At 64.1% G+C, this 57,007-nt stretch carries 52 protein-coding genes and 1 pseudogene (1 of these 53 only partly in view); 29 read left to right on the plus strand and 24 right to left on the minus strand.

Annotated features, from left to right (window positions below):
* Positions 1-46: 46 nt before the first annotated feature.
* From ACSVHC_RS23085 to ACSVHC_RS23095, 3 genes and pseudogenes are all read left to right on the plus strand, one after another.
* A pseudogene (locus ACSVHC_RS23085) lies at positions 47-262 on the plus strand (GTP cyclohydrolase I); the annotation flags it as partial.
* A gap of 85 nt (positions 263-347) precedes the next feature.
* Entirely contained in the window at positions 348-1,664 is a 1,317-nt protein-coding gene (locus ACSVHC_RS23090; RefSeq protein WP_437773757.1) for a molybdopterin molybdotransferase MoeA, read from the plus strand.
* Positions 1,665-1,965: 301 nt separating this feature from the next.
* Complete coding sequence (locus tag ACSVHC_RS23095; RefSeq protein ID WP_437773756.1) at positions 1,966-2,766, plus strand: IclR family transcriptional regulator; 801 nt, start codon at positions 1,966-1,968, stop codon at positions 2,764-2,766.
* A gap of 77 nt (positions 2,767-2,843) precedes the next feature.
* Here the strand turns inward: ACSVHC_RS23095 and ACSVHC_RS23100 are convergent, their stop codons facing one another.
* Positions 2,844-3,776, minus strand: coding sequence for a LysR family transcriptional regulator (locus ACSVHC_RS23100; RefSeq protein ID WP_437773755.1), 933 nt, complete (start codon positions 3,774-3,776; stop codon positions 2,844-2,846).
* 159 nt (positions 3,777-3,935) lie between these two features.
* On the opposite strand from ACSVHC_RS23100, the gene ACSVHC_RS23105 reads away from it, so the two are divergent.
* From ACSVHC_RS23105 to ACSVHC_RS23125, 5 genes are all read left to right on the plus strand, one after another.
* On the plus strand, positions 3,936-5,240 hold the full coding sequence (locus tag ACSVHC_RS23105) for an aromatic ring-hydroxylating oxygenase subunit alpha (protein ID WP_437773754.1): 1,305 nt from the start codon (positions 3,936-3,938) through the stop codon (positions 5,238-5,240).
* Positions 5,237-6,652: a ferredoxin reductase gene (locus ACSVHC_RS23110; RefSeq protein WP_437773753.1), complete on the plus strand. Its 1,416-nt coding sequence runs from the start codon at positions 5,237-5,239 to the stop codon at positions 6,650-6,652. Before ACSVHC_RS23105 ends, ACSVHC_RS23110 begins: the two co-directional genes overlap by 4 nt.
* A gap of 233 nt (positions 6,653-6,885) precedes the next feature.
* Positions 6,886-8,106 carry a formaldehyde dehydrogenase, glutathione-independent gene (gene fdhA / locus ACSVHC_RS23115; protein WP_437773752.1) on the plus strand — a complete coding sequence of 407 codons (1,221 nt, stop codon included), beginning with the start codon at positions 6,886-6,888 and terminating at the stop codon, positions 8,104-8,106.
* Positions 8,107-8,196: 90 nt separating this feature from the next.
* Positions 8,197-8,385 carry a hypothetical protein gene (locus ACSVHC_RS23120; protein WP_437773751.1) on the plus strand — a complete coding sequence of 63 codons (189 nt, stop codon included), beginning with the start codon at positions 8,197-8,199 and terminating at the stop codon, positions 8,383-8,385.
* 238 nt (positions 8,386-8,623) lie between these two features.
* Positions 8,624-9,052: a cupin domain-containing protein gene (locus ACSVHC_RS23125; RefSeq protein ID WP_437773750.1), complete on the plus strand. Its 429-nt coding sequence runs from the start codon at positions 8,624-8,626 to the stop codon at positions 9,050-9,052.
* 459 nt (positions 9,053-9,511) lie between these two features.
* On the opposite strand, the gene ppsA is transcribed toward ACSVHC_RS23125, so the two are convergent.
* From ppsA to ACSVHC_RS23230, 21 genes are all read right to left on the minus strand, one after another.
* Positions 9,512-11,911 (minus strand): phosphoenolpyruvate synthase, encoded by a 2,400-nt coding sequence (ppsA, locus tag ACSVHC_RS23130; protein WP_437773749.1) that lies wholly within the window; start codon positions 11,909-11,911, stop codon positions 9,512-9,514.
* Positions 11,912-12,059: 148 nt separating this feature from the next.
* Positions 12,060-12,878 carry a pyruvate, water dikinase regulatory protein gene (locus ACSVHC_RS23135; RefSeq protein WP_437773748.1) on the minus strand — a complete coding sequence of 273 codons (819 nt, stop codon included), beginning with the start codon at positions 12,876-12,878 and terminating at the stop codon, positions 12,060-12,062.
* 374 nt (positions 12,879-13,252) lie between these two features.
* The gene (locus tag ACSVHC_RS23140) at positions 13,253-13,858 is read right to left on the minus strand and encodes an NIPSNAP family protein (protein ID WP_437773747.1); all 606 of its coding nucleotides are present in this window, start codon (positions 13,856-13,858) and stop codon (positions 13,253-13,255) included.
* An 88-nt stretch (positions 13,859-13,946) separates the two neighbouring features.
* A complete protein-coding gene (locus ACSVHC_RS23145) occupies positions 13,947-14,348 on the minus strand; it encodes a GlcG/HbpS family heme-binding protein (RefSeq protein WP_437773746.1) in 402 nt (133 codons plus the stop codon).
* 69 nt (positions 14,349-14,417) lie between these two features.
* Positions 14,418-14,735 (minus strand): hypothetical protein, encoded by a 318-nt coding sequence (locus tag ACSVHC_RS23150; RefSeq protein WP_437773745.1) that lies wholly within the window; start codon positions 14,733-14,735, stop codon positions 14,418-14,420.
* Between the two features lie 54 nt (positions 14,736-14,789).
* On the minus strand, positions 14,790-16,442 hold the full coding sequence (locus ACSVHC_RS23155) for an amidase (RefSeq protein WP_437773744.1): 1,653 nt from the start codon (positions 16,440-16,442) through the stop codon (positions 14,790-14,792).
* A gap of 116 nt (positions 16,443-16,558) precedes the next feature.
* The gene (locus tag ACSVHC_RS23160) at positions 16,559-17,776 is read right to left on the minus strand and encodes a cytochrome P450 (RefSeq protein ID WP_437773743.1); all 1,218 of its coding nucleotides are present in this window, start codon (positions 17,774-17,776) and stop codon (positions 16,559-16,561) included.
* A 10-nt stretch (positions 17,777-17,786) separates the two neighbouring features.
* Positions 17,787-18,803, minus strand: coding sequence for a PDR/VanB family oxidoreductase (locus ACSVHC_RS23165; protein WP_437773742.1), 1,017 nt, complete (start codon positions 18,801-18,803; stop codon positions 17,787-17,789).
* A 182-nt stretch (positions 18,804-18,985) separates the two neighbouring features.
* On the minus strand, positions 18,986-20,215 hold the full coding sequence (locus ACSVHC_RS23170; RefSeq protein ID WP_437773741.1) for an acyl-CoA dehydrogenase family protein: 1,230 nt from the start codon (positions 20,213-20,215) through the stop codon (positions 18,986-18,988).
* Positions 20,216-21,289 carry a phosphotransferase family protein gene (locus ACSVHC_RS23175; protein ID WP_437773740.1) on the minus strand — a complete coding sequence of 358 codons (1,074 nt, stop codon included), beginning with the start codon at positions 21,287-21,289 and terminating at the stop codon, positions 20,216-20,218.
* A gap of 8 nt (positions 21,290-21,297) precedes the next feature.
* Entirely contained in the window at positions 21,298-22,419 is a 1,122-nt protein-coding gene (locus tag ACSVHC_RS23180; protein ID WP_437773739.1) for an ABC transporter substrate-binding protein, read from the minus strand.
* 70 nt (positions 22,420-22,489) lie between these two features.
* Positions 22,490-23,506, minus strand: a complete 1,017-nt coding sequence (locus tag ACSVHC_RS23185) for an NADPH:quinone oxidoreductase family protein (RefSeq protein WP_437773738.1) — start codon at positions 23,504-23,506, stop codon at positions 22,490-22,492.
* 3 nt (positions 23,507-23,509) lie between these two features.
* Entirely contained in the window at positions 23,510-23,731 is a 222-nt protein-coding gene (locus ACSVHC_RS23190; RefSeq protein ID WP_345449386.1) for a biotin/lipoyl-binding carrier protein, read from the minus strand.
* Positions 23,732-23,733: 2 nt separating this feature from the next.
* Complete coding sequence (locus ACSVHC_RS23195) at positions 23,734-25,119, minus strand: acetyl-CoA carboxylase biotin carboxylase subunit (protein ID WP_437773737.1); 1,386 nt, start codon at positions 25,117-25,119, stop codon at positions 23,734-23,736.
* 12 nt (positions 25,120-25,131) lie between these two features.
* Positions 25,132-26,706 carry an acyl-CoA carboxylase subunit beta gene (locus ACSVHC_RS23200; RefSeq protein ID WP_437773736.1) on the minus strand — a complete coding sequence of 525 codons (1,575 nt, stop codon included), beginning with the start codon at positions 26,704-26,706 and terminating at the stop codon, positions 25,132-25,134.
* Positions 26,707-26,708: 2 nt separating this feature from the next.
* Complete coding sequence (locus tag ACSVHC_RS23205) at positions 26,709-28,931, minus strand: acetate--CoA ligase family protein (protein ID WP_439181356.1); 2,223 nt, start codon at positions 28,929-28,931, stop codon at positions 26,709-26,711.
* A gap of 297 nt (positions 28,932-29,228) precedes the next feature.
* Positions 29,229-30,131 carry a LysR family transcriptional regulator gene (locus ACSVHC_RS23210; RefSeq protein ID WP_437773734.1) on the minus strand — a complete coding sequence of 301 codons (903 nt, stop codon included), beginning with the start codon at positions 30,129-30,131 and terminating at the stop codon, positions 29,229-29,231.
* 121 nt (positions 30,132-30,252) lie between these two features.
* Positions 30,253-30,456 (minus strand): SDR family oxidoreductase, encoded by a 204-nt coding sequence (locus ACSVHC_RS23215; protein ID WP_439181413.1) that lies wholly within the window; start codon positions 30,454-30,456, stop codon positions 30,253-30,255.
* Positions 30,372-30,674 (minus strand): hypothetical protein, encoded by a 303-nt coding sequence (locus ACSVHC_RS23220; RefSeq protein WP_437774116.1) that lies wholly within the window; start codon positions 30,672-30,674, stop codon positions 30,372-30,374. The genes ACSVHC_RS23215 and ACSVHC_RS23220 overlap by 85 nt, the downstream gene beginning before the upstream one ends.
* A gap of 91 nt (positions 30,675-30,765) precedes the next feature.
* Positions 30,766-31,617, minus strand: a complete 852-nt coding sequence (locus ACSVHC_RS23225; protein WP_439181357.1) for an ABC transporter permease — start codon at positions 31,615-31,617, stop codon at positions 30,766-30,768.
* A gap of 42 nt (positions 31,618-31,659) precedes the next feature.
* Positions 31,660-32,493 carry an SDR family NAD(P)-dependent oxidoreductase gene (locus tag ACSVHC_RS23230; RefSeq protein WP_439181358.1) on the minus strand — a complete coding sequence of 278 codons (834 nt, stop codon included), beginning with the start codon at positions 32,491-32,493 and terminating at the stop codon, positions 31,660-31,662.
* Between the two features lie 347 nt (positions 32,494-32,840).
* On the opposite strand from ACSVHC_RS23230, the gene ACSVHC_RS23235 reads away from it, so the two are divergent.
* The 16 genes from ACSVHC_RS23235 (at position 32,841) to ACSVHC_RS23310 (ending at position 49,789) form a co-directional block, all read left to right on the plus strand.
* Entirely contained in the window at positions 32,841-33,725 is an 885-nt protein-coding gene (locus ACSVHC_RS23235; RefSeq protein WP_437773731.1) for an ABC transporter ATP-binding protein, read from the plus strand.
* A complete protein-coding gene (locus ACSVHC_RS23240) occupies positions 33,718-34,530 on the plus strand; it encodes an alpha/beta fold hydrolase (protein WP_439181359.1) in 813 nt (270 codons plus the stop codon). The genes ACSVHC_RS23235 and ACSVHC_RS23240 overlap by 8 nt, the downstream gene beginning before the upstream one ends.
* 49 nt (positions 34,531-34,579) lie before the next feature.
* Positions 34,580-36,493, plus strand: a complete 1,914-nt coding sequence (locus ACSVHC_RS23245; RefSeq protein WP_437773729.1) for a flavin-containing monooxygenase — start codon at positions 34,580-34,582, stop codon at positions 36,491-36,493.
* 67 nt (positions 36,494-36,560) lie between these two features.
* Complete coding sequence (locus ACSVHC_RS23250) at positions 36,561-37,403, plus strand: alpha/beta fold hydrolase (RefSeq protein ID WP_439181360.1); 843 nt, start codon at positions 36,561-36,563, stop codon at positions 37,401-37,403.
* Positions 37,403-38,113, plus strand: a complete 711-nt coding sequence (locus ACSVHC_RS23255; RefSeq protein WP_437773727.1) for an SDR family NAD(P)-dependent oxidoreductase — start codon at positions 37,403-37,405, stop codon at positions 38,111-38,113. The genes ACSVHC_RS23250 and ACSVHC_RS23255 overlap by 1 nt, the downstream gene beginning before the upstream one ends.
* Before the next feature lie 74 nt (positions 38,114-38,187).
* Positions 38,188-39,390, plus strand: a complete 1,203-nt coding sequence (locus tag ACSVHC_RS23260) for an acyl-CoA dehydrogenase family protein (RefSeq protein ID WP_437773726.1) — start codon at positions 38,188-38,190, stop codon at positions 39,388-39,390.
* 67 nt (positions 39,391-39,457) lie between these two features.
* Positions 39,458-40,687, plus strand: a complete 1,230-nt coding sequence (locus ACSVHC_RS23265; RefSeq protein WP_437773725.1) for an acetyl-CoA C-acyltransferase — start codon at positions 39,458-39,460, stop codon at positions 40,685-40,687.
* The gene (locus ACSVHC_RS23270) at positions 40,684-41,490 is read left to right on the plus strand and encodes an enoyl-CoA hydratase/isomerase family protein (RefSeq protein ID WP_439181361.1); all 807 of its coding nucleotides are present in this window, start codon (positions 40,684-40,686) and stop codon (positions 41,488-41,490) included. The genes ACSVHC_RS23265 and ACSVHC_RS23270 overlap by 4 nt, the downstream gene beginning before the upstream one ends.
* Complete coding sequence (locus tag ACSVHC_RS23275; RefSeq protein WP_437773723.1) at positions 41,490-42,377, plus strand: 3-hydroxyacyl-CoA dehydrogenase family protein; 888 nt, start codon at positions 41,490-41,492, stop codon at positions 42,375-42,377. The genes ACSVHC_RS23270 and ACSVHC_RS23275 overlap by 1 nt, the downstream gene beginning before the upstream one ends.
* Positions 42,378-42,441: 64 nt before the next feature.
* Positions 42,442-43,602, plus strand: coding sequence for an acyl-CoA dehydrogenase family protein (locus ACSVHC_RS23280; protein WP_437773722.1), 1,161 nt, complete (start codon positions 42,442-42,444; stop codon positions 43,600-43,602).
* Positions 43,603-43,759: 157 nt separating this feature from the next.
* Entirely contained in the window at positions 43,760-45,085 is a 1,326-nt protein-coding gene (locus tag ACSVHC_RS23285) for an MFS transporter (protein ID WP_437773721.1), read from the plus strand.
* A 91-nt stretch (positions 45,086-45,176) separates the two neighbouring features.
* Positions 45,177-46,418 (plus strand): MFS transporter, encoded by a 1,242-nt coding sequence (locus tag ACSVHC_RS23290; protein WP_437773720.1) that lies wholly within the window; start codon positions 45,177-45,179, stop codon positions 46,416-46,418.
* Between the two features lie 163 nt (positions 46,419-46,581).
* Positions 46,582-47,235, plus strand: coding sequence for a histidine phosphatase family protein (locus ACSVHC_RS23295; RefSeq protein ID WP_439181362.1), 654 nt, complete (start codon positions 46,582-46,584; stop codon positions 47,233-47,235).
* A 53-nt stretch (positions 47,236-47,288) separates the two neighbouring features.
* On the plus strand, positions 47,289-48,047 hold the full coding sequence (locus ACSVHC_RS23300; protein ID WP_437773718.1) for an SDR family oxidoreductase: 759 nt from the start codon (positions 47,289-47,291) through the stop codon (positions 48,045-48,047).
* Entirely contained in the window at positions 48,044-48,517 is a 474-nt protein-coding gene (locus tag ACSVHC_RS23305; protein ID WP_437773717.1) for a MaoC family dehydratase, read from the plus strand. Before ACSVHC_RS23300 ends, ACSVHC_RS23305 begins: the two co-directional genes overlap by 4 nt.
* A 69-nt stretch (positions 48,518-48,586) precedes the next feature.
* Positions 48,587-49,789, plus strand: coding sequence for an acetyl-CoA C-acyltransferase (locus ACSVHC_RS23310; protein WP_439181363.1), 1,203 nt, complete (start codon positions 48,587-48,589; stop codon positions 49,787-49,789).
* A 24-nt stretch (positions 49,790-49,813) separates the two neighbouring features.
* On the opposite strand, the gene ACSVHC_RS23315 is transcribed toward ACSVHC_RS23310, so the two are convergent.
* Complete coding sequence (locus ACSVHC_RS23315) at positions 49,814-50,881, minus strand: YeiH family protein (protein WP_437773715.1); 1,068 nt, start codon at positions 50,879-50,881, stop codon at positions 49,814-49,816.
* Positions 50,882-51,047: 166 nt separating this feature from the next.
* Between ACSVHC_RS23315 and ACSVHC_RS23320 the strand changes: the two genes are divergently transcribed.
* Entirely contained in the window at positions 51,048-51,953 is a 906-nt protein-coding gene (locus ACSVHC_RS23320; RefSeq protein WP_437773714.1) for a LysR family transcriptional regulator, read from the plus strand.
* 235 nt (positions 51,954-52,188) lie between these two features.
* Here ACSVHC_RS23320 and ACSVHC_RS23325 read toward each other — a convergent pair whose 3' ends face one another.
* Complete coding sequence (locus ACSVHC_RS23325) at positions 52,189-52,974, minus strand: GntR family transcriptional regulator (RefSeq protein WP_437773713.1); 786 nt, start codon at positions 52,972-52,974, stop codon at positions 52,189-52,191.
* Between the two features lie 165 nt (positions 52,975-53,139).
* Here ACSVHC_RS23325 and ACSVHC_RS23330 point away from each other — a divergent pair, with 165 nt between their 5' ends.
* The 4 genes in view from ACSVHC_RS23330 to ACSVHC_RS23345 are tightly spaced (each overlapping or abutting the next) and all read left to right on the plus strand, a layout consistent with a single transcriptional unit that may run on beyond the window.
* Positions 53,140-54,297: an ABC transporter substrate-binding protein gene (locus tag ACSVHC_RS23330; RefSeq protein ID WP_437773712.1), complete on the plus strand. Its 1,158-nt coding sequence runs from the start codon at positions 53,140-53,142 to the stop codon at positions 54,295-54,297.
* Entirely contained in the window at positions 54,297-55,238 is a 942-nt protein-coding gene (locus ACSVHC_RS23335; RefSeq protein ID WP_437773711.1) for an ABC transporter permease, read from the plus strand. Before ACSVHC_RS23330 ends, ACSVHC_RS23335 begins: the two co-directional genes overlap by 1 nt.
* A complete protein-coding gene (locus tag ACSVHC_RS23340; RefSeq protein WP_439181364.1) occupies positions 55,226-56,077 on the plus strand; it encodes an ABC transporter permease in 852 nt (283 codons plus the stop codon). The genes ACSVHC_RS23335 and ACSVHC_RS23340 overlap by 13 nt, the downstream gene beginning before the upstream one ends.
* Positions 56,074-57,007: the 5' portion of an ABC transporter ATP-binding protein gene (locus tag ACSVHC_RS23345; RefSeq protein WP_437773709.1), read on the plus strand. It continues 179 nt past the right edge of the window; only the first 934 of its 1,113 coding nucleotides appear in the window; it begins with the start codon at positions 56,074-56,076; its stop codon lies off the right edge, out of view. Before ACSVHC_RS23340 ends, ACSVHC_RS23345 begins: the two co-directional genes overlap by 4 nt.

The raw sequence follows: 57,007 nt of genomic DNA on the forward strand, positions 1-57,007 counted from the left end.
GACATGACGACGGCAACAGCGTCCAAGGGTGTGGACGGGCCGCGGGTTGGATAAGACTTTTGACCTTGGGCACGGAGAAATGGTCATCGTTAAGGACATCCCGTTCTACTCCACCTGCGAGCACCACCTGGTTCCATTCCACGGCGTAGCCCATGTGGGGTATATCCCGTCCGCTGAGGGCCTTGTCACTGGGCTGAGTAAACTCGCACGGCTGGTGGATGTCTACGCACGTCGGCCCCAAGTCCAGGAGCGGCTGACTACCGGGCTGAGGCGCTCAGCCTGATACACGGACGCTAAGTTCCGGGCCGAACACCCACGGCGCATGAAACAGTCACGAAAGGCCCGCCATGCAAGCTCATGAATTAGCCACAGGCGGTCGCGCTTCCGCGTCCACCCTTATCCGCCAGCATGCCGGAAGGCCCGACCCAAGCTGGTCCGAAGCCCGCCAGATTGCCTTTGATTGCGCATCAGCACTCCCGCCCGTGTGCGTCCCACTCGCTTCAGCACTAGGCCGGACACTGGCCCGGGACGTCATCGCCCGGCAGAACATTCCCCACTACGCTTCCTCGGCAATGGACGGTTGGGCCGTCAAAGGCCCCGGCCCCTGGAGCCTTTCCACACAGGGATCCAGCTTGTCGCCCGGCGAAGCCAGCACCATAGCCACCGGTGGGCTGGTACCGTCGGGCGCCGACTCGATACTCCGCACAGAAAGTGGCCATCTCACCCACAACGCGGATGGCGAGCTCCTGCTGACGCTCAACGACCACGCGAAGCACGGCGAGCCACTGCCCGGTCGGCACATCCGCCGTGCGGGCGAAGAGGCCACGGCGGGCGAGGTGTTGATCCCGGCGGGTACGATAATGAACCCGGCCCACATTGCCCTTGCTGCTGTAGCAGGTAACGACGAACTGCAGGTCCACGGACGACCGACGATAGCGATAGTTCTGACTGGTTCTGAGGTCATCACCTCCGGCGTTCCGGCCCCGGGACAGGTCAGGGACACGTTGGGTCCGCAACTTGCGTCGGTCATTTCCCTTCTTGGAGCCACACCCGGCAGCCCCTTCCGTATTGGCGACTCCTACCAAGACTGGCTCTCAGCCCTCGGAGATTCTGGATCCATCACCGGGCAGCGACCCGATGTAACCATAACGACCGGGGGAACCGGCCGATCCGGCACAGACCACTTCCGCGCCGCGGTAGCCGCGCTGGGCGGCCGGCTGTTGCTGGACGGCGTCGCCATGCGCCCTGGCCACCCCGCTGTCTTGGCCGAACTCCCCGACGGTCGGTTCCTCCTCGGCCTTCCCGGAAACCCCCTCGCTGCAATGATGGCGCTGGCCACGCTCGCAGAGCCGCTTCTGGCAGCCCTCGGAAACATGTCCATGAGCGCGGTTGGACACGTGATCTCGGGCGCTGACGTTGATCCCAACCGGGGGCATACGCGCCTCATCCCCTGCACGTTTAGCCAGGGACTGGCATTTCCGGTCTCGCATGTAGGACCGGGAATGATGCGCGGTCTTGCCTGGGCGGACGGCGTCATGGCCGTTCCCCCGGAGGGCGTCCTGTCCGGTGAGCCCGTTCCGGTGCTCCCGCTCCCCTGGACGCAGTCGAACGAGACCATCGTTTCCATAAAGTCTCGAGCACGGAGCATCGCATGGGACGAATGACTCAGTGTAGGAAGATTCACCGCTTTCGTGCCGACGATTCAGGCACCGAATACCCAACACGGGCGCGATATCAGTTGCACGCCCCCTTGTTCTCGCATGCCGACGCACGCCGCTATCTCGGGAGCACCCCACATTTTGGGGCGCCCCTGTTTTAACCTTGGACTTGCTCGGCCGCGTGGAGGCTGAGGTGCCGGTTGAAGAGCCGGCGCATGAGCCGGTCTAGGATGAAACATGATGAGGTGGCAGTTCGTCTGGGACTTCCAGGCCTCGGTACTCCGCATGAACAAGGACACGAGGCGACATGGCCGAACGCAACGACCCGGATCAGGGCGCAGACGCACAGGGCGGCGGCGTCCAATCGGTGGACCGTGCCCTCCAGATCCTGGATATCCTCGCCCGTGTGGGTGATGCCGGCGTCAGTGAGATCGCTGAGGAGATGGGCGTCCATAAATCCACAGTATCCCGCCTCGTGGGGTCCCTGGTGGGTCGCGAACTGGTCCGCCAGAACAGCGAACGCGGCAAGTATCAGCTGGGCTTTGGGATCCTGCGATTGGCTTCGTCCATCCCAGGCCGGTTGAGCGTGGTGCGAGAGGCCAGCGAGGTTCTAGAGAGTCTCGCTGCGCGCTACAAGGAAACAGTGAACTTGGCCGTCTTGCGATCGAATTACGCCGTCAACGTGGACCAGGCCATGGGCCCCTCCACGCTCGCAACCTACGACTGGGTCGGCAGCCTCACGCCCTTGCATGCCACGTCGAGCGGCAAGGTTCTGCTTGCTGCCCTTCCGGCCGACGAAAGGGATACCATCCTCAAGACCGTCGGCCTGCCGGCACGCACTCCGCGTACCGTGACTAATCGTGCGCAACTAGAGAAGCAGCTGCTCGAAATTTCCCGGCAAGGCTATGCGACAGTCCGCGAGGAGTTCGAAATCGGCCTGTCAGCGGTCGCAGTTCCCATTTGTAACCATCTTGGGAATGTAATCGCGGCCGTGAGTATCTCCGGTCCTGCCTTCCGATTCACTCCGGAAGAGGACCCCGGACTCATCGAAGGGCTCCGCGCGGCTGGACTGTCGATTAGCGTGAAAATGGGCTACAGACCCCGATAGTCCAAGGCCCCCGGCGGACGCGTCGCCGCCATCAGGACCTGCTGGCCTTGTCGGCAACAAATCGCGGCCGTCCGGTCTCAGAGATCGGCTTCGGGCCGGGCGGTGAGTATCCGATTGGCGCTGACCTGCAGGATGCCGAGCGACTCCTGGATCAGAGGCGATGCGATGCTGCCCTTGCGCACCGCAGCGACAATGCGGCGCGCGGGTTTCCCCTTGCCCGTAATGCGGAGTCTAACCACGTTTTCGGCACTACGCAGGGGCGCCAGCCGCGGCAGCAGGCCCACTCCCAGCCCCGCACCAACGAAGGCGATCTGCGTTTCCCATTCAACGGCCTCATGGGCAATCCGCGGTGTCACCCCGACTGCCGTGAACGCCGCGGTGAATAGGGCATGGTAGGTAGAACCGGCGGCCTCGGTGATCCACGGTTCCGAAGCCAGCTCTTCAAGCGTCACCGTTTCCCGCGATGCCAACGGATGGTCGGAAGGGATGATCACGTCCAAGGGATCGTCGAGCAAGACGGTCTGCTCGAAGCGCGGATCGTCCTCAACATAGGTGTCGGACTGCATCGCGACGATGACCGCGAGGTCGATTCGCTCGGCAACCAACAAGTCGAAGCAGCGGGCAGGATTGGCCTCGAGTACGTGTACGTCCAGCAGGGGGCGGGTCGAGCGCAGGGTGGCGGCCAGCGGCGCAAGCAACTGGGCAGCCGCTGTGGAGAATCCGCCAAGCCCAAAATGCGACTGCACTTGGTCGCCGGCCGCCATGGCCGCGGCGCGCAGGCTCTCCCACTCCGCAATGAGCGCGTCCGAGCCCGCCACGAGATAGCGGCCCGTGGCGGTCAGCCGCACCCCCCGGCCGTCCTTCGTCAGTAGCTGCATTCCAAGCACACGCTGCAGCTCCCGCAATTGCGCGGACACGGCGGAAGGAGAGTACCCCGTGAGCTCCGCGGTTGCCCCAACGGTGCCGCACCGGGCAAACACCCGAAGTGTTAAGAGCCGCGGATCGATCATGCACTTATTATGCATGGTTATTTCCGAAATCTTGCGCTTTTATTGCAGATCGATCGTCCCTAATCTCATGACTACAACGTTTCGACAACGCCGGTTGCCTCGCCAATTCCGTGGGCCCCACGACTCGCACACCGGCCCAGCCCTCCCGGGAGGAAACCCATGTCTGCTCTAGTGAACGCGCCGCTCAATTCACGCGGAAAACTCGCTTCATCATTGCCTGCCGAGCAGGTGGCGGAAATCACCGAGTTGTTCGATTTCCGGCGCGTGGGATATTCGCTCGATGCCCCCTTCTACACCGACCCGACGATTTTCAACATCGACATGCAGGCCATTTTTGGCCAGCACTGGATCTTTGCCGCCAGCATCGCCGAACTGCCGGAGCCGGGCGACTACGTCACCGTCGACTACGGACCCTACTCCCTGATCGTGCTGCGCAACGACGACGGCAGCGTGAACGTCCTGCACAATGTATGCCGCCACCGCGGCGCCCGCGTCCTGACCGAACCCGCGGGGACCACTGGAAACCTGGTATGCGGCTATCACTCCTGGACCTACTCCCCCAACGGCGATTTGATCCACGCCTCGGCACCGGGGGAAACGAAGTTCGACAAGAGCTGCTTCGGCCTCAAGCGCGCCCACAGCCGCGTGTTCGCCGGACTCATCTTCGTCTGCATTGCAGACGAACCGCCGACGGATTTCGACGAAACCGGAAAGATCTTCGAGCCCTACCTCGCGCCCCACGATCTGTCGAAGACGAAAATCGCCTACCAGCAGAACATCATCGAGGAGGGCAACTGGAAGCTCGTCATGGAGAACAACCGTGAGTGCTACCACTGCGACGGCCATCCGGAACTCGCCTGCTCCCTCTTTCCCACCTGGGGCCTGACGGAGGGCCTTATCCCACCCCATCTCGAAGAAGTGTGGGACCGCAACAAGGAAGCACAGTCCTCGCTCGAGGAGCGTTGCCGCCGCTATGGCCTTCCCTATGAGGTCATCGAGGAGCTCGACACCCGCATAGCGGGAATCCGCATCTCACGGGACTCGCTCGACGGCGAAGGCGAATCGTTCTCACCGGACGGGCGCAGGCTCTCCAAGAAGCTGCTCGGCGATTTGCGGGACTTCCGCCTTGGCCGCTGCTCGATGCACCTGCAGCCCAACAGCTGGTTCCATTTCCTCGGGGACCACGTCATCACGTTCGCCGTCTTCCCCATCAACGAACACCAGACACTTGTACGCACCACCTGGCTGGTGGCTGACGACGCCGAGGAAGGCGTCGACTACGACCTGGAGAAACTCACCTACACCTGGAAGCAGACCAATCTGCAGGATAAGGCGTTCGTGGAGCTATGCCAGAAGGGCGCCAACAGCCCCGCTTACGAGCCCGGCCCGTACATGAAGAGCGAATACCAGGTCGAGGCGTTCATCAACTGGTACGTGCAGCGCGTGCAGGAGCACTTGGCATGATTGAACTAGGCACCATCACGGCGATCCGGGAACCACAGCGCATCCGCGGTCTAGAGATGCCGTGGAACAGGGTGATGGGCAGCACCGAGGGACCCGCCGGTGCCGCCCGCGCTTTGGGCCCCTGGCATCCGCAGGAGTTCATGGCCGAATGTGTCGAGACCGTTCCCGAGGTGGGCGGCATGATGACCTTCGTGTTCCGCCGCTGCGACGGTGCGCCGCTGGCGTTCCGTCCCGGCCAGTACGTGAACGTCGCCTTTCCCGTGAACGGCGAGGACCAGGACGCGGTGGACCGCAGCTACTCGCTGTCCAGTTCGCCCACCAAGCCCTGGACCTTCAACATCACAGTCAAATGCGACCCCACCGGACAGGTCTCGCCGTGGGTGCACGAGAACGTCAAACCAGGCACCGTTCTCGACATGCTCGGACCTGTCGGGGCATTCCACCTGCCCGACGCCGACCGGCGGGCACGGTACCTCTTCCTTGCCGCCGGCGCCGGCATCACCCCCATCATGTCGATGGTCCGGACCATCCACTCGCTCCCGGGACAGGCCGATGTCGTGGTGCTCTACCACGGAGCGGCGGCCGGAGGCTTTGCCTTCCACCAGGAGCTCGCCTACATCGCCTCCGTGGACTCGCGAGTCAAAGTTTTCTACTCCCTGGGCGACCGCAGCAAACCCGAGGGGTGGGAAGGGCTCACCGGAAGGCTGACGTCGGCCATGCTCGACGAAGTGGCTCCCGATGCCAACGGCCGCCAAGTCTATGCCTGCGGCCCCGAGGGTTACCTGAACACCGCCACCAAGCTCCTCCAGGAAGTCGGCGTCGACGACACCTCCATCTATATGGAATTCTTCTCGGGAGACCGCCAGACGATCCTTGAATACCAGGCGGAACTCGCGCTCGCAGTGGACATTGCGGAGGAAATCGCCGAGGAAATCGCCCATTCCGCCGAGGACTACTACGAAAGCCAGCCCACCGCGTTCGGGCTCTACGAACCCGGCTACGACGCCGAGGGAACCCTTCAGGCCACGGGGCTGCGGCTGGAAACCATCGACCCGGACGCTCTCTTCCCCGAAGCCCTCGACGACGGTCCGGACGTGGGACCGGGGGCCGGGTCCCCTGATGCCTCGAGCTTCGATACGGTCGGAACGGGAAGCCTCACGCTGTCCTTCATGCGCACCGGCATCAACGTACGCATCGACCCCACTGAACACATCCTCGGGGTGGCCCAGCGTGCGGGCGTCAGGATCGGCGCGAACTGCAAGGAGGGCATGTGCGGCTCCTGCAAGGTCGTGAAGCTTTCCGGGGAGGTCGAGATGAACCATCAGGGCGGGATCCGCGCACGGGAAATCGATGCAGGCAAGTTCCTGCCCTGCTGCTCTACCGCGCGCACCGATCTGGTGATCGATGCCTAGCCGCCTCCAGCTGCTCCAGGCCAGACTGCGGTAGGGACTTTTTCCGGCAAGGAGACAAGCGCGGGAATGCCACGCGTTGGTTTCGCTTGCCTCCTAGGGATCCGCGGGCTCCGCCCTGCGCGTATCAAGTGACCAACCTGCTTCACGAAAACTGACAACAACTACCTCACGGACAGTCTGATGCGTCCAGCATCACCGTGAGGGTTCGATCGCCAACCCATAGGAGCCATTCAATGTCAGGTAACAAAGCCGTTGCATACAAGGCGCCGGGGATCGTGGAAATCATCGATACCCCGTTTCCCACCTTTGAACTGCAGGCCGGCCCCGGCGTCAATCCCGTCAATGTCGGTCGGAAGGTCCCGCACGGGGTCATCCTGCGCACCGTCAGCACCAACATCTGCGGCTCGGACCAGCACATGGTTCGTGGCCGAACGACCGCTCCGGCCGGTCTCGTCCTGGGGCACGAGATCACCGGCGAAGTCATCGAGACCGGGCCCGACGTCGAGTTCATCAAGGTTGGGGACATCGTCTCGGTCCCCTTCAACATCTCCTGCGGTCGCTGCCGAAACTGCAAGGAGGGCAAAACCGGGATCTGCCTGAACGTGAACCCGGACCGTCCCGGGTCCGCCTACGGCTATGTCGACATGGGCGGATGGGTCGGCGGGCAGGCGGAGTTCGTCCTGGTCCCCTACGCGGACTGGAACCTGCTGCGGTTCCCCGATCGTGATCAGGCCCTGGAGAAGATCATGGATCTGACCATGCTCTCGGACATCCTCCCGACCGGTTTTCACGGGGCCGTCACGGCAGGTGTCGGCGTCGGGTCCACTGTCTATGTTGCCGGGGCCGGTCCTGTGGGGCTTGCCGCGGCGGCCAGCGCCCAACTGTTGGGGGCCGCCGTGGTCATCGTGGGGGATCTCAATGAGGATCGCCTGGCCCAGGCCCGGTCCTTTGGCTGCGAATCCGTCAATGTGGCCAACGGCGACCCGGCTGACCAGATCGAGCAGCTTCTCGGCGTCAGGGAGGTCGATGCCGGGATCGACGCAGTCGGTTTCGAGGCCCGCGGACACGGACACGGTGCCGGGGCCCAGGAGGCACCGGCCGCCGTGCTCAATTCGCTGATGGACCTCACCGCCGCCGGCGGGTCGCTGGGCATTCCCGGCCTTTATGTCACCGGGGATCCGGGTGCCGCGGACGAGGCGGCCCAGAAGGGCAGCCTGTCCCTATCCCTGGGCACCGGTTGGGCGAAGTCCCTCTCCTTCACGACCGGCCAGTGCCCGGTGATGAAGTACAACCGGCAGTTGATGATGGCGATCCTGCATGACAGGATCCAAATCGCCAAGGCGGTCAACGCTACGGCCATTTCGCTCCAGGACGCCCCGCGGGGGTATGCGGAATTCGATGCCGGAGCCGCCACGAAGTATGTACTGAACCCGAACGGCTACCTCAGCAACTAGTAAATAGGAACCCGCCTAGGCGGCAGGCGGCTTTACCGGCCCGTGCCGCCTAAGCACACCCACCACCAACACAAAGTAAGGGTTATCTCCATGTCCCAGCACCAAGACCAGGCACCTACCCTCCGGATTAGCAGTATCGGGAACGAGTTCGTTGATATCGAGTTGGAGTCAGCCAGTCCCGTAACTGTTCGGCTGCAGCTGGATGGTGGCTGCAATTTCCAGCACGACAACCGAAACCGCCCCGGCTCCTACGTCGACAGTGATCTTGGTATCCGCTGACTGCCGCGCCGTCCGAGGTCCTGAGTCAAAGCGTAATGCCGTGAGTCCAACCGGGAATCCCAGTACGGACGATCGGACTGCCCGTAGTTTGTTCTACCGGGTCGCAGGATCAGCACCATCGGAGGATAAGCAACGTGTCCTCCGGTGGTCTCTCTGCTCCCGGAGGAAATGATGCCCATCCCGGCATGAACAAAGGCAGCTCGGCTAAAGATGCTTTAGACGTAATGAGGAGATATCGATGCTTGAGCGATCCGGAACATACGCGTTTCCCTACAACCTGCATGAGGGCTCGCCGCTACGGATGCAGTGGCTTTTTTACGGTCAGTCCGAATTGCCTGTGGTGTTGCAAACTTGGGAATTGCCTCCCGGAGGCTTCGAGGGTATGCATTCACATGCCGAGCCCGGGCGCCCGTTGGAAGAGATTTACGTTGTCACGGAGGGCATGGGTCAAATGACCGTCCAAGACGAAACATTTTCGATAGGAGTCGGTGACGCGGTCCTCGCGAGGGTGGGCTGCCGGCACGATCTGCGCAACACCGGCCAGGGGCCACTCAAGATGCTGGTCCTCTGGGGCGAGCCACGGGCGGCCGATTACTCCAACTTTGGATCGGCCAAGATGGCCCGCATAGCAAGAACCGAGGCGCCCCTTGATCGGGGCGACCTTTGATCGGAACGCCGGTAACCGGCCGCCGTGACCGGCCCATCCCCTTACGGCTTCCAGGATCCCGCTTCAATGGGATAGAGACAGACCGTATGAGACAGCTACGACTCTGAAACGGCGGGAAATCGGGGCCAGGACCGTTTCCCTCTTAACCAGAGCCTGTGAGAGTACGCCCGACCCTCCTGCGTCGCTTGTCTACTCGCGAACTTTTGGACTGTTCCAGGTACCCCAAGTTGCACTCCGGCCCCTCAACCCAGCCAAGGCTCCGCTCACAGAACGACGCCGAAACATACCGACAAGCCGGAATTCACCGGGACCTGACGTAGCTGTCAAAAGCCCCAGCCCAGGTTGCGATATGCCAGCCGCGCCCCGCAGCGAACCCAATGCGAGCAATTCGGGCGGAAGTCTCCCCACCAACTGCACCAGCGCAGCTACTTTTCCTGGTAACTGCGCTGGTGCGGTGGTTCATTGGGAGGCGGCAGCCGTCTGAGACGTACTTCCGGCGAGTCGAAGCCAGGTATCCACAACGGTGTCAGGGTTCAGGGAGACGGAATGAATGCCTTCTTCTACCAGCCATTCGGCAAAGTCCGCGTGATCGCTGGGACCTTGGCCGCAAATGCCGACGTATTTGCCGCGGGCCTGGCAAGCTTTGATCGCCATGCTCAGTAGCTTCTTCACAGCTGGATTTCGTTCATCAAAGCCTCCAGAAACGATCGCGGAGTCCCGGTCCAGGCCCAGGGCCAGCTGCGTCATGTCATTGGATCCGATCGAGAATCCATCGAAGTAGTCAAGGAATTCGTCGGCGAGCAGGGCGTTTGACGGAACCTCGCACATCATGATGACCTCGAGGCCGTTTTCGCCGCGTTTGAGGCCGTTTTCGGCGAGCAGGTCAATGACGCCTTTGGCCTCGTCCAGGGTGCGCACGAAGGGGATCATCAACTTCACGTTCGTGAGTCCCATCTCGTTGCGGACAAAGGACAAGGCCTCGCACTCGAGATCGAAGCAGTCGCGGAAGGAAGGCTCCAAGTATCGTGAGGCGCCGCGGAACCCGATCATCGGGTTCTCTTCGTGTGGTTCGTAAGCGGGTCCGCCAATCAAGTTCGCGTATTCGTTGGACTTGAAATCGGACATCCGGACAATGACGGGTTCAGGCGCGAAGGCCGCCGCAATGGTGGACACGCCCTCGGCCAGGCGTTTGATGTAGTAGTCGCGAGGGCCATCGTATGCGGAAATCCGCTCCCGGATCTCGGCGGCGATGCCGGCAGGCTGGTCGGCGAGGTTCAGCAGCGCCTTGGGGTGGATGCCAATCTGCCGGTTGATGATGAATTCCAGGCGGGCAAGCCCTACCCCGTGGTTGGGCAGCTGCGCGAAGGTGAACGCCTGTTCCGGGGTACCGACATTCATCATGACTTTCACCGGCGCTTCAGGCAGTTGGGTGATTTCCGTTTCCTCAACGCTGAAATCCAGGAGCCCTTCGTAGATCACGCCGGTCTCACCATCAGCACAGGAAACGGTCACCTCGAGGCCGTCAGAGAGGACGTCCGTGGCGTCCCCAGTGCCCACGACGGCGGGTATGCCGAGTTCACGAGCGATGATGGCCGCGTGGCACGTGCGCCCGCCGCGGTTTGTCACGATGGCCGAGGCGCGCTTCATGATCGGTTCCCAGTCCGGGTCGGTCATGTCGGCGACGAGAACGTCGCCGGTCTTGAAGGCGGCCATTTCTTCGATCGCGGTGAGGATGCGGACGCTGCCGGCGCCGATGCGCTGGCCGATGGCGCGGCCCTCAACCAGCACGCGGCCTTCATCGTTGAGCCGGAACCGGCTCAGGTTCCCCGCAGCACGTCGGGACTGGACGGTTTCGGGGCGTGCCTGAAGGATGTAGAGTCCACCATCGATCCCGTCTTTTCCCCACTCTATGTCCATGGGGCGACCGTAGTGGTTTTCGATGGCGACGGCGTGCCGGGCGAGCTGCTCGACGTCGTGATCGCTGAGACTGAAGCGGTTTCGCAACTCGGCTTCCACCGGTACGAAGTCAACAGTGCGGCCGACTTCAGAAGAGTTCGTGTACGTCATTTGGAGGGCTTTCTCCCCCAGACCGCGTTTCAGAACCGCAGGTCGGCCAGCCTGCAGCGCGGGTTTGTAAACGTAGAACTCATCAGGGTTCACGGCGCCCTGGACGACGGCTTCGCCCAGACCGTAGGAAGATGTGACGAAGACGGCGTCCTGGAAACCGGACTCGGTGTCCATGGTGAACATGACGCCGGAGGCGCCGACGTCCGAGCGCACCATGCGCTGAACGCCAGCGGAGAGTGCCACGTCGGCGTGTTCGAACTTGTGGTGCACGCGGTAAGCGATGGCCCGGTCGTTGTAGAGGGACGCGAACACGTCCTTGATCGCAAGCAGGATGTTGTCGATGCCGCGGACGTTCAGGAAGGTCTCCTGCTGCCCGGCGAACGATGCATCAGGAAGGTCTTCCGCGGTAGCGCTGGATCGGACGGCCCAGGAGAGGTCCTTGGCACCGCCGTGTTTGTCCACCAGCGTCCGGAAGGAGCTCCGGATCTGCTCCTCAAAGTCCGGCAGGAACGGCGTCTCACGCATCATGGACCGGATATCCTGTCCGGCAGAGGCAAGGGCTGTCACGTCGTCGGTGTCCAAGCCGACCAGCCGGTCGGCGATCTTCTGGTCCAGGCCGGAATCCGCCAGAAAGTTGCGGTACGCGTCAGCTGTTGTGGCGAAGCCGTCCGGGACCTGGACCCCGGCTGAGGTCAAATTGCGGACCATTTCACCGAGAGAGGCGTTCTTTCCGCCCACCCGGTCCAGGTCCTTGAGCCCGAGCTCGGAAAACCACAGGATGTCATTCGTCATAGTTACTGCTCCTTTGCAGTTGATGGCGTGCACGGGGGCCACCCAGCCCGCACGGATGGATGGAGGCACATTTCTCTACACCATGGCAGGTTGTCAGTGTAGTTTCCACCAGATGTGGGCCGTGACACATCAGGGTGTACACGCTTTTCTAATGTTTCAGATTCATTCGCTGAAGGATGGTAGCGGCCATTTCCTCCACGGATACCGTCGCGGAATTCAAGTATGGGATTCTGTGGGATACATACAGTTGCTCGGCGCTGCGCAACTCGAAGCCGCACTGCCGGAGTGAAGCGTATGCTGAACCGCGACGTCGTTCGGTGCGGATCTGACTTAGGCGCAGCGGGTTGGATGAGAGGCCGAAACACTTCTCAACGAAGGGCCGAAGAGGCTTGGGTAGGCCCTCACGTTTAAAGTCTTCGTCCACGAGAGGGAAGTTCGCCGCGAATATGCCGTGCTGAAGAGCCAAGTACATGGTGGTTGGGGTCTTGCCGCAACGCGACGGGGCTACCAGAATAACCTGGGCCTTTTCCAACGCCCGGAGGCTCTGCCCATCGTCGTGTTCCATGGCGTACTCCACCGCGGCCATCCGGGATTGATACCGCTCCGCGTTGCCCAAGCCGTGGGCCCTGCCGGGTTCGCCACTGGCCAGCGAACCGAGTGCTTCCTCCAATTGCCCGAGATGAGCCCCGATGAGATCGACGATGATTCCCTTGCACGTCGCCAAGACATGGCGGATATCGCTGCTGACCGCAGTCGAAAAGACGATCGGACGCAGGCCAGCATCGGCGAGCCCGTCGATGGTACCGGCCACGGTCCTGGCCTGCTCAATGGTCGTGATGAAAGGGACTGTGATGCGGTCAAAATTGTTTGCGGGGAACTGCGTCAACAGTGTGTTGCCGAGCGTTTCCGCGGTGATGCCTGTGCTGTCGGAAAGAAAATAGACAGGCCTGAGATCGTCATTGCTCATGACCGCATTCTTGCACCATGGCGACGTCCCGTGCGTGCCGTCACCATCTGCGCGGGATCTCGCGCCTCTTCTCACCCCTTTGGTTCACAACGCATCGACTTCCACACATATCCAAATTCGGGTATTTCGGACTTTACATTTTCCTAAATTCGTCGAAGGAGTGTTGTAGGCGCCCACGATTGGGCCGATCACACGAGACGATCCAACTTCGACCTCCTTGCCGGGACCGGAACCCAGAGACCAAGAAGCGCGCGTGCCGTTCGTCGATTTCAGCTCCAAGGAAACTTAAGTACTTGCCCAGCCTCAAAAAGAGCGCAGGCACCTGTTCCATACCCTGGGCAGGCCTTAGCTGGCTGTAGGTCGCTCCGACTCCCCTACTGCAACGGCGAAAATACCGACGGCGCCAGGCGCTTCACCATCGTGGATGTCGGCACCGGACCATCAACCGGAGGCATTGCTTCGGCTCCAATGGCTCCACTCGCACGCTTCTTCCCGTCGGGGTGCGCCCAGATCTGGACGATCCCGTTGGTCTGACCGAATTCCAACCGCCCGGCCAGAACGAGCGAGTCGTGCTGGCTGCGCTCCTTAATCGCATTGGACCATGCCTCGCCGGCGGCGCGAAGTTCGGAGACGATGAAGTAGTCGTACCGGATTTCAAAAACGGGCCCGATGGCGCCGGGTGCCCGCTCTTCAACAAAGTCGAAAGGGACGACCAATTCCACCATCATCCGGTTGACGAATCCACCCGTTGCCGGAGGCCAGTTCGGGTGCTGGGCGGCGCGGGCCCGCACCTCGGTGCGCTCGGCCTGGTCCTCGTAGGGCCACACGTGGACCACTTCGCTCACCGGCTGGTCCGTGGTGCGCCAGAAGCCCGCCAAAGGCGAGAACGCGGCACGGTCAACATAGCCGGCGCCGAATCGCCGCTCAAACTCCGGCACATTCTCCGAAGCCACCTGGTAAGTACGGATTTCGTGGATCATTGATACATCCTTCTCGCGTTTGCTGGGCAAATTCTTGTGCGCGCTCCCTGCACCGATTTTCGATTCCGTGGGGCCTGGACCGGAAGGTTCAGCCTTTCAGTGCGGCGGCACCGGCGCCGGCGCATTCCTCGTCCTGTTCGCCCGTTCCGCCGCCCACGCCGCAGGCACCGACAAGGACGCCGCCACTGAAGATCGGGACCGCGCCTTTGGCATAGAAGATGTGGCCCCCTTCGGCCTGGGCGATGCCCTGCATGATCGGCGCAGCCGCCCGTTCTGCGAGCAGGCCGCTGGGTTTGGCAAACCCGGCGGAGGCGACGGCCTTCCCCAGGGAACCGTAGCCTGCGCCCCAGTGCCCGCCGTCCATCCGCCCGAAGGCGAGCAGCCGGCCTCCGGCGTCGCAGACCGAGACGCTGATCCTGATATCCAGTTCCTGGGCCTTTTCGATGGCGTGTGCGATGACGAGATTTGCCTGGGCGAGGGTGAGTGTCATGGCCTGTCTTTCGGGTTGTTTCGGAGTGGGGCCTCGGGAATCGCTGACGTAGCCACGGAGCCGGCGCGCCTAGGGAATTGCCCGGAACATCGACAACGAGGCGTTGGCCGTGTGCGGCCTGATCTTCGACGCCCAATCGCCCTGCGCGGAGGCGGCTTTCCACGCCTCCGTTTGCGGCAGGTCCGGGGAGTCCACGCGGTAGAGCGTGGCGTACCGCTGGATGCCTGCGTTGGACCGCTCCAGGACATACCGCTGGACGCCCAGCACACCGGGGACTTTGGCGATGAACGGAACGTGCTCGGTGTTGTAGATGCGATTGAATTCATCTTCGAATTCCTCCGGGATATCGAGCTGGACGAGCCACAGATATTCGGTGGTTTCCTTCAAGTGCTTACCTTTCGACGGCCACCTGGCGGCGGCATGGTGAGGGCGGGGCAAGTTTTACCGTGAGCGGAGGGAGAACACGTTGGCCGGCGCCTCGGCGTACAGATGGTCACGTGGCATCCGTTCGGCCATCGCCAAGGCGTACGGCGCGCCTTCAACCAACTGTTCAAACATCCGCTCCCCCAGAACGAGTCCGGCACGGCCTGCCGCCGCACGGCACGCCTTGCGCAGGACTGCGTTGGCTTCCGCGGGGGTAACCGGCGTCAAGGCGGGCTCCTCCACCGACGGTGCAACGGCGTTGTCGGCCAATTGGGGGTGTTGCCGGTGCCATCCTGTAGCCAGCTGGTATGCATGGCCGATTCGCAGAACCGTCGCTTCACCGAAGGGCCGGCCGAGGATCTGCATGCCTAGCGGCAACCCGTCGGGACCGAAGCCGTTCGGCAGCGCGAGGACCGGCTGGCCGGTGACGTTGGCCGCGGTGTAGTGGTTGGCCTGTTTCCAAAAGTCCAGTGGGTCATGCGCGGAGAAGGCCGGAGCCTCGCCCGCGCAGATGGTGATGAAGGCATCGAAGCGCCCGTACAGTGGTCCCATCTCCGCGACGGCCCGTTGGTGTTCCCTGCCCGCCCGGATGAGGTCGTTGGCCGTGAACAGAACGGCCGGCAGCATGCGGGCCAGAATGTCCGAGCCGAAATCAACGGGCCGGGTGATCAGCTCATGCTGGTGCACATTGAACACCTCGGTTTCGGCAATGATGGTCTTGATGTCGCCGTAGCTCCGCATTGGCCGGATCCGGCAGTCCTCCAGCGTGGCACCCAGGTCCGCAAGAACACCAAGGGCCTCCTCCATGGCCCGGCGCTCGTCCGCCCCGGTCCGGACTTCTTCCTCCCAGTTGTGCCGTAACACCCCGATCCGCAGTCCACGCAAGTCCCCGGTCAGGGCACCCCGGTAGTCCGGAACGCCGCGGGCCACGCTGGCTGGGTCGGCCGGGTCGTGGCCGGCTATGGCCTGGAGCAGAATCGCACAGTCCTCGGCGGTTCTCGCCATGGGACCGATGCGGTCGAACGTATGTGAATGGGGAATCACCCCCGAGCGGCCCACCAGCCCTGTGGTGGGCATCAGACCGGTAATGCCGCAGCGGGAGGCGGGCACACGGATGGAACCGCCGGTATCGGTGCCGATGCTTGCCGGGACCATCCCCGCCGCGATCGCGGCCGCGGAACCACTCGAAGACCCTCCGGTGACCCGGCTCAGGTTCCATGGGTTCCGCGGTGGCGGCCAGGGCACGTCGAACGACGGCCCGCCATGGGCGAACTCGTGGAGCGCCAGCTTGCCCATGAGCAGTGCGCCGGCCTCCCTCAACCGCGCGGTCACGGCAGCGTCCCGGACCGGCACATTATCTTGCAGTACGCGGGAGTGCCCAGTGGTCAGGATGCCCGCGGTGTTGAAACAATCCTTCAGCGCGAAGGGAATACCATGCAGAACACCGCGATACCTGCCGGCGGCAATCTCTGCGGCCGCCTCGCGCGCCCCGCTGCGTGCGGTCTCAAAGGTCCGGGTGACGTATGCCTGCACCTGGCCGTCGACGGCATAGGCTCGCCCGATCAACGCCTCGACGTACTCCACCGGGGACAGTTGGCCTGATCCGATGAGCTCCCCGGCTTCTGCCAGTGTCAGTTGGTGGAGCCGGGCAGTTTCATCGGCAGCGGTCATTTGTTCAGCTCCTTCGTTTTCGAAAGTCCAGCGCGGGCCGCGGGCACGTCAATAAGCCGCATGCCGACGTCGGGAGCGTTTGACCCCGACGTCGGCATACGGCTCTTTCAACTGTTCTAGGCGAGCGTCAGCCGCAGCGGAACCGAGTCCCAACCGCGCAGGGTGTTGTTGTGGTGGCGGCCGATAGCCGAGGCAAGCTCAATGCTCTTGATCCGGGGCACCAATTGTTCGAGCAGCGACGCAGCCTGGAGGCGGGCTGCATGCTGGCCGACGCACTGGTGAATGCCCATGCCGAACGACAGATGCCCGGAGGGGTCGCGGGAGAGGTCGAACTTGTCCGGGTTATCCCAGCGCCGCGGATCGCGGTTTGCCGCGGCGAAGCACAGCATGACCCTGCTGCTCTCGGGAATAGTCCTTCCGCCGATGGTGACGTCCGTGGAGGTCTTGCGAAAGATCTGCTGGACAGGGGATTCCCAGCGCAACGATTCGTCGAAGGCAACACGTGCCAGGTTGGGGTTCTTGCGAAGCGCCTCCCACTGTTCCGGGTTGGAGGCAAAGGCGTAGAGCATCCCCGAAATCCCGTAGACGGTGGTGTCCACCCCGGCTGAGAGCAGCGAGCGGGTCAGCAGCGGGGCCTGCTCGTGCAGGATATCGCCGCGGTCGGCAGCGGCCCAGATATCGGCGCCGAAACCCTCTGGCTTCAACGAGTCGCGCTGGCACTTGGCGGTGGCCCACTCGCTGTATTCGGCGGCCTTGCACTTGCCCTGCTCCACGAGCTCGTTGTCGGGACCTAACGCGTTGAAGATGTGGTCGGCGTAGGGCACCAGGTTTTCGCGGTCTTCCTCGTCGATGCCGGAAGCCTCAGGGAAGAAGTTCACCGGGAGCTTCGAACCGATGTCGCCGTGGCCATCGACCTCGACCTGCCCGCCAGGGCCTGTGCCCGCCAGCAGGTCCTCAACCAGCCCTCTGGCTACCTCCAAGCAGGCGTCCTTCATCGAGCGCAGGACCCGCGAGGAAAGGATCTCCTGCAGCACTTCGCGCGGCGCGTCGTGCTGCGGCGGATCCATCTGCAGGAGGCCACGGGCGCGCCAAGGCTCGTTGAGCCCCACACCGGATCCCGAGGTCAGCTCCTGCCAGTTCGCGACGGCGGCAGAGAGGTCCGCATATCGTCCGATCGCATAGGCGTTGTACTTGGACAGGAACGCCACGGGGCCCGCCTCGCGCAAGCGCTCTTGAAATGGTAAGGGGTTTTCCAGGATTTCCGGCGAGAACGGGTCATCGTCGAGGACCGGAATCGTTCCGTGGTTGACGGGGCACTTCGTTGCTGTCGACATCGGGTATCTCCTAAAGATCCAGCACGAGGCGATCGGTGATCGCGCGTGAGACACATACAAACATTCGGTCGTTCTTGGCGCGCTCCGCCTCATTGAGCAGCGAGTCACGGTGCTCCGGGGTGCCTCGCAGGACGCCAACCTCACAGGTGCCGCACACGCCTTCGTTGCACGATGAGAGCACCCGGACTCCGGCGTCGCTCAACGCCGAAAGAACCGTCTCCTCGGTCCCGACGGTTATTCGCCTCTTGGAGAGGGCCAGTTCAAGCTCGAACGGCTCGGTCCGCACCGGGGCCGGGAGCGTCGCCGGGACGAAGCGCTCGAAACGCACCGCCCAAGACGGCCAGGCGGCAGCGGCACCGGCCACTGCGTTCAGCAACGGCTCCGGTCCACAGCAGTAAACCCTTCCGCCGTCGAGCGGTTCATTGAGGAATGCGAGGTTCAGGTGGCCGTTCTCGTCCTGCGGCCAGACGGTGACCTTGTCGCCGTACTGGGCCAGCTCGTCCAGGAACGCCATCGAGGCACGCGTGCGCCCACCGTAGTGCAGGTGCCAGTCGATGCCGAGTTGCTCCGCGGCGACGATCATGGTCATGATCGGCGTGATCCCGATGCCGCCGGCAATGAATTCGTAGCGGGTCGCCTGGGACAGCGGGAAGTTATTCCGTGGAGTTCCAACTGTGAGCATGTCTCCGACGGCGAGCTGGTCATGGATGTAGCGCGAACCGCCTTTCGAGTTCGGTTCGTTCAGGACCGCGACCTCGTATGCGTGCGGGTCGCGGCGGTCGCCGCACAGGGAGTAATGGCGCGAGAGGGATCCCGCGTCAGCGGTCGGGAGTACCAGTTCGATGTGTGAACCCGGTGCCCAGTCAGGGACGCGGCCGTTGTGCGGTTCCTCGAGTCGCAACTGCACAACACCGTCCGCGATGACTTCCTTCCGCGCGACCCGGAGGGACTGGATTCCAGGATGACCGGCAGCGGGCCTGGAGGTCAAGGATTCGTCGACGCTGAGCGAATCGGAAGTAGTAGTCATATCAAGATCATGCGCAACGGGGCCGTACACAAGCAATCTCGCGCGGCCTATCGAGGCGATAGGCGCATTGTGACGGTTTGGCCCTTGACAGCGTTTTCCCATGAATTCTCCGGACACGCCGACGTCCCCCTCACCACGGGTTGTGGTGAAGGGGACGTTGAACCCGCTTAGGAGTTGCGTCGTTATCCTTTGCGTCGCGCGCGCTGGCGCTTCAGCTCATTGCGGGCCAGGGCGTTCTTATGCACCTCGTCCGGGCCGTCGGCGAACCTGAGGGTGCGCGCATAGGCGAAGGCCGAGGCCAGGAAGAAGTCCTGCGAGAGCCCGCCTGCGCCGTGTACCTGTATGGCCTTGTCGAGGATCCATTCAACGGTGGACGGGGTGGCAATCTTGATGGCCTGGATTTCGGTGTGGGCGCCCTTGTTGCCGACTGTGTCCATGAGCCAGGCAGTCTTGAGGACCATCAGGCGCAGCTGTTCGACGCGGACGCGGGATTCGGCGATCCAGTCACGGATCACCCCCTGCTCGCTCAGGGGCTTGCCGAATGCAATACGCTCGTCGGCACGTTCGCACATCATCTTGATGGCGCGCTCGGCCATGCCGATTGCACGCATGCAGTGATGGATGCGGCCGGGGCCCAGGCGCGCTTGGGCAATCGCGAAACCGTCGCCCTCGCCGCCGATGAGGTTCCCTGCCGGGACCCTGACATTCGTGAACACGATCTCGGCGTGGCCGCCGTTGTAGTGGTCCTCGTACCCGAAGATCTTCATGGCCCGCTTGACTTCGACCCCGGGGGTATCGCGCGGCACCAGGATCTGGCTCTGCTGGCGGTGCCGCTCGCCGGTGGGATCGGTCTTGCCCATCACGATGAAGATCTTGGCGTTGGGGTTCATCGCGCCGGTGATAAACCATTTACGGCCATTGATCACGTAGTCGTCGCCGTCGCGCACGATGCTTGTCTCTACGTTGGTCGCGTCGGAGGAGGCGACGGCTGGCTCCGTCATCGCAAAGGCCGAACGAATCTGCCCGTCGAGCAAGGGTTTGAGCCACTTCTCCTTCTGCTCTTTGGTCCCGAACTCGGCCAACAATTCCATGTTGCCGGTGTCCGGGGCCGAGCAGTTCAGGGCCGCCGGGGCGAGAATCCGGCTGCGACCGGTGATTTCGGCAAGCGGGGCGTACTGTACGTTGGTCAGCCCTGCCCCCTCGTCGCCGGGTAGGAACAGGTTCCACAGGCCACGGCGGCGTGCCTCGGCCCGCAACTTCTGCAGGATGGGCGACTCCGACCACGCATACGGGTTCTCGAGGTTTTCCAGCTCTTCCTGGTATGCCGCTTCGGCCGGGTAAATGTGCGCGTACATGAAGTCGACAAGCTCCTTCTTCAGAAGCTCTGTCCGCTCGTCTGTTGAGAATTCCATCTACTTGTACTCCTTGAGTGATTCGAGCCCGAGTCCCAGCAGCAAGGGCACAGTGCTGCCGCTGTCTTCAAAGCCCTCGCCAACGGTTTGCCTGTTGATGTGTCTGTAGCGGACGCCTTCGGAAATACCAGCGAGCTTGAAGCAGGCCAGTCCCAGGTAGAATCCGAATCCGTCAAGGGAGCGGCCGCTCTCGGCCTCGTAAAGCGCCATGATCTCTTCCTCGGAGGGGTAGCCGGGCGCCATTGTCACCTCGTAGGTGGCCGGGTCCGTCGACGCCCGGGCTGCCACGATCCGTGCGCGCCGCTGATAGGTCAGCATCAGCGCCAAGTCCAGCAGCGGGTCCCCGAGCGTGGCCATCTCCCAGTCGATGACTGCGGCCGGCAGGTCGTTGGCGCCCATCAACACGTTGTCCAGACGGAAGTCCCCGTGGACGATGCCCGAGGCGGACACGGAGGGCACCGCGGCGGCGAGCTTTTCGTAAAGTTTGTCCGCACCTGAAAGTTCGCGGGTGAAGGATGCATCAAGCTGCTGCTTCCAGCGCTTCACCTGCCGGCCGAGGAACCCATCGGGCCTACCGAAGTGATTCAGGCCGACCGCGGAGGGATCCACCCGGTGCAGCTTTGCCAGGGTACGCACTAGCTCGGTCCCGATGGCCCGCGTGCGTGCCTCGCCGAGCGGCGTGATCTCGTCGGCGTACCTGTACGGCACGCCGGCGATCCGCTCCATTAAGTAAAAATCGGTACCCAGGACGTCGTTGTCGTCGCAGTAGGCAATCATCCTGGCCACCGGAACGTCCGTGTGTCGAAGCGCATCGGCTGCCTTGTACTCACGGCGCATGTCGTGGGCGGTGGCCATGATCTTACCCAGCGGGGGCCGGCGCACAATCCACCGGTGATTCCCGTCGGTTAGCTCATAGGTCAGGTTCGACTTTCCACCTTGGATCAGACTGGCCGAGAGCTCCCCTTGGACAAGCCCGGGGCACTTCACCACCAGCCAATCCTTCAGCCGATCAAGGTCGAGACCGGCGGGAGATTCATGGCGGGTCGTCACTCCGCTGTCCTTTGCTGTCTGCATCGCGTCACTCATGCCCGGGCGAACTCCGGAACGAGGGCCTCGTAGGTAATGTCGCCTTCCTTGACGCTTCCAAAACGCAGCGCAAGTTGAGCCATGTGGTCGACAGTCTCCCGCGTTGCTTTGAAAGTCGGTTTGAGCTTGGGTGCCACGTCGCTCGCGTAGTGGTCGACATAGGCCGCAGCGATGGCTGGCGCCTTGCCGCCAAGCCCGGAGGTGTTGAGCAAGTCGGCCGCCGCCGCTTTGTTCCCGATGATCCACTTGCTGGCATCATCCTGGGCTGCCAACCAGTTCTTGACGACATCCGGATGCTGTTGCACCATTTCCTCGCGGACACCCATCGCGACCACAGCCTGGTTGCGCATTAGCTCGGGCACGTCCGCTTCTGCGAAGTCGATCAGGACCTTCCCACCGGTCTCCTGGGCGACGAATCGCGTTGCAGTCCATTGGACCGTGACGTATGCATCGATGCGTCCGCCATTCAGGTTTGGAATCGCCTGCGCAGTCGGGCCAACAGCAAGCACCGTGACGTCGTTGTACTTCATGCCTGCCAACTCAAGGGCGAGCTTCAATTGCAGGTCGCCGCCGGAACCGACGCTCGAGACGCCAATGCGCTTGCCCTTCAGGGAACCAATCTTCTCTTCGAAGCGGGCCCCGGACCCGGGCCAGTTGAGCTCCTTGCTGCCGACGATCCCGTAAGTCGTTTCGAGGGTCCGGAACCCTACGAGCAGCGGGCGCTTGCCTTTCGAACTGTTCGCGTGGGTTGCCATCAGCAGCAGCGTGTCCGAAGCATACGCGTCGACGGCGCCGGCAACCAGCAACTGGTATGCCTGGACGCCGCTTTGTGGGCTCAGATGCTTCGGGACATCCAGTTGGTGCCTTGCGTAATCCTTGTTGGCAAGATTAATTGCATCAAGCAAGTACGCGTCGCCAGGGAAGGAAGCGATTGCGAATTTCTGGGGCTCGGCCGCGGAAGCCGAACTTCCGCCGCCCCCACACCCCGTCAGAAATGAGGCCGAGCCAATCGCTGCAGCACCGAGGCCGAAATACTGCAACAGCGCCCGTCGTGAGACTCCGCCATCCAACGCCAGCAGATCCCCGAAGGGCGATCCGTCTTTCTGTAACTCAAACATTGCTACTCCTTTGTAGTGGATTCATGCCTGGCGGACATGGCTGTGCCAGGTGCCTCGTTGATGCGGATTCCTACTGCTCGGTCCCGGCGTGTTCCATGACGACCCGGCCAACGGTCTTTCCGTCTGCGAGCCGCTGAAGCGCCGCAGGCACGCTGTCCAAAGTGAATCTCTCGCTGACGAAGGGGTCGATGGCACCTGCGTTCGCCAGTCTGGTCAGTTCACGGTGGCATTCATCGACAGCCGCAGGGTTCTTGGTGTTGTAAAGGCCCCAGTGGATGCCGATGATCGAGTAGTTCTTCACCAGCGCGTGGTTCAAGGCAGCGGACTGGATCTCCCCGCCGGCGAAACCGACCACAATAATCCGGCCTTCGAAGGCGATGCACTTAGTGGAGCGCTGGTAGGTTTTTCCGCCGACCGGGTCGTAGATGACGTCCGCGCCTTTGCCGCCGGTGAAAACCTTGACCTGCCCGACGAAGTCCTGCGTACGGCGGTCGATCACCAGGTCGGCGCCGAGCTTCCTTGCGTATTCGGCCTTGGCCGCGCCACCGACGACGCCGATGACAGTCGCGCCGGCTGCCTTGCCGAGCTGGATCGCGGCACTGCCCACCCCGCCTGCGGCGGCGTGGACCAGCAGCGTCTCGCCTGGCTGGATCCTGGCCAACCGGTGCAGCCCGAACCATCCGGTCTGGTAGCCGATGAACAGGCAGGAAGCCTGCGCGTCATCGAGCGAGGCGGGGGCCTGGTGCACCTTGTCCTGGTCCATGAGCGCGTACTCGGCGAATCCGCCATACGGAAGCGTAGTCAGGCCCAACACCCGGTCGCCCACCGCCGCACGGGTAACGCCCGGCCCGGCGGCGACAACCTCGGCGCAGACTTCGCGACCGGGGGTGAAGGGCAGCTCCGGCTTGACCTGGTACACCCCGCGGCACATCAGCACATCCGGGAAGTTGGCGGCAGAGGCAAGGACGCGCACGAGCACCTGCCCGGCGCCCGGGTCTGGCACCGGGCGTTCGACAAGCTGGAGGGCATCGACCGGTTCACCGAGTTCCATGACGGACCACGCTTTCAGGGCGCTGGGAATCGACATGTCTTACTCCGCCTCGAAATTGATCAGCGCCTGTCCAGGAGCGACCACGTCGCCCACGGACACGTGGACGGCCAAGACAGTGCCTGAGTCCTCTGCCGTTACCGGGATCTCCATCTTCATGGCTTCAAGAATCATGAAGACGTCGTCTTCCTCTACGCGATCCCCCGGCGCCACGAGAACTTTCCATACGCTGGCGCCCATTTCTGCCTGAATTGTCTCTGCCATCTTCATGCACTCCTTTTGGCCAGCTTGGCCCGTTCTTTGAGTCGTTGCTGGATACGTTCCACGAGGCCGGTGTCGTACCGCCCATCAGCGAATTCCTCATCGGAGAGGATCTCCTCAAGGAAGGGCTGGTTGGTGACCAGTCCCTCGATCTCGAAGTCCTGGCAGGCCTTAATGGCCCGGGCCAGTGCGTCCTCCCGGGATTCCCCGTACACGCAGACCTTGGCGATCAGCGAGTCGAAGTGTGCGGTGACCTCGGTGCGGGCGGCGTAGCCGGAATCCACGCGGATTCCCTCACCGCTTGGTTCAATCCAGCTGTCGATCGGGCCCGGGCGCGGGAAGAACTTCTTGGGGTCCTCGGCGCAGATGCGCAGCTCGATCGCATGTCCGCGGAACACCGGGTTGAAGTCCGCCGTGGTAGTGCCCGTAGCCGCGATGCTCAGCTGCTGCTCGATCAAGTCGATGCCGTGGGTGAGCTCGGTAATCGGGTGCTCGACCTGGATGCGGGTGTTCATCTCGAGGAAGACGAATTCGCCCGTGCGGGTGTCGAGCAAGAACTCGACGGTGCCAGCGTTGCGGTAGCCGACCGAGCCTGCGGCCGCGATGGCCGATTCGATGAGCCGCGCGCGGGTTTCCGGAGCCAGGTGCGGCGCCGGGGATTCCTCGATCAGCTTCTGGTGGCGGCGCTGCGTGGAGCAATCGCGCTCCCCCAAGGCAACGATGGTGCCGTCGTTCAGGCCCAGGACCTGGATCTCGACGTGGCGTGCGGACTCGACGAAGCGCTCGACGAAGACGCGGTCGGAGCCGAAGCTGCGCTCGGACATCGATTTGGTGTTCTCGAAAGCCTTGCGCAGTTCGTCAGCGTCGTGGGCCACGGCCATGCCGATGCCGCCGCCGCCGGCGGAGGCCTTGACCATTACTGGGTAGCCGACGCGTCCTGCTTCCTCGACGGCCTCCTCGCCGGTCTTCAGGGCCGCACCGGCGTCGCCGCTGATCGGCACGCCTGCAGCCGCGACGGCCCGGCGGGACTCGACCTTGTCGCCCATGACCTCTATGACGTCGGCCGAAGGGCCCACCCAGGTCAGGCCGGCGTCGGCGACCTCGCGGGCAAACCCGGCGTTTTCCGCCAGGAACCCGTAGCCGGGGTGGATGGCGGTGGCTCCTGCTTCCCTGGCGATCGCGATGATCTGCCCGCGGTCAAGGTAGGACTGCACAGGAACGTCTCCCTTGAGCTCGATGGCCACTGAGGCCTCCGAAACGTATGGCAGGCCGGCATCGACCTTGTGGTAGACCGCTACCGTACGGACGCCGAGGCGGTTTGCCGTTTTGATGATGCGTCGGGCGATTTCGCCGCGGTTGGCGATCAGCAGGCTTTCCGGAAATGAATTCACGGTGATCTCTCCTTAGAAGCTCGTCGGCCAGGTGCGCAACAGGTGTTCGCCCACGCCGTTGCTCCGGGCCCGGTAGTGGTCCTTCAGGGCGCCGAGGATGAACTCGCGCGTTTCGGACGGATCGATGACCTGCTCGAAGCCGAAGACCTGGGCGACGTCATAGGCGGTGGTGCCCTTGTTCATCTCCGCGAGGCGCAACTCGTACATCTCGGGGTCGCTTTCGGGGGTGATGCCGTGGACCACGGAGACAGCCGAGGTCGGATCCATGAAGCTGACCTCGGAAGACCACCAGCCGGCGGTGGCGTCAGCGGTGCCGCCGCCACCCATGTTGATCAGGGCCTGGCCGTAGTTCTTGCGCATAGTGACCGCGATCTTCGGCACGGTGACCAGCGAAAGAGCGTTCATCCAGTTGATGATCTTGCCGGCAACCTTGCTCCGCTCGGCCTCGAGGCCGATCAGGAAGCCCGGCTGGTCCACGAGCATGACCACAGGGATGTTGTAGGAGTCGCAGAGGACCAGGAAACTGGTCGCCTTGTCGCAGGCGGCACCGTCCAGCGCGCCGCCCTTGAACATCGGGTTGTTGGCGATGATGCCGACCGACTGGCCGCCGATGCGAGCCAGGGAAGTCACCAGGGACTTGCCGTAGCGGGCCTTGATGGGGAACACGGAGCCGGTGTCGGCGACGATGTCGATGACCTTGCGCACGTCGTAGGTCTGGGTGCGGGATTCGGGGACGATCGACTTGATCTCCTCCGCACGCTCGCCGGATCCCTGTGGAATCGGCGCGAGCGGCGGGGTCTCGCCATTGTGCGAGGGCAGATAGGAGAGGAACCGGCGGACCAGTTCAATGGCTTCCTGGTCGGTCTCGGCCACCGCGTCGGCGTAACCCGTGACCTCGGCGTGAACCTTCCAGCCACCGAGTTCCTGGGCGTCGACCTGCTGGCCCGTGGCGCGGCTGACGAGGCCGGGGCTGGAGACAGCCAGCACGCTGCCTTTGCGAAAAACCGCGAAGTCGGCAGCTACGGTGTGCCAGGCGGCCGACCCGAAGCAGTAACCAAAGGCCGCGGACACCCACGGGCTTTCGCGCTGGCGCAGGAACCGGGTCTTGCCACTGGCGCTGCCCATGCCGGTGCCGCCCATGGCGTCGGGCATGCGAACGCCCGTGGACTCGGAGAGGTAGACCAGCGGCTGGCCGGTCTTGACAACCAGTTCCTTGAAGTGGGCCATCTTCTTGTTGCTGATCGGGGAAGACGATGATCCCTTGACAGTGAAGTCGTAGGCAACAACACTCGCGCGCCGGCCGTCAACCTCGCCGGTACCGGTGATCTTGCCGTCGGCAGGGGTCTTGTCGCGGTCCGCCGGAACGGCCGAGGTCACGAACAAACCGCTCTCGCGGAAGGTTCCCGGGTCCAGCAGCAGCGCGATGCGCTCGCGTGCGTTCAGCTCGCCCTTGGCTGCGCGGTCTTCAAGCTTCCTGGCGCCACCCATGGCCAATGCCGCTGCACGCTTCTTCTCGTGCTCCTGCTCGCGGGTGAGCTTGGTCTCCCCGATGTCGACCACGTCGGTCTTGACTGCTTCGGTTGTCATCTCTACTGCCTTCCGTCTGCGCCGAGCGACGCCTGGTGGATCTGCTTGCTCTGTTCGAGCACTGCCCGCGAGGCCAGCGCCGCGTCTTCGAAAGCTCCGAAGACCGGGATGCCGATCCGGCGTGCGCGCCGGGCGTAGGCCTTGACCATGTCGCCGGTTCCGTCGCTACCATCGGATTTCAGCACCAAGAGCTGGTGGGTGTTTGACTGTGATTCGTCGCGGGCCGCGGCGATAGAGTCGATAATGGTTCCTGTCACGTCGCCGTGGGTGGCCCCGAGGTTGCGCTGAATGATGCCCACGTTCAGGTGGGTGATCAGCACCGCGGGTTCGCTGCCTGCCAGGACTACCTTGAGAATGTCCGCAGCAACGCCGCCGCTCTTGACGGCCAGCGTTCCGGCCGGCACATCGATCGGGTTGTGGAACCCATTGCCCGGCGGAACCTCAAGGGATTCCAGTTCGGCGGTAACCGATTCCGGAAGCGGGCTGGTGGAAATGCCCTGCCGGTCAAGTGCGTCGGCGCCGAGCACGCTGGCTCCGCCGCCGTTGCCGAACAGGACGGCTTCGTTGCCGTTCGGCTTGACGCTCAGGTCAACGGTCGAGAGGGCATGAAGCGCGGTTGCGAAGTCGGCGAGCGAATCAACGAGGGTGATTCCGGCCTGCCGGGCGATGGCCGGCCACAGCCGGTGGTTGCCTGCCAGGGCGCCGGTGTGGCTGGTGGCGGCGCGCGATCCGCCGCTGGTGCGACCGCCCGCCAGCAGCACCACAGGCTTGCGGGTTTCGGCAGCGCTGAGCACATCCAGTACCTCGCGGGCAATGCCGAGGGACTCCAGGTACAGGCCGATGACGTGGACTTCGTCGTTGCCCAGGTGGGATGAGACGAGTTCGGCGGCGCTGACATCGGCGCCGTTGCCGATGCTGACCACGGAGTGGAAATCGATGCCGCTGGCGGCGCCGACCCGTAGGATGTCTACGCTCAGTCCGCCGCTCTGGGAGACCACGGCCGTGGTTCCCGGCGTCAGCGGGGCCTCCGGGACGAAGGAAAGTTTTCCTGCCGAGGCGTGGGTCCCGAGGCAGTTCGGACCGATCAGGCGGATGCCCGCCTCGCGCACCGTTGCAACAAGCGCGGATTCGAGGTCCTTGCCCTCTTCGACCTCGCCGAAACCGCTGGAAACAACCTGGGCGAAACGCACCTTGCCGGCGCCCTGGCCTAGGGCCTTGGCAACCCTCGCCCCGGGCAGCGCCACAAAAGCGTAGTCAAGGGTTTCGTTCACATCGGCGAGCGAGGCGACGGTGGGCAGGCCTTCGATCTCGTCGGCGGCCGGGTGGACGGGCACGATGGTGCCGTCGAAGCCGCCGGCGCGGAGGTTGCGGATGAACCGGTTGGCGAGGTTCGGGCGCTTGCCGCTGGCCCCAAGGACCGCAATGCGGCGTGGGTGGAAGAGCGGGGAGAAATCGGTGGCCTGGCCGTTCCCGGTCGCGGAGGCTTGCGCTCCGGTGGCGTCCTGGGCACCGACCACGAAGCGCGCGTCGACCGCCACGGCGCGGGTGCCGGAGACGATGACCGGGTTCAGATCGATTTCGACGACGTCCGCGGGCAATGCGGCCAGCAAGCCCTCGGGGCCGGCGAGGCGGGAGATCAGCGTGACCAGTGCCGGAATGTCGGCCTTCACGCCGCCGCGTGCGCCGTCGAGCACCTTCATGCCGCGCAGTTCCTGCAACATGTCCAGGATCTGGGGTTCGGACAACGGGGCCAGGCCGAAGGCCACGTCTTCGAAGACCTCCACGAGGACACCCCCGAGGCCGACCATGACGGTCCACCCGAGTCCAGGCGCACGGACCGCCCCAACAATGATTTCGTGGCCGGCCGGCGCCATCTCTTCGACAAGCACGCCATCGAGTTGGTGCCCGAATTCGGCCAGGCTACCGCGCATCTGCAGCGCAACGTTGTTGAGCTCGGCGCGGGATACCCCCACACGCACTCCGCCGGCGTCGGATTTGTGCACGAGCGTCGTCGAGATTGCCTTGACGACCAGGGGTTCGCGTAGATGTCCGGGAAGTTCCTGGCCGACTTCGATCTCAACACCCTGAGGGGTATCGATTCCGAAGGTCGAAAGCAGGAATTTTCCTTCGGCTTCGGTGAACATGGCCGATTCTCTGTTTTTGGCCTGGGCGATGAACTCGACGATGGTGTCGGGGCTACTCGTCTGGGCTGTGTCAACTAACAACTGGGGGCACCTCACTGAACGTCGGATCCGGGCGGATAGCGGTCACGCCCGGTGTGATTTCAGTCTCGTGAGTGAATCCGGCCCTGGGAAGGCCGCCAACCGTGGCAGGGTGATACCACTGCGCTATCGGGAGAACTGCGGACACGGCACAGCGACGGCGCGCACACGGGGCCGTACGGAAGCGGGGTCAGCGGAATGGGGAAGGTGCCAGCCGCCGTCGTGGGGGCGCGCGAATGGCCCCCACGACGGCGGCATCACCAACCCGGCGAGGCCGCCGTCCTGGGGGCGGCCTCGCGGCTAGAAGGTCTTGGCGGCTTCCCGCAGGAGGCGCAGGAACGCCTGGACGGCCGAGGACCTGGCCTCGTCTTTCCTGACGATGGCAGAGGTGCATGCATGCGCCCACTCGAAGGGCAGCGGAACGAGGGAAACACCGTTTCCGCTTACGGTCGAATCGAGAAGCGTGTTCGCCATGCAGATGCCGACGCCGGCGCGCACCATGGCTTGCGATGCCTCCGCATTGGGCGTGGTGTAGACAATTCTCGCCTCGATGCCCTCGAGCAACCGTTCCCACGCCACACGCAGGATGCTTGATTCCGCGGGGAAGATCAGCGGCTCACCCTCCAGGTCGGACGGTTGGAAGTCGTCCTTCTCGGCGAGCCGATGTCCCTCAGGTACCGCCAGCACCAGCCTGCCTTGGATCAGGTCGATATGGTGCAACAAGGCGTCCTCGGCCGGGGTCAACTCGATGCCGGGCAGGCGAGTCACCAGGCCCACGTCGATTTGGCCACTGAGGACGCCGCGGACAACGTGCTTCGACGGGCCCTCGTCGACCTCGAAACGCACGTTGGGGAATTCGGTCAGCAGGCGTTTGACCGTCCGGGGAAGGATCGTCTGGGACGCGGCCGGCACCGTGCCGAGCCGGACTGTCCCCAGTTTCAGCCCACCAATCGCACTGGCTTCGGCGCGCAGCATCTTCTCGGCCTGGACTGCGGCGACGACGTGGGGCAGGATCCTGTCGGCCGCGTAGGTCGGCCGGACGCCTTTGGCGCCGCGGGTCACCAAGATAACGCCCAAATCCTCTTCGAGCCGCTGCACTTGGTTGGTGATGGTCGGCTGCGAGATATCAAGTTCCTTGGCGGCTTGCCGGAACGAACCGGTCCGAAGCGCTGCCTCCAGGTAGCGCAGCTGCGCAAATCTCATGGTGCCCTTTCCTTGTCTGTCACGGCCACAGGCCGCTGATGGCCACGTTACTCCGCCCACACTCCCCACGGGGGAATCCCTCGTTGGTCACAAAGCGCTTCGGCCGCGCATCCCCCTGGAATCATCCCAGCAAGGCATCAAGTCCCGTTGAGTCCCTGGACAAGGAACCGCCCTCGACCGGGATGGTTGTGCCCGTGATGTAACCAGCTGCCGGAGACAACAGGAACACGATGGTTGCGGCTATTTCGAATGGTTGGCCGAGCCGCCTGAGCAGCGGGCGGGCAGCCAGTGCCTGCGCATCGCTGCTGCTTCGTTCCCTGGCCAGGTATCTGGGTGCAGTGAGCCTGCAACCGCAGCCACCGGCTCCTCGTTGATGTCCACGCATAGGACGCGGCCGCCCATTCCAACGACCGTCCTGCTGACGTGCTCACCGATCCCGCCGCCGGCGCCAAGGACCACATAGGACCTGCCAGCCAGGCTGAACAGCCGAGAGTGGTCCACCTGGTGGGCGGGAATTGCTTGGCCGGTGTCGACGATGTGCATGGCGTCCTTTTCGTTAAACGGGCGCCGGCCAGGGCAGCGTCGCCCCGGCCGATGCCGCTCTAATATGGACGATTGCCGGGCCGAGGCCTGGCTATCGCGTCCACTTGGTCACGAGCTTCTGCAGGACCGAGATGGAAAGGTCCAGGACCATCGACAGGAAGCCCATCGCGAGCAGGATGGCAAAGGTCTCCGAAACCTGGAAGTTGTTTGTCACTACGACCAGCCGCTGGCCCAGGCCGGTGTACGCGCCGACCATTTCCGAGACCACTGCCCCGAGCACCGAGTACACCGCGCCAAGCCGCAGGCCGCCAACGATGGACGGCAGCGCCGAAGGCAGTTCGATCTTGAAGAAGCGCTGCCTGCGCGTCATACCAAGCGACTGAGTCAGTTGCTTGATGTCGTGGTCGATGCTCTGCAAGGCACCCATCGTGCTGGTCATCAGCACGAAGAACACAACGCTGAAGGCAACAAGGGCCTTCGGGCCGAATCCCAGACCGAACCAGAGGATGAAGATCGGCGCCAGTGCCGGGCGCGGAAGGCTGTTCATCAAGGTCAGAAAAGGCCTGGCCGCAACATGCAGAACCTCGACGCGGGCGAAGATGACGCCGGCCAGGATACCCAAGGCCGCACCGGCGACCAAGCCGGCCATGGCGCCGCTGAAGGTCGCGGTCACATCAACCCAGAAGGTTCCATCCCCCAGTTGCTTGATAAAGGACTTTCCGACTTCACTGGGGGTCGAAACCAGCGTCGGATCCACGATCCGCTGACCGGTCGCGAAGCCCCAGCCGAAGACGAAGACGACGAGCGCGCCGATCCGCAGCGCCCAAACGGTCAGCTCCCGCTTGATCTTTGATCGGCGGCGCTCGGCGAGGATCGTGCTGTCATTGTAGGCTGGCGAGTCTGCGGAGGCGGGCAGAGTTTCCGCCTTGGCGATCGTTCTCATGTCAAACCCGTTCCCTTGCAGTCTTGGGTAATGCTGGATGAGTTACGCATTGCGCGGCGCCCGGACGAGCTTTGAGTCCAAAGGCGACGAGGTGTGCGGTCCTCCGGTGACCTGCAGGACCGTTCCGGTGATGAAGCTCGAAGCGTCGGAACACAGGTACAGGCAGGCGTCGGCAACTTCCTCCGGCAGGCCTACACGGCCCAGGGCCAGGAACTCACCGAAGGACTTCTCTACGTCCGGCGAGGAAAAGCGCGAAGACGGGGTCAGGGTGGCGCCAGGCTCGACACAGTTGGCGCGCACGCCGCGGTCTGCCCATTCCCAGGACATGGTCTTGGTCAACGAGGCAAGCCCTGCCTTGGCAGCTGCATACGCGCCGCGCATCGGGTGGGCGTAGTTCGCAGAACCCGAGCCGACGTTGACGATGTTGCCGCCGCCCTGCTTCTCGAAGACCGGGAGGCAAGCGACCGAGGCGTGGAAGGCGCCGCTGAGGTTGGTGCCGATCGTCGCGTTCCAGGCGTTGGCGGACAGGTCTTCGAGGCGTGCTGCGAAGTTGCCGCCAGCGTTGTTGATGAGGACGTCGATGCGGCCGAATTCCTCTAGGGCGGCGCGGACCAGCGCATCGGCGGTCTCGGGTTCCTTGATGTTGCCGGTAACCACGACCGCCTTGCGTCCGAGTTCGCGGATCTGGGCGGCCTTCGCTTCGAGCGCCTCGGCCTTGCGCCCGTGCAGCACCAGATCAGCGCCGGCCTGGGCGAACTTGTCGGCAAGAGCCGAACCGATGCCTCCGGAAGCGCCCGTCACGATGACGACCTGGCCGGTGAAATCGAATGTGGTCTGGCCCGACTTTTTGCGGGTGGTGGTGACTGTGCTCGTCATCCGACGTCCTCCTGATTGATGCGCGCCCTGTGTGTGCGGCTGTTCCCACGCACGGCGGGCCTTCGTGGCAATGGTGCGTTTGAGAAAGCTTCCGTCCATTCGCGACCGGGAGCAATGTCCTAATCGCTATCGAGGCGATAGCCCCGGATGGGCCGCCTTTTCCTTGACTCTTTTGCCGAGGTGTTCAACGATTCATGGACCAGTGGGTGACGTGCACCACAGGATCAGCCTTCCGGTTTCCTCATGTTCTTGCTGTTCCAGCGTGATCATCCTTGGTGCCGGCTCAGCAACGTCAGCCAAGGAAGACTGCCAACCGGGTCGGCCCCCACATAATGACTGGAGCGATAATGCCCAATACCACCCTCCGCTCGAACGGCGATAGTGAGACTGTCGTGACTGAAACGGCAGCGCAGCCCACCGCAGCCAAAGGGGTTTCCGTCGAGTTCGAGAACGTGAACCACAGCTTCCTCCACGGCAACCGGCCGGTGCGGGTCTTGGACAACTTCAACCTGCGAATCGAACCTTCCGAGTTCGTCAGCATTGTGGGCCCGTCTGGCTGCGGCAAGACGACGGCCCTCGGCATGGTGGGCAGCCTCTTGAAGCCTCGCAGCGGCAAGGTCCGCATCGACGGCCACGAGGTGCGCCCCGGAAGCAACGACGCGGCCTTCCTGTTCGCCCGTGACGCTCTTCTTCCCTGGCGCCGGGTCCGCAGCAACGTCGAGCTCGGGATGGAAATCCGCGGAGTGCCCAAGGAAGATCGGCGCGTACGTGCCGAGGCCTGGCTCCGCCGGGTCCGTCTGCACGAGTTTGCCGACTCCGATGTCCTGCACCTCTCGCAAGGCATGCGCCAGCGCGTTGCCATCGCACGAACCCTGGTGCAGAACCCGAAGGTCCTGTTGATGGATGAGCCGTTCGCAGCCCTTGACGCACAGACCCGCGCGATCCAGCAGGAGGAGTTCACCCAGCTCTGGGAAACGGAACGGCCCACGGTCATATTTGTAACCCACGACCTCGAAGAAGCAATCCTGCTCAGCGACCGCGTTATCCTGATGGCCAGCCGGCCCGGCCGCATGGTGGTGGATATGAAGATCGAGCTCGAGCGGCCTCGACGCCAGGAGATGCGCAGGGACTCTGATCTGTTCAAATCCTATTTCCACGACATGTCCGACCGCCTTCGGAGCGAAGTCGAACTCGCCGAACAGCGCATCAGGGAGGAGAACCAGATTGGCTGAGGCCCTGCAAAAGCTTGCCGGCACCGATGGAACCACTCTGGCCTATCGCCAGTACGGCGAAGGTCCGCGCCTGATCACCTGCCTGCACTCGTTGGCGCTGGACGGGTCCTGGTACGCACCCTTGGCTGAGGCGCTCGGCAAAGAGTACCGACTGCTCGCTCTGGACTTCCGCGGACATGGCAGCAGCACGCACGGAGATTACGCCCCCACCCTGGGACTCGTTGCCCAGGACATCGCCGCGATGTGGGACGCCGAAAACGTCGAGAGCTCGGTCATCCTGGGCATCTCGCTGGGCGGCATGGTTGCCCAGGCCGTCACTGGCAGTTTTCCGGACCGCGTGGACGCACAGATCCTGATGGCAACCCGGGGAGCGTACGACGACGCAGCAACCCGCGGAACCCTGGCACGAGCAGCCGAGGTCCGGTCCCCGAACGGGCTCGAACGGGCCGAGGAAATGACGATGCACCGCTGGTTCGGCGACAAGTCGCAAAACGCGGCCGACCCCCTGGTCCGGCAGGCCCGCGCGCAGTTCCTCAGGGTAGGCGGCAGCATCATCGCCGAATATTTCGAGGCCATGACCCAGGTAGGCGCCTTTCATACGGACTCACCGCCACCAACCCTCGTCGTCGGCGGCAATGACGACCGGAGCACCCCCCGTGCGGCCATCGAACAACTCGCTGCTTCGATCGCAGGTGCCGAACTCCGCTTTGCGAAAGGCGGACACCTCGTCGCCTTCGAAAACCCGCAGGAGGTCGCCGCAACGGTGCGGCCATTCCTTGACAGCCTTGATTGCTGGACACGCTGACGGCCGACGAGCCCGCTGCTCCCTTATATAACTGCCTTACGGAGAAGAAATGAACAAGACCCTGGATCGCAATTCGACGCAGGTCACCGAAGAAGAACTCGCCGCCCACCTCGAGTCTGCCCAGGTGCCGGCCTTGGTCATGCTCACGGCCCACGTCACTGGCGACACCTCGGTGTTGCGCGATGAATGGCGGCCGAACCTGAAGACGCTTCCGCTCAGCGGCCTGGATCCGGCAACCGAGGCGGAAGCCCGCGCTTGTTGCATCGAACTGCTCGCGCCCTTCCTCGCCACCCAGGACGGATGGGCAGCTGTCCCTGACGAGTCGCTGCGGCGAACGCTTTCCACGTGGTTGATGGGCGGCGACAACGACGATGCCCAGGCCATGGCTCCGGTCGCGTTCACCCCCAACAACGTGGACCCGCGCCAGCCCACGTGGAAGCTCCAGGACATCGCCCCGGACACTCAACTCAACGCCGTGGTGATCGGTGCAGGGTTCTCCGGCCTATTGGCCGGCCTGCGGCTGAAGCAGGCGGGTGTTCCGTTCAAGATCATTGAGAAGAGCCTGAACGTCGGCGGCACCTGGTGGGAAAACACCTACCCCGACTGCCGCACCGATGTCCGGAGCCACATCTACACCTATTCCTTTGTCCAGCACGACTGGGAAACCCACTATGGCCGCCAGGACAAGATCCATGGCTACTTGCACCAGTTCGCAGCCGATAACGGCCTGCTTGAGCATGTTGTCTTCGGCACTGAGGTCACGGCCACCCGCTGGGACGAGGAAACGGGAACCTGGACCCTTGAAACCAAGACCGGTGCAGGCGTCGTGGAACCGATCGAATCCAACATTGTCGTCAGTGCCGTGGGTCAGCTCAATCGGCCCTCGATCCCCAACCTTCCGGGCCTGGATGCCTTCAAGGGCCCCGTAGTTCACTCGGCCCAGTGGGACCACGGTGTCGACTTCAGCGGCAAGCGCGTCGTCGTCATTGGCACGGGCGCCAGCGCCCTGCAGTTCGCACCCGCCGTGGCGAAAGTCGCCGAGAAAGTCACCATTTTCCAGCGCAGCGCCCCGTGGCTCCGTCCCACCCCGATGCTGCGCCAGGAAATCGAATACGGTGAACGCTGGCTTCTGCGCAACCTGAACCAGTACCGCGCCTACTACCGCTTCTCCATCTTCTTGCCCCGGCTCATCGGCAACCTGCCGGCCGCTACCGTTGACCCGGACTTCCCGCCTACCGAGGTCTCGGTCTCCGCCGCCAACGAGGCACTGCGCCAAGAGCTGACCGCGTACTTGGAAGAGCAGGCAGGGGACGACGAGGAACTGCGCAAGCAGATTACCCCCGACTACCCGCCGGCCGCCAAGCGGGTCATCTGCGACGACGGCACGTGGGTGAAGACGCTCAAGCGGGACAACGTCCGATTGATCAGCCAGGGAGTGAACCGCATCGACTCCGACGGTGTGTGGCTTGGCGACGAGCACATCCCGGCCGACATCATTTTGCTCGGCACCGGCTTCAAGGCGTCAGACTTCCTGTTGCCCATGTCCGTGGCGGGCGTCGGCGGCAAGGACTTGCACGAGACCTGGGGCATCGACGCGAGCGCCTACCTGGGCGTGACGCTGCCTGGCTACCCGAACTTCTTCTGCATGTACGGGCCCAACACCAACACGGTTGTTCACGGAAACCTGGTGTTCTTCCTCGAATGCCAGGCCAACTACATGATCGATGCCGTGAAGACGCTGGCAGTCGGCGGCCACCGTGCCATGTCCGTGCGCGCTGACGTGTTTGCCAAATACGACAAAGAGATCACCGAAGCCAGCGCCAAGCGCACCTGGGGCTGGTCCAAGACCCACAGCTGGTACATGAACGCCGAGGGCCGCTCCACCATCATGTGGCCGCTGCCGGCCCGCGAATACTTTGAACGGACCAGCCATGTGCGTACGGAAGACTACGACCTCGACTGACCAGCTCCCCTCCCACATACCATCCCAAACCACATCACCGGAGACTCCCTTGCTCACCGAGACATCATTGATCACTGAAACGACGACGATCGTCGCCAACCTAGAAACCCGGTACTTCTCCGGAGGCCCCGAGGACGGGGTTCCCGTTGTATTCCTGCACGACGGCGCCTGGGGCGGCAGCTCCGACGTGACCTGGAGCCACATTCTTCCCTTGGCCGCGGAGAAATTCCGCGTCATCGCCCCCGACTTCCTCGGTTACGGTGGATCGGCCAAGTCGATCCGGGTGGACGTCTCGCCGTTCGCCTTCCGCATCCGCCACATCTTCGCCCTATTGGACCAGCTCGGCATCACCGGGCCCGTGCACCTCGTCGGAAACTCTTTTGGCGGTTCGGTTGCCCTGCGGGCACTTGCAGATGAGGCATATCGCGGGCGGATCGCCTCGGTCACCACCATCAACGGCACCGGCGGCCCGTGGAAAGCACCGGGCATGGCCACAATCGGCGACTTCGATGGCACCAGGGCCCGTCTCGAAGAGATCGTGGACATCCTGTGCGATGAATCCGCCGGCACGGTAGACCAGCTCGATGCCCGCATGCACTGGGCAACGGCGCCCGGGCACTTCACTGCGATGCGGGCACCACACATGCCGGTACCGGAGGCCCTCAAGGTTGAGCGGCCGGCCGACCCGTACCCCGTACCCCTTCAGGGCGTGGCAACCCCAGTTTTCCTCGTGGAGTGCACAGGGGACACGCTGCTGGAAAGCGGCTGGTCCAAAAACCTTCAGGTGGTGCTTTCCAACGCCCGAGCCGAGTTGTTGCCATACAAACATTGCCCGAATATCACCCACCCGCAGGAGACCTGGAACCTGATTATCGGATTCCTTGAGTCCACTATTGAAGGCGGCAAATGATGGCGGACAACAGCAATCGCCCGGCTTTGGTCCTCAGCGGAGGCTCATCCGGCATCGGCGAAGCCTTAGCCAAAGACCTGAGGAACGACTGGGAGGTCACATCTGTCTCCCGGTCCCTGCCCAACAACCCGCTTGACGGGGTGAACTACGTAGCCGGGGATGTTGCCGGTGACGCCCCGGCCGCCGTGCGCGAGTCCCTCGCGGCGCAGGGCCGCACGAGCATCCACTCGCTGGTCCACTGCGCAGGCGTCGGTGTCTTCGGCCCGTTCATGGGCATGCCCAAGGCCGAGTGGGAACGTGCGCTCATCCTTAATCTGCACGGAACGCTGAACTTCATCCAGGGTGTCGCCGACTTGGTGGAGGATGGCGGCCGGATCGTGCTGTTCTCCTCCGGAACCGTGTTCAAGGCGCCCGCCGGCGCGGCAGCCTACGCTGCGTCCAAGGCCGGTATCATCGGTTTCTCGCGCAGCCTCGCCGCGGAGATGGGTGCCCGCAACATCACGGTCAACGTGATCGCCCCAGGCCTGGTCATGACGCCGCTAGCCACCCAACTTGCCGGTGGCGAGGCCAAGAACATCGAGACCAGGGCCATCAAACGGGCGTCAGTGGTCGAGGACTATGTTGGCCCTACCCGTTTCTTCCTCTCCCCGGGCGCCGGGTTCGTGACCGGGCAAACGCTGGTGGTCGACGGCGGCTCGATCCGCCGCTGACCTCCAAGGTCCACACCACAGCCCCACCGGCACCGGCGCAGACCGGCTCAATACTGCATTTGAAAGGTTTACAGATGAGCACAACGGCCGACCGTCAAACAGCAACCTCCGACTACTTCCAACTGGATGATGACCTCAGCCCGGAGGAGATCGGCATCCGGGACAAGGTCCGGGCGTTCGCCGAGGATCAAGTTCTGCCTGTCATCAACGAGTACTGGGAGAAGGCAGAGTTCCCCGCCATGCTGCTGCCTCCGCTGGCCAAGTTGGGCATCACCGGCACTATCATCCAGGGCTATGGCTGCCCGGGCATGAGCCGCAAAGCCGCCGGCATGGTGGCCCGTGAGATGGCCCGCGCGGACGGCAGCCTGAACACCTTCCTTGGTGTGCACTCCAATCTCTGCATGGGAGCACTGAATATCCTCGGCAGCGACCAGCAAAAGGAACGCTGGCTTCCTGCCCTGGCACGGATTGAAAAAACAGGAGCCTTCGCCTTGACCGAACCGGACCACGGCTCGGACTCCGTCGCGCTGGAAACCCATGCCCGCCGTGACGGGGACGAGTGGGTGATCACCGGGCACAAGCGGTGGATCGGCAACGGACATGTCGCGGACATCATTGTCCTGTTCGCCCGCAACACCGAGGACGGGAACGTCAACGCGTTCGTTGTCGAAAAGAACGACGACGGCCGCTACCCGGCGGGCTACTCCCCCACCGTGATCACCGGCAAGGTGGGCAAGCGGGCCATCCTGCAGGCCGACATCGTCATCGAGGAAATGCGCCTGCCCGCGGCCGCCAGGCTGGAAGGTTGCCACTCCTTCCGCGACGTGTCCCGGGTCCTGCAGGCGACCCGTGGCGGGGCTGCCTGGGAAGCCGTCGGCCATGCCATGGCAGTTTTCGAGATTGCCGCCGAGTACGCCCAGACCCGCCACCAGTTCGGCAAGCCGATCGGGTCCTACCAACTGGTTCAATCCCGGCTGGCGAACATGCTCAGCGAGCTGACCACCATGCAGCTGCTGTGCACGCGGATGGTCGAGCTCGCCGACCGCGGCCAGCTCACCAATGCCCAGGCGTCCATGGTCAAAATGGCCACCGCCCAAAAAGGCAAGTGGATCTGCAACGAGGCACGCGACCTGCTGGGCGGCAACGGCCTGCTCCTGGAGAACCACGTCATCCGCCACATGACCGACATGGAAGTCGTCTCCACCTATGAGGGAACCGACTCCATGCAGGCGCTCATCGTGGGCCGCGACATAACCGGCATCTCCGCCTTCAACTGAGCTTCCCGGTCCCTTACCGCGGATCGACAGAACGACCACAGACACGAACTTAAGGAATGAAGAAGATATGGCTGAGGCCTTCCTGATTGGTGGCGCCCGCACGCCCGTGGGCCGCTACGGCGGCTCCCTCTCGTCTATGCGCCCTGACGACCTTGCGGCACTCACAGTGCGCGCCGCCGTCGAACGCGCCGGTTTTGACCCGACCGTTGTGGATGAGGTGATCCTCGGCAACGCCAACGGCGCCGGTGAGGAGAACCGCAACGTGGCCCGCATGGCCTGGCTCCTGAACGGCTACCCGGATAGCGTCCCGGGCATCACCGTCAACCGCCTGTGCGCCTCCGGCCTGTCCGCCATCATCATGGCCTCCCACATGGTCAAGGCCGGCGCCGCGGACATCGTGGTGGCCGGCGGCGTCGAGTCGATGAGCCGTGCCCCCTGGGTCATGGAAAAGCCTGACAGGGCCTTTGCCAAACCCGGAGCCGTCTTCGACACGTCCATCGGCTGGCGCTTCACCAACCCGGCGTTCCTCTCCGGGCAGCGCTCCCGCGACGGCAAGGCCGCGTTCTCCATGCCGGAGACCGCCGAAGAAGTGGCCCGGGTTTACGGCACGTCGCGTGACGACTGTGACGCCTTTGCCGTCCGGTCCCATGAACGGGCCCTGGCGGCCATCACCGCCGGCCGGTTCGCCGACGAGATCTTGCCCGTGAGCTTGACCGGACGCAAGGGCGCCATCACTCTTGTGGACACCGATGAGGGACCCCGCCCCGAAACCACAATGGACGTCCTCGCCGGACTCAGGCCCGTGGTCAGAGGCGGCTCGGTGGTCACTGCCGGCAATGCCTCCACCCTCAACGACGGATCGTCCGCCATCATCGTCGCCTCCGAGGCCGCTGTGCAGAAATACGGGCTGACGCCCCGCGCAAGGATCCTCGAGGGCAGCTCCGCGGGAGTGGCGCCTGAAGTGATGGGCATCGGTCCCGTCCCCGCCACCCGGAAGGTGCTGAATCGCGCCGGGCTCTCGGTCGGGGACCTGGGCGCCGTCGAACTCAACGAGGCGTTCGCTTCCCAGTCGCTCGCCGTCATGCGCGAACTCAAGCTGGAAGAGGACATCGTGAATTCCGACGGCGGCGCTATCGCCCTCGGCCATCCGCTCGGGTCCTCCGGGTCCCGGCTCGTCGTGACCCTGCTCGGGCGCATGGAACGCGAACTCACCGGCAACGCCCGCAAGCTCGGCCTCGCGACCATGTGCGTCGGCGTCGGCCAAGGAACAGCCCTGCTCATCGAGGGTGTCGGATGACGGCAGTGGTGAACGACGCCGGGATCTCGCTGGACGCATCGTCCTTCACGGCGCTGCTGATTGAGGAAAGCGGGGACCGTTTGGCGGTCCGGCTGCACAGGCCGGAGGTGCGTAATGCAATTGATCAGACCATTGTCAATGAGCTGCATGCAGTCTGCGCGCACCTTGAACGGACACCCAAGGTCCTGATTCTCTCCGGCACTCCCGGTGAGCCGGCCACGGGAACAAAGGCCATTTTTGCCTCCGGTGCGGACATCTCCCAGTTGCGCGGACGGCGTCGGGATGACGCCTTGGCCGGGATCAACTCCGGTGTCTTTGACCGGATCGCGAAGCTTCCAATGCCCGTCATCGCGGCGCTGGAAGGCTTCGCGCTCGGTGGCGGCGCGGAACTGGCCTACGCGGCCGATTTCCGCATCGGCACGCCGGGCCTGCGGATGGGCAACCCGGAAACCGGGCTGGGCATCATGGCCGCCGCCGGGGCAACATGGCGACTGCGTGAGCTCGTCGGGGAACCCTTGGCCAAGGAAATCCTCCTCGCCGGACGCACCCTGACGGGCCAGGAATGCCTCAGCGCCGGACTGATCACGGAACTCGTTGAACCCGGGCACCTCCTGGATGCCGCCCATGCCCTGGCCGACCGCATAGCCCGGCAGGACACTCTCGCCGTGCGCCTGACAAAAACCGTCTTCCACTCGCCGCGGGAGGTCCATCCCCTCATCGACGACCTGGCCCAAGGCATCCTCTTCGAATCCGCGGCCAAATTCGACCGCATGCAGCAGTTCCTGGACAGGAAGAAGCAATAATGACAAATACCATCGCGGCACCCTTCGACACGCCTTCCGGGCTCTTGCCCGCCACCGTCGGGGTACTGGGCGGCGGCCGCATGGGTGCCGGCATCGCCCATGCCTTCCTTCTCAACGGTTCGAAAGTGACCGTCGTCGAGCGCGACGACGACTCCGCCCGCGGCGCCCGGAAGCGCGTCGCCGCTTCGGTCGCCGCGTCGTTTGACCGCGGCGCCGTATCAGGGGACCGCGATGAGGTCCTGAAAAGGTTCGATACGAGTACCGACTACGCCGCCTTCGCCTCCTGCGACCTCGTCGTCGAGGCAGTTCCCGAGGACGCAAAGCTGAAAGCGACCGCACTCAGCGCCGTGGCGGAACACGTTTCCCCGCACGCCTATCTGGCAACCAATACGTCGTCCCTGTCGATCAGCAGGCTTGCCGATGCGCTGCCCAGACCTGAGTCGTTCCTGGGCCTGCATTTCTTCAACCCTGTTCCCGCTTCCACGCTCATCGAAGTAGTTGTGGGTGAAAGGACCACCTGCGAGACCGTCACTGCCGCGAAGCGCTGGGTCTCCGGTCTCGGGAAGGCCGCGGTCGTGGTCAAGGACGCACCCGGCTTTGCGTCCTCCCGCCTCGGTGTCGCCATCGCACTGGAGGCGATGCGCATGCTCGAGGAAGGCGTCGCTTCCGCCGAAGACATCGACAATGCCATGGTCCTGGGCTACAAACACCCCACCGGTCCCCTGAAGACAACGGACATTGTGGGGCTTGACGTGCGCCTCGGCATCGCCGAGTACCTTCACTCAACCTTGGGCGACCGCTTCGCACCGCCGCAAATCCTGCGCGACCTTGTTGCTGCCGGGTACCTCGGCCGCAAGACCGGCAAGGGCTTCTACAACTGGAGCTGATGCCGCGGCGGCGCCTCGGCGCCCCTTCGCTCCCCGACCACTCGACCACGGCGAAAGGCCCCCCATGTCTGACATCAGTGACCTGATTGACTTTGACTCCCTGCTGACCACGGAAGAGCTTGCGCTGCGCGATTTGGTCCGGTCCTTTGTGGACAGCGAGATCAAGCCGAACATTTCAGGCTGGTATGAAAGGGGCCACTTCCCGGTGGAGATCGTCCCGGAACTGGCCAAGCTCGGCCTGCTGGGCATGCACCTGAAAGGCTACGGCTGCGCCGGACGCTCCGCCGTTGACTACGGCCTGGCAGGTGCGGAGCTGGAAGCCGGAGACTCAGGGACGCGGACCCTTGTTTCCGTCCAGGGCTCCCTGGCCATGAGCGCCATCTACAAGCACGGCTCCGAGGAACAAAAACAGGAATGGCTGCCGGCCATGGCCAAAGGCGAGACGATCGGCTGCTTCGGCCTTACCGAACCCACCGCAGGGTCCGATCCTGGCAGCATGACTACCTTCGCCCGCCGCGACGGCAGTGACTGGGTTCTCGCCGGCACCAAACGCTGGATAGGGCTGGCGTCCGTGGCCCAGATCGCCATCATCTGGGCCCAGACCAAAGACGGCGTGCGGGGCTTCCTGGTGCCCACATCAACCCCGGGATTCACCGCCACCCCGATCGGACCGAAACTGTCCATGCGCTCCTCCATCCAGTGCGACATCGAACTCGCCGACGTACGGCTGCCCGAATCCGCGGTGCTGCCGAACGTCGTCGGACTCAAAGGCCCGTTCTCTTGCCTCAACGAGGCCCGCTACGGGATTATCTGGGGTGCGATGGGCGCGGCCCGCGACTCGTTCGAGGCCGCCCTGGACTACTCCAAGGGGCGTATGCAATTCGACAAGCCGTTGGCCGGCTACCAGCTGACGCAGCAGAAGCTGGTGGACATGGCCCTCGAAATCAATAAGGGGTTCCTGCTCGCCCTGCACCTGGGCAGACTCAAGGATGCCGGCCGCCTGCAGCCGGACCAGATCTCTGCGGGCAAACTCAACAACTGCCGCGAAGCCATCAAGATCGCCCGTGAGGCCCGCACCATCCTCGGTGGCAACGGCATCACCCTGGACTACTCACCGCTGCGCCACGCCAACAACCTCGAATCTGTCCGGACCTACGAGGGTACCGACGAAATCCACACCCTCATCCTGGGCCGGCGCCTCACCGGCGTCTCCGCCTTCCGCTGAGCCCGGAGCGGCAGCCCTCGAAACCCGCCGATCCCGGCCAGGTTTGGGAGCTTGGCGGGCAAGGCGCCCCCGTTGGGATGACACGCGCCAGCCAAGCACCAGGCATCAGCCGTCCGTGTTGTTGGGCGAAGGTGCGCAACACTAGAAGGGTAATGACATGTCAAAAGTCACCATACGGCAGGCAGTGCCGGGAATAATGACGCCACCGGGTCAAGGGTCACGCGCAAAGGCGTGGGGCCTGACGTCCGTCTTGGTTTTGCTCTACACCATCAACTACAGCGACAAGATCCTGCTCGGACTTGTCGCCCAGCCCCTCAAAGACGAATTCGGGCTCACATCAGCTCAAATCGGACTGACCGCGAGCGCGTTCTTCTTCGCGTTCTCGGCCGGGGGGTTCTTTGCCGGACTCATCAACAGGTGGGCCACTCTTAAATGGTCCCTGATGGCATTGGCCGTCATTTGGGCGGCCTGCATGGTCCCCATAATCGTCGCAGGCAGTTTCGCGGTTCTCCTGGCCAGCCGATTCCTGCTCGGCCTGACGGAAGGCCCATCGGGTGCGCTCATCCATACGGCTGTGTATTCATGGCACCCCGTGGAAAAGCGGTCCATGCCCGGAGCGTTCATCGCGTCCTCAAGTTCGTTGGCAAAGATCGCCGCTGCACCGGCGTTGGCCTTCCTCATCGTTCAATTCGGCTGGCATTCGGCCTTCGTTGCCATGCTGCTCGTCGGCCTGGGCTGGTGCGCTCTGTGGTACTTCACCTGGCGGCCGGGACCCTACGGCGAAGTCCGGATTCCGGGCGTCAAGGGCTCGGCCACTACTCCAGCTCCCGCTGTTCCGTGGATGTCGATCTTCCGCACGCGGACCTTCCTGGGTGCACTTGCAGCCGTTATCCCCATGTACGCGTTGCTGACCGTTGTCCTCACGTGGTTGCCGTCGTACTTCGAAGTCGGACTGGGTTTCACCCGGTTCCAGGCCGGAGCCATGTTCGGATTCCCCAGCGTCGCGGCAATACTCGCAATGTTCTCCAGCACGTACCTCAGTGACAAGTTCATGAGCCGGGGCGTGAGCTCAAGGATCATGAGGGGAATCGTCCCGGCAATGGGACTCCTTGTGTGCGGCGTGTCGATGGCAGTGCTGCCCTACATTGGCACGCCGACCGTTGTCGTCGCAGTTGTCTCAATCGGCTACGGGATCGGCTGCATCCTCGCTCCGATCATGAACGCAGCCATTTCACAGATCTCTCCCAGAAATCAAGTAGCTGGTTCGCTGGGCATGTTCCTTGCCTTGATGGCCATTGGTGGCATCGTTGCTCCGCCATTGACTGGAATGATCGTGGATCAGGCAGTTTCACCCGCTGTCGGATACGCGCAATCCTTCCAGATATTCGGCATTGTTGCGATCGTCGGCGCCATTTTGGCCATGATCCTGGTGAATCCCGACCGCGACTCGGCGCGAGTGATGGCACAGCTTAGGACTGCCTGATCAGGCCATGTCACCGCGGCTCGGTGCTGGACCCCCCTGCTAGGGCAAAACAGGCCCACCTGTCCTGCCACATACTGAGGAGAACCCGACCGTGACCACCGCTTTTGCAAGATCCGCCACCCCGGGCCTGATAAGCCTCGGCGCGGTCCTGACCCTGGCCACGGGGATTGGACCGCTGCTCACCACGGGTGTGAGTGCCCTGGGCCCTTTGCTGGCCCGGGACCTGAACCTGACGCGCATGGAGTTCGGTTCCTTCGCCGTAGTGGCCTGTGTCTCCGCGGCGCTCCTGTCCACCCCGCTCGGCTGGGCTGCCGACCGGTTGTCACAACGCACCGGCATCCTGATGCTCCATGGCTTCGGGCTGTGCGCCATGGCAGCGGCAGCCTTGTCCCAGTCTATGGCCGGCTTGTGGGTCAGTGCTGTCTTCGGCGGAGCAGCCCTTGGCCTCGCCAATCCGCTGACCAATGGAATGGTGGCGTTGCGGGTGGAGCCGGGCCGCCGCGGCATGTTCGTGGGCGTGAAACAAACGGGCGTCCAGCTCATCCAGGTGTTCACCAGCCTGGCCTACCCGCTGGCTGCCACGGTTGTGTCCTGGCAGGCAGGGTTCCTGGTGGGCGCTGTGGTCACCCTAATATCGCTCTGGGTTGCCCTGCACTACCTCCGCGTCCGTCCCCAATGCGCCGCTCCAACACGTGCATCCCGGAACCGGCCGCGCCACGTCAAGGCGGTCGGACTCGCGTGGCTCGTGGCCTACGCATTCCTCTCCGGCGTCCAGTACCAGACCTTGGCCACTTACCTGCCGCTCTTCGCCTTCGAGGGTCTCCACCTGCGGGCCGAAATCGCTGCCCTGTGCGGCGTGGTGTTAGGGGTGAGCGGCCTGGTGTCACGGTTGGTCTGGGGCCGGCTGACGGAGCGGTTCAAGGCCCCCGGGGTGCCGCTGGCCTTGATCGCGGTCTTCAGCGCCGTGGCCGTAGGGCTGGTAGCGGGTTCATCGCTATGGGGAACACAAGTCCTCATGTGGGCAGGAACCGCGCTCTATGGTTTGTCCGGAACCGCCGCCATGGTCATCCTGCTCACCGTGGTCATGCGCCTGGTCCCCGGGTCCCAGGCTGGCGCAGCGACGGGACGGATCTCCATGGGGTTGTTCGCCGGCTTCGCCGCAGGTCCGGTCCTTTTCGGAATGCTGGCCGACCACACGGGGTATTCCGCCAGTTGGGTAAGCCTGCTGGCCGCAAGCGTGATGATGATCCTGGCACCGCTTGGCCTGCGCAGGCTGGCTGTTCCCGATGAACCCAGAGAAGAAGTACACGCGGGCGGGCAGACCGCCAGGTGACGTTCGCGCGGCTCACCGAATCCTCGCTGGACCGATGCGCCTCAAAGACAACGTGGACACCGAGGATCCCGGCGCGCTCCACGGGTAGTGCAAGCATCCTGCTGGCACCCCGATAGCCAACAAGGGATGGTTCCCGACCGCCACGTTGGCTACGGTCGGGACTGTGAGTGTTCTCTATTTGGTCCGGCATGGACAGGCATCATTCGGCACCGAGGACTACGACCGGTTGTCAACACGCGGCAAAGACCAGAGTCAAGCCCTCGGCACATACTTGCAGGGGGCTGGTACCACTCCGACCCGCGTCATCAGCGGCAGTATGAAACGCCAGCGCCAGACGGCACAGCGGCTCATCGAGGCTGCCGGCTGGGACACGACCGCCGTCGTCGATCCGGGCTGGGACGAATTCAACGCAACCGACCTGCTGAACGCCTATCCGGAGGAAGACCCCAACGCCAAAACCGACTCGCGAGCCTTCCAGCGGCTGCTCGAGAAAGCCTCTGCCCGCTGGGCCTCCAACCACCACGACGCCGACTATCTGGAGTCGTTCTCCGCGTTCACACAGCGGATTGATACCGCCCTCGACGACGCGGTCGAAGGGCTCGGATCGGGTCGGGACGCAGTGGTCGTCTCGAGCTCAGGCGCAATTGCCTGGGCAGCGGCCCGGCTTGTCAACGGCGGCTTTCCACAATGGCTCGCACTCAACCGGGTCACCATAAATTCCGGTGTTACAAAAATCGTCACCGGTTCATCCGGGAAGACGATGGTGACATTCAACGACCATGGCCATCTTCCCCGCTCCTGGGTCACGTACCGCTAGGCGGCCAGGGAGAGGCAACGACTTCACCCAAGAGTAAGGAAACAGGTTTCACCATGACTGAACAACAACGCACGGTGCTGGTCACGGGAGCAGGACGAGGCATCGGCGCCGAAATTGCCCGGCGCCTGGCGTCCGACGGATTCAACATTGCAGCGATCGACGTCGACAAGGCCGGGCTTGAAGCCCTCACCGCCGAGCTGACCGCAGCCGGACACCAAGCCATCGGCATCGTCGCGGACATCTCGGACGAGACCGCGGTCGAGGCCGCCGTCGCCCGCACGGCAGACGAGCTGGGCCCTCCGGTCGTGGTGGTCAATAACGCAGGCATCATCCGTGACAACCTGCTCTTCAAGATGACTGTCTCCGACTGGGACCTGGTCATGGACGTGCACCTGCGCGGATCCTTCCTCGTCGCCCGCGCCGCCCAGAAGCACATGGTCGAGGCCAAGTGGGGCCGCATCGTCAACCTCTCCAGCACCTCGGCCCTGGGCAACCGCGGCCAGGCCAACTACTCGGCGGCCAAGGCCGGGCTGCAGGGCTTCACCAAGACCCTTGCTTTGGAACTAGGCCCCTTCGGCGTGACCGCCAATGCGATCGCCCCCGGCTTCATCGAAACTGAGATGACCGCCTCCACGGCCGAGCGGATGGGCGTCACCTTCGAGGACTTCACTGCCAAGGCAGCCGCGGCGATTCCGGTGCGCCGCACCGGAAAGCCCGCGGACATCGCCAACGCCGTGTCCTTCTTCGCCTCCGAGAACGCCGGGTTCGTTTCCGGCCAGGTGCTGTACGTGGCAGGTGGCCCGAAGGCATGAGGATCTTCAACGGCATCGACGACTTCGCACAACATGTGGATGAGGAAATCGGCGTCACGGAATGGCGCACCATCACCCAGGAAGACATCAATGCCTTCGCCATGGTGACCAACGACCACCAGTGGATCCACGTCGACACCGAGCGTGCAGCCTCGGGCCCGTTTGGCACCACGCTGGTGCACGGTTACCTGACGCTCTCGCTGGTCTCCGGGTTCCTTTTCGATACGTACCGCATCGACGGGCTGTCCATGGGCGTGAATTACGGATCGAACAAGGTCCGTTACCCGGCCCCCGTCCTGGTCGGCTCGCGTGTGCGCGGCCGGATCAAGCTGGTGTCCCTTGACCGCGAGGACACGTGGGCACAGGCAACAGTCCAGGTCACCGTCGAACAGGAACTCAACGGGGAGGCGAAGAAGCCAGGCTGTGTCGCCGAGGTCGTCTCCCGGCTGTACGAGGCACCTGCCGCCTGAATCCGAGGCGCTGTGCCCACTCCCGGCTGCCCCGTTACGTCAAAGACCCGCTCAAATTAAGGAGCACCCATGACCAGAGCAGCCATCGTTGCCACCGCCCGTACCCCCATTGGCAAGGCGCACCGCGGGGCCTTCAACAACACCTCGGCCCCCGAGCTTGCAGGGCACGCGATCGCTGCGGCGCTGGCCAAGACCGGGCTCGACCCGACACTGGTCGAGGACGTCGTCATGGGTGCCGCCGCGCAACAGGGGACGCAAAGCTTCAACATCGCCCGCCAGGGAGCGCTGCGCGCCGGGCTGCCGGTAACGGTTCCGGGGCAGACCATCGACAGGCAATGTTCCTCCGGCCTGATGGCGGTCGCGACCGCGGCCAAGCAGATTCTCGTCGACTCCATGGCGGTGACCGTGGGCGGCGGAGTGGAGTCCATCTCGCTCGTGCAGAACGAACACCTCAACAAATACCGCAGCAGGGATGCGTGGCTTGAGGCCAACCACCCCGGCACCTACATGCCGATGTTACGGACGGCTGAACTCGTGGCAGAGCGCTACGGCATCAGCCGCGAGGCGCAGGACCGGATCAGTGCGCTGTCCCAGCAGCGGGCCGCGCGCGCCCAGGCGAACGGCCTATTTGACGACGAAATCGCACCGATCCGGGTGACCACGTTGCGGACTAACAAGGAAACCGGCGAGGTCACGGAGTTCGAGCAACTGGTGTCCCGGGACGAGGGCGTTCGCGCCGGCACCACCGCGGGTACCCTGGCAGGACTCCGCACGGTCCTGCAACCCGGGGAATTCACCGCGCATCCGACGGTGAGCGCCGGCAATGCCTCGCAGCTGTCCGACGGAGCCTCCGCCAACGTCCTGATGAACAGCGACTATGCGGCGTCATTGGGCTTGGAGCCGCTGGGTTACTACTGCGGCATCACCGTCAGCGGGTGCGAGCCCGACGAGATGGGGATCGGGCCGGTCACCGCCATCCCGAAGCTCCTGAAGCTCCATGGGCTGGGCGTTGAGGACATCGGGCTGTGGGAGCTGAACGAGGCCTTCGCTTCGCAGGCTGTCTACTGCCGGGACTTCCTGGGGATCGACCCGGAGAAGATGAATGTCAACGGCGGCGCGATCGCCCTGGGGCACCCGTACGGGATGACGGGCTCGCGGGCCGTGGGCAGCGCCCTGCTCGAGGCGCGGCGCCGAGATCAACAATTTGTCGTGGTTTCAATGTGTGTCGGCGGTGGCATGGGGGCCGCGGGCCTCTTCGAAGTCGCACGCTAGACGGTACGCACCAAATACGGCACTTCAGATGAATTGCACGCCGACAAATGCCAGCGCTGCGATGAGACCCCAGGAGAGCATCGCCGCGACGATCGCCCTGCCACTGGTCTGGAGGAGTGCCCGGACCTGCACTGACGCCCCAAGCCCGTACAGGGCTGCGGCAAGCAGCAGGTCCTGGACCGTGCCGGCAACTTCCAAGACAGCGGGCGGCAGGATCCCCAGTGTCCGCAGAACGATCATTGCCATGAACCCGGCCACGAAGAGCGGGATCAGCGGAGGAAGCTTGATGCCCGTGCCTTCGGTGGCGTTTGCCGTCCGTCGACGGCGGAAGCGTCCCACCAGCGCGGCTCCGGTCACCATCGGCGCAAGCATCAGCACACGGGTGAGTTTGATGATGAGCGCCCCTGCAAGGGAAGCCGCACCCGCCGTCTGCGCTGTTGCCACAACTTGCCCCACGTCGTGGACGCTGGCTCCCACCCAATATCCGAACTGAACGGTGTCCAGGCCAAGGGGCCCCTTGAGTGCGGGAAGGGCCGCGATGGCCAGCGTGCCGCACAGGGTCACAAGGGCGATTGGAACAACGGTGTCGCGGTGATCCGTTTTGGTGACCCCGCTCATGGCCCCAATGGCGGAGGCGCCGCAGATGGAAAATCCTGTAGCGAGAAGCAAGGGCTGATCGCCCGGAAGTTTAAGTGCCTTGCCCAGGACCAGCGTTCCCACAAAGGTCAGCAGGACAATGCCAACCACGATCGCCAGCGTCTTCCAGCCCAGCGCAGCAACATCGATCAGGCTGAGTTTGAGTCCCAGCAGAATGATTCCCAGCCGCATGAACCGCTTGGCGGAAAGTACCAGCCCGGGCTGCAGGACTCCTTCCACGGCGGTACTGATCCCGGGGAGATTTGCAGAAAGGATTCCCAGCATTACTGCCGCTGTGAGGAAAGGCACCGCCGGCACGGTCGAATGGATCAGCCAGGCAACAGCTACAGCGGCTGCCGCCGCGGCCAGTCCGGGCAACAGCTTGTTCCTCAAGCCTCGGGGAAGCAGTGCACCCTGCCGTACGCCTTTTGCGGGTGTGGCAACGTCTTGTCTCATATTTGTCTGCGATCCTCCCGGAGCCGGCATGCGCCAGGCTCGCTCTGGATCTCCTGGCTGCTCATCTCCCAATTCTCGGCCGAGATACGGTCCGGGGATAGCCGTCTTCTTGGCATAGGGATATATCAAAATCGCAACACGTTTCGCACTGTTATATGCTTTGCGCATGGCAAAGTGGCCGGATCTGACCGTACTGGAACTAGTGGTTGGAGTGGACGATTACGGAAGCCTCAGCGCTGCCAGCCGACGGGCTGGCCTAGCTCAACCCAACGCGAGCCGATCGATCAGATTGATGGAACGCCAGCTGGGCATGACCCTGCTTCAGCGCAGTCCAGCGGGTTCCACGCTTACCCCGCAGGGCACAGTCGTGGCCCACTGGGCGCGGAGAATCCTCGCAGAAGCACGGCAGATGTTGCAGGCTACCGATTCCCTGCGCGCTGAGAGGCGGACCGCACTGACCGTAGCCGCAAGCATGACCGTCGCCGAGCACCTTGTGCCCAGTTGGCTTGGCACATTTGGAAGGCTGCACCCCGAGGTGCGGATACATCTGCTTGTCCATAATTCCGCGCAGGTTTTTGAGGATGTGACCAGCGGGGCCTGCGATATAGGTTTCGTGGAATCCCCAACCATCCCCCGCACCTTGCATAGCCTCACCGTGGCCCGCGACGAACTCGTCGTCGTCGTTCATCCTAAACACCCGTGGACCCGGCGACGGGAGCCAATCTCAATTGCAGAACTGGCATCAACATCATTGCTGGTCCGCGAACCGGGGTCGGGCACTCGAATCACTCTTGACCTTGCATTGGCCGAGTACCCGCGTGCAGCTCCGTTGCTCGAACTTGGCAGCGCGGCCGCTATCCGTACAAGCGTTTTGGCCGGTATGGGTCCTTCAGTGATGAGCACCCTTGCAGTGGCAGACCAAGTAAAGACCGGAGAACTAAAGATCGTGCCAGTCCAAGATCTTGTCCTGCATCGGGCGTTGCGTGCAGTGTGGGACGGCCCCCGTCAACTATCAGGTCCAGAAGCAGAGCTCGTCCGGCTTGTTCGCAGCCCGAGAACATCCCAGAACTAGACTTCGGAAACAACATCGGCCGAGGAAGATCCGAAGGACTCGCGTCCCCGCAATCGGTCGCCACCGTTGCGGAGGATGCCACACTGCGTCGGCCGCAGATTCGGTCGTTGTCCACAGACCGGGAGCGGGTCTGCTGGCCTCAGGTTCAGCGCCGGGGAAGCCCGTCAGCCAAGCAATCGGTCAACCGCTGGTGCTAGGCGAACGTCCCACGCAGGAACTACCGGGAACTCCTGATTCAGCGGATTCCGCGGCGGCGGGCAAGTGAACTGACCGACGCCGAGTTGTGCACCGCGAAGGACACTGTTCCTGGCAGGAATCTGTCCTCTGACCAGAGCAGGGGCACGCCCGCGGGATCGGTGGCACGGCGGATCTCCCGGAGCAGGCCCACACCTTCGACGCAGCCCAGCGCCTGGGCATCGGCCTGGTCGGCGGCCACGACGTCGATGGTGTGCTCACTGTCCGCAAACACGACGCCGGAGGCGTCGAGGACCTCGGTATGAGAAAGGGAGTCCGGGGCCAGCCGCTCGACCACCGCGCCTACCGCGGCCGGATACACGGTGCGCTCCAGCATCACGGGGACCCTGCCGAGGAGCCTCAGCCGGAGGACCTCGGTGATTTCATCCCCGGGGGCGAGCTGGAGAACCTCCCGTTCGGCGACGGTCGCCGGGCGGACGCGGCTATGAATGGTGCGGGCGCCGGGCTCCTCCCCCTGTGCCCGGGCCCAGGCCGTGAAACTCAGGAGCTCCTGGAAACTCTGGGTCCGCGCCGTTCCCAGCACCACGCGCCGGGTCCCGCGCCGGGAGGTCACCAGCCCGTTGGCCCGCAGCAGGGCAAGAGCGTTGCGCACGGTACCCCGGGACACCCCGTACTGCTCAGCCAGGCTCTCCTCGCTGGGGAGCCGTCCGTTGTTGCCAAATTCGCCCGCCTCGATCTCGCGGCGCATATTGGCTGCCAACTTCCTGTACTGCGCGCCCTCGTTCTTCACGCCCCCGCCACCCCGTTCCAATGCCTTCTCACCCATCCCTCCACGGTACAGCTTGAGCTTAAAATCCCCAGCAAGCCAGCGATTAATTCCTTAAAATGCTCCGGTAGTTCGCTTACTCACTCCCCCTTGTTCACCTGATGGACACCTGCGGCCCTGACAGTGGTCACGGCAAGTTGTATAGCCAACTTCTTAGGAGACTTCATGAACACCACCCTTCGCCGCACCTGCGCCGCCCTTGGTTCTGCAGCCTTCCTGCTGGCAGGGCTGGCCGCCTGCTCATCGGGAACCACCAGCGCCTCGTCGTCCAAGGACGGCGCCATCGACTGGAAGACCGCACCCTCCGCCGAGGCCGGAGGCGGCACGGAGGCTCTGATCGCCGCCGCCAAGAAGGAAGGCAAGCTCAACGCCATCGCCCTCCCGAACGACTGGGCCAACTACGGCGAGGTCATCTCCACCTTCGAGAAGAAGTACGGCATCAAGGTGGAGGTCGAGAACCCGGACGCCTCAAGCGCGGACGAACTCAACGCGGTGTCCTCCCGGAAGGGCCAAGACCGCTCTCCGGACGTCGTCGACGTGGGGCATGACTTCGATCTCCAGGCCGCCAAGCAGGGCCTACTCACCCCGTACAAGGTCGCCTCCTTCGGCAAGATCCCGGACTTCCAGAAAGAGGCCACGGGCCTTTGGTACAACGACATGGGCGGCTACGTGTCCATCGGCTGCGACGCAAGCCGGGTGGCCAAGTGCCCCACCAAGTTCTCCGAACTGAGCGACCCGCAGTACAAGGGCAAGGTGGCCCTGACAGGCAACCCCGCCAAGTCCTCCTCGGCCTACAGCGCCGTGTTCGCGGCCGCACTCGCCAACGGCGGCTCATTTGACAACGTCCAGCCGGGCCTCGATTTCTTCGCCAAGCTGAAGCAGATCGGCAACTTCAACCCCGTGGAAGCCACCCCTGCCACCATGGAGAAGGGCGAGACGCCCATCGCCGTCGTCTGGGACTACCGGAACGCCGCCTACGCCGATGAACTGAAAGCCAAAGGCATCGAGTGGAAGGTCGCCATCCCGGAGGACGGCGTGTTCTCCCTCTACTACTCCCAGGCCATCGTCAAGTGGGCCCCGCACCCGGCCGCCGCCCGCCTCTGGCAGGAATTCCTCTACAGCACCGAGGGCCAGAACCTCTGGCTGAACGGCTACGCCCGCCCGGTCCTCCTGCCCGCCATGGTCGCCGACGGCACCGTGGACAAGGCCGCCCTGGCCCACCTGCCCAAGATCGCCCAGGATAAGACCGACTACCCTACGGAGGAGCAGGGCAAGAAGGCCAAATCCACCGTGTCCGACGGCTGGACGAAGGCCGTCTCCTGATGAACTCTGCCGCACCCGACGTCGTCGCGCACCGCGCCGTCGTCGCCGATGCGGGCGCTCAAACCCGCGGCCGGGAGCCCCAGGCTCCCGGCCGCCGGGCCGCCCGCCCCTTCACCAGCTGGCTCGGCATCCTCCCGCTGCTGGCCTTCGCCGCCGTGGTGCTCGGCCTCCCGGTGGCCGCCATGGCCGCCGGGTCCGTCACTACCACCGACGACGCCGGCGTCGCCTCCTTCACGGGCGCCAACTTCGCAGCGACCTTCGACGGCCCGTATCTGGAAAGCCTGTTGGGCAGCGTCCGCCTCTCCGCGCTCACCGCCTTCGTCGCCACGGTAGTCAGCCTGCCGATCGCCTACGCGATCGTCACCTCCCGGCTCCGCGGCCTGCGGGAAGCCGTGCTCTCCGCCTCCGGAGTGATCGCCAACTTCGGCGGAGTGCCCCTGGCCTTTGCCTTCGTGGCAACCCTGGGCAACGCCGGTGTCCTGACCGGCTTCTTCGGACTCGCGGACAAGGGCTGGAGCCTCTACAACTTCTGGGGCCTGTCCCTCGTCTACCTGTACTTCCTGGTGCCGCTCATGGTGCTCACCCTCACCCCGGCGCTGGACGGCCTCAAGCCCCAGTGGCGGGAAGCCGCGCGGAACAGCCGCGCCACGGGCTTCCAATATTGGCGGTACGTGGCCTTCCCCATCCTGCTCCCCACCCTGCTCAGCGGCTTCGTGCTCCTCTTCGGCAGCGCCTTCAGCGCCTACGCCACAGCGGCCGCCATGGTGGGCAGCTCCATCCCCCTGGTCACCGTGAAGATCGCCGCAGCCCTCACGGGTGACGTCCTCGTGGGACAGGCCGGTATCGCCCTGGCCCTCGGCATGGACATGATCATCGTGGCCGCGCTGGTGATGGGCGTCCAGCTCCTGCTGCAGCGGAGGACATCGGCATGGCTCTCGTGACCGCATCACGCCGCTGCAGTGCCCGCGAAACGCGGCTGGGACGCACCGCCGCCCTCACCTCGGCAGGCGTCTACTTCCTGGTGCCCATCCTGTGCGCCCTGGCCTTCACCGTCGGACTCGGAGACCCCCGCCAGAAGCCGGGCCTGGACGCCTACGCCGCCATCTTCACCACGGACGGCCTGGCCCAGAGCCTCGGGCTGACCCTGCTACTGGCCGGCGCCACGGTCGTCCTGGTCTTCGGCCTGCTGCTTCCAGCTCTCCTGGCCGTGCGCCTGGCCGCGCCTCGGGCGAAAGCCCTGGTGGCCGTCGTCTGCATGCTCCCCCTGGTGGTACCCGCGGTGGCGCTGGGCGCAGGCATGACGACCGTGTTGCGCTGGGCCACCGACTGGCTCTATGACACGCCCGGCTTCCCGCTGCTCGCGGCCCTGCAGCAGCCGGGCTTCCCGGTCATCCTGGTGCTCGCCTATACCCTCATGGCGCTGCCCCTCGCGTACACCACCCTGGAATCGGGTCTCAACGCCATCGAGGTGAAGGTCCTGGTGGAGGCAGCCCGGTCCTGCCGGGCCTCCTGGTTCCGGACCCTGTTCCTGGTGGTCCTGCCCAACCTCCGGGAAGCCCTGCTGAACACCGCGTTCCTGACCATCGCCCTGGTGCTCGGCGAATACGCAGTGTCCGCCCTGCTCGGCTTTCAGCCCTTCGCCGTCTGGACCGTCGCCATCAGCGGCTCCCACGCCCAGCTGTCCGTCGCCGTCTCCATGGTCGGCCTCATCGGCACCTGGCTCATCCTCCTCGCGGTCGCGAAACTCGGCCGTTCCAAAGCTTCCAAGGAGACCTCATGACCGCGCCCACCCTCACCCCCCGGCCACCGGCTTCAAGCACCGGCGCCACCCTGGAATTCCGCGGACTGCGCCGTTCTTTCGGCGCCACCACGGCCCTGGACGGGCTGGACCTCAGCCTCAATCCCGGGGAACTGCTGGCACTCCTAGGGCCCTCCGGCTGCGGGAAGACCACCGCGCTGCGCATGGTGGCCGGCTTCGAGATCCCGGATTCCGGGGAAGTCCTGGTGGACGGCGTGAACGTGACCGGCACGCCGTCGCACCGCCGCGACATCGGCATGGTGTTCCAGTCCTACAGCCTCTTCCCGCATCTCAGCGCCGCCGACAACGTGGCGTTCGGGATGCGCATGCAGGGAGTCCCGACGGCCAAGCGCCGCGCCCGCGCCCAGGAACTGCTGGAACTAGTCGGCCTGCCAAGCCAGGGCGGCCGCTACCCCCGCCAGCTCTCCGGAGGCCAGCAGCAGCGCGTGGCCCTGGCTCGGGCGCTGGCCCTGGAACCCCGGGTGCTGCTCCTGGACGAGCCGCTTTCCGCCCTGGACGCCAAGGTCCGCCAGTCCCTGCGGGAGGAGATCCGCCGCCTCCAGCTGGAACTGGGCATCACCACACTCTTCGTCACGCATGACCAGGAGGAGGCCCTGTCCATGGCGGACCGCGTGGCTGTCATGCGGGACGGGCACCTGGAGCAGTGCGCCACCCCGGAGGAGCTGTACAACAGCCCCGCCACTCCCTTCGTCGCCGGATTCGTGGGCACAATGAACCGGCTCCCGGGCCGGCTCAGCGGCGACGGCGCTCTAGTGGATGTCCTGAGTATCAGCCGCCCTGTCCAGGGAGGCTTGCCCGGCTGGGACAGCACGGCCGACGTCGACGTCCTGATCCGTCCCGAAGCCCTCACCGTCAACGCGGACCCGGACGGCCCGGCGCAGCTGGTGGCGG

It is taken from the genome of Arthrobacter sp. KNU-44 (genome assembly GCF_051843155.1).
Lineage (GTDB): Bacteria > Actinomycetota > Actinomycetes > Actinomycetales > Micrococcaceae > Arthrobacter.

Bases quoted from the DNA above. Each gene is read 5' to 3' on its own strand.
- ACSVHC_RS23105 (WP_437773754.1), top strand. From the start codon at position 3,936: ATGTCTGCTCTAGTGAACGCGCCGCTCAATTCACGCGGAAAACTCGCT.
- ACSVHC_RS23300 (WP_437773718.1), top strand. From the start codon at position 47,289: ATGACTGAACAACAACGCACGGTGCTGGTCACGGGAGCAGGACGAGGC.
- ACSVHC_RS23285 (WP_437773721.1), top strand. From the start codon at position 43,760: ATGTCAAAAGTCACCATACGGCAGGCAGTGCCGGGAATAATGACGCCA.
- ACSVHC_RS23325 (WP_437773713.1), bottom strand. From the start codon at position 52,974: ATGGGTGAGAAGGCATTGGAACGGGGTGGCGGGGGCGTGAAGAACGAG.
- ACSVHC_RS23335 (WP_437773711.1), top strand. From the start codon at position 54,297: ATGAACTCTGCCGCACCCGACGTCGTCGCGCACCGCGCCGTCGTCGCC.
- ACSVHC_RS23200 (WP_437773736.1), bottom strand. From the start codon at position 26,706: ATGACAACCGAAGCAGTCAAGACCGACGTGGTCGACATCGGGGAGACC.
- ACSVHC_RS23260 (WP_437773726.1), top strand. From the start codon at position 38,188: ATGAGCACAACGGCCGACCGTCAAACAGCAACCTCCGACTACTTCCAA.
- ACSVHC_RS23275 (WP_437773723.1), top strand. From the start codon at position 41,490: ATGACAAATACCATCGCGGCACCCTTCGACACGCCTTCCGGGCTCTTG.
- ACSVHC_RS23100 (WP_437773755.1), bottom strand. From the start codon at position 3,776: ATGATCGATCCGCGGCTCTTAACACTTCGGGTGTTTGCCCGGTGCGGC.
- ACSVHC_RS23145 (WP_437773746.1), bottom strand. From the start codon at position 14,348: ATGACACTCACCCTCGCCCAGGCAAATCTCGTCATCGCACACGCCATC.
- ACSVHC_RS23340 (WP_439181364.1), top strand. From the start codon at position 55,226: ATGGCTCTCGTGACCGCATCACGCCGCTGCAGTGCCCGCGAAACGCGG.
- ACSVHC_RS23120 (WP_437773751.1), top strand. From the start codon at position 8,197: ATGTCCCAGCACCAAGACCAGGCACCTACCCTCCGGATTAGCAGTATC.
- ACSVHC_RS23155 (WP_437773744.1), bottom strand. From the start codon at position 16,442: ATGACCGCTGCCGATGAAACTGCCCGGCTCCACCAACTGACACTGGCA.
- ACSVHC_RS23315 (WP_437773715.1), bottom strand. From the start codon at position 50,881: ATGAGACAAGACGTTGCCACACCCGCAAAAGGCGTACGGCAGGGTGCA.
- ACSVHC_RS23220 (WP_437774116.1), bottom strand. From the start codon at position 30,674: ATGCACATCGTCGACACCGGCCAAGCAATTCCCGCCCACCAGGTGGAC.
- ACSVHC_RS23090 (WP_437773757.1), top strand. From the start codon at position 348: ATGCAAGCTCATGAATTAGCCACAGGCGGTCGCGCTTCCGCGTCCACC.
- fdhA (WP_437773752.1), top strand. From the start codon at position 6,886: ATGTCAGGTAACAAAGCCGTTGCATACAAGGCGCCGGGGATCGTGGAA.
- ACSVHC_RS23330 (WP_437773712.1), top strand. From the start codon at position 53,140: ATGAACACCACCCTTCGCCGCACCTGCGCCGCCCTTGGTTCTGCAGCC.
- ACSVHC_RS23245 (WP_437773729.1), top strand. From the start codon at position 34,580: ATGAACAAGACCCTGGATCGCAATTCGACGCAGGTCACCGAAGAAGAA.
- ACSVHC_RS23095 (WP_437773756.1), top strand. From the start codon at position 1,966: ATGGCCGAACGCAACGACCCGGATCAGGGCGCAGACGCACAGGGCGGC.
- ACSVHC_RS23230 (WP_439181358.1), bottom strand. From the start codon at position 32,493: ATGACGAGCACAGTCACCACCACCCGCAAAAAGTCGGGCCAGACCACA.
- ACSVHC_RS23190 (WP_345449386.1), bottom strand. From the start codon at position 23,731: ATGGCAGAGACAATTCAGGCAGAAATGGGCGCCAGCGTATGGAAAGTT.
- ACSVHC_RS23210 (WP_437773734.1), bottom strand. From the start codon at position 30,131: ATGAGATTTGCGCAGCTGCGCTACCTGGAGGCAGCGCTTCGGACCGGT.
- ACSVHC_RS23125 (WP_437773750.1), top strand. From the start codon at position 8,624: ATGCTTGAGCGATCCGGAACATACGCGTTTCCCTACAACCTGCATGAG.
- ACSVHC_RS23255 (WP_437773727.1), top strand. From the start codon at position 37,403: ATGGCGGACAACAGCAATCGCCCGGCTTTGGTCCTCAGCGGAGGCTCA.
- ACSVHC_RS23310 (WP_439181363.1), top strand. From the start codon at position 48,587: ATGACCAGAGCAGCCATCGTTGCCACCGCCCGTACCCCCATTGGCAAG.
- ACSVHC_RS23280 (WP_437773722.1), top strand. From the start codon at position 42,442: ATGTCTGACATCAGTGACCTGATTGACTTTGACTCCCTGCTGACCACG.
- ACSVHC_RS23235 (WP_437773731.1), top strand. From the start codon at position 32,841: ATGCCCAATACCACCCTCCGCTCGAACGGCGATAGTGAGACTGTCGTG.
- ACSVHC_RS23165 (WP_437773742.1), bottom strand. From the start codon at position 18,803: ATGACTACTACTTCCGATTCGCTCAGCGTCGACGAATCCTTGACCTCC.
- ACSVHC_RS23185 (WP_437773738.1), bottom strand. From the start codon at position 23,506: ATGTCGATTCCCAGCGCCCTGAAAGCGTGGTCCGTCATGGAACTCGGT.
- ACSVHC_RS23110 (WP_437773753.1), top strand. From the start codon at position 5,237: ATGATTGAACTAGGCACCATCACGGCGATCCGGGAACCACAGCGCATC.
- ACSVHC_RS23170 (WP_437773741.1), bottom strand. From the start codon at position 20,215: ATGGAATTCTCAACAGACGAGCGGACAGAGCTTCTGAAGAAGGAGCTT.
- ACSVHC_RS23265 (WP_437773725.1), top strand. From the start codon at position 39,458: ATGGCTGAGGCCTTCCTGATTGGTGGCGCCCGCACGCCCGTGGGCCGC.
- ACSVHC_RS23180 (WP_437773739.1), bottom strand. From the start codon at position 22,419: ATGTTTGAGTTACAGAAAGACGGATCGCCCTTCGGGGATCTGCTGGCG.
- ACSVHC_RS23140 (WP_437773747.1), bottom strand. From the start codon at position 13,858: ATGATCCACGAAATCCGTACTTACCAGGTGGCTTCGGAGAATGTGCCG.
- ACSVHC_RS23270 (WP_439181361.1), top strand. From the start codon at position 40,684: ATGACGGCAGTGGTGAACGACGCCGGGATCTCGCTGGACGCATCGTCC.
- ppsA (WP_437773749.1), bottom strand. From the start codon at position 11,911: ATGACGAATGACATCCTGTGGTTTTCCGAGCTCGGGCTCAAGGACCTG.
- ACSVHC_RS23135 (WP_437773748.1), bottom strand. From the start codon at position 12,878: ATGAGCAATGACGATCTCAGGCCTGTCTATTTTCTTTCCGACAGCACA.
- ACSVHC_RS23175 (WP_437773740.1), bottom strand. From the start codon at position 21,289: ATGCAGACAGCAAAGGACAGCGGAGTGACGACCCGCCATGAATCTCCC.
- ACSVHC_RS23305 (WP_437773717.1), top strand. From the start codon at position 48,044: ATGAGGATCTTCAACGGCATCGACGACTTCGCACAACATGTGGATGAG.
- ACSVHC_RS23160 (WP_437773743.1), bottom strand. From the start codon at position 17,776: ATGTCGACAGCAACGAAGTGCCCCGTCAACCACGGAACGATTCCGGTC.
- ACSVHC_RS23225 (WP_439181357.1), bottom strand. From the start codon at position 31,617: ATGAGAACGATCGCCAAGGCGGAAACTCTGCCCGCCTCCGCAGACTCG.
- ACSVHC_RS23320 (WP_437773714.1), top strand. From the start codon at position 51,048: ATGGCAAAGTGGCCGGATCTGACCGTACTGGAACTAGTGGTTGGAGTG.